Source organism: Sagittula marina, from assembly GCF_014196795.1.
Lineage (GTDB): Bacteria > Pseudomonadota > Alphaproteobacteria > Rhodobacterales > Rhodobacteraceae > Sagittula > Sagittula marina.
The window spans coordinates 451256-507226 of the sequence record NZ_JACIEJ010000001.1; the positions used below are offsets into that span (position 1 = coordinate 451256).

General features: G+C 62.4%; 48 protein-coding genes, 1 tRNA gene, 1 pseudogene and 1 riboswitch (2 of these 51 only partly in view). Of the genes and pseudogenes, 26 read left to right on the forward strand and 24 right to left on the reverse strand.

What is annotated here, in order from left to right:
* The 3 genes from GGQ68_RS02135 to trxB all read right to left on the reverse strand — a co-directional run.
* A protein-coding gene (locus GGQ68_RS02135; protein WP_183962740.1) for a bifunctional sulfate adenylyltransferase/adenylylsulfate kinase crosses the window boundary here: on the reverse strand, positions 1–1247 show its 5' portion. Its footprint begins 841 nt before the window's first position; the window shows 1247 of its 2088 coding nt (coding positions 1–1247); it begins with the start codon at positions 1245–1247; its stop codon lies off the left edge, out of view.
* A gap of 353 nt (positions 1248–1600) precedes the next feature.
* The gene (locus GGQ68_RS02140) at positions 1601–1951 is read right to left on the reverse strand and encodes a ribonuclease E inhibitor RraB (RefSeq protein ID WP_183962741.1); all 351 of its coding nucleotides are present in this window, start codon (positions 1949–1951) and stop codon (positions 1601–1603) included.
* A gap of 59 nt (positions 1952–2010) precedes the next feature.
* Positions 2011–3027, reverse strand: coding sequence for a thioredoxin-disulfide reductase (trxB, locus tag GGQ68_RS02145; protein ID WP_183962742.1), 1017 nt, complete (start codon positions 3025–3027; stop codon positions 2011–2013).
* 317 nt (positions 3028–3344) lie between these two features.
* Here trxB and GGQ68_RS02150 point away from each other — a divergent pair.
* A pseudogene (locus tag GGQ68_RS02150) lies at positions 3345–3865 on the forward strand (Lrp/AsnC family transcriptional regulator).
* 72 nt (positions 3866–3937) lie between these two features.
* Here the strand turns inward: GGQ68_RS02150 and GGQ68_RS02155 are convergent.
* The 5 genes from GGQ68_RS02155 to lgt form a co-directional block, all read right to left on the reverse strand.
* Positions 3938–4729, reverse strand: a complete 792-nt coding sequence (locus GGQ68_RS02155; protein ID WP_183962743.1) for a Hint domain-containing protein — start codon at positions 4727–4729, stop codon at positions 3938–3940.
* A 430-nt stretch (positions 4730–5159) separates the two neighbouring features.
* Positions 5160–5303 carry a hypothetical protein gene (locus tag GGQ68_RS02160; RefSeq protein WP_183962744.1) on the reverse strand — a complete coding sequence of 48 codons (144 nt, stop codon included), beginning with the start codon at positions 5301–5303 and terminating at the stop codon, positions 5160–5162.
* A gap of 175 nt (positions 5304–5478) precedes the next feature.
* Entirely contained in the window at positions 5479–6234 is a 756-nt protein-coding gene (gene pgeF / locus GGQ68_RS02165; RefSeq protein WP_183962745.1) for a peptidoglycan editing factor PgeF, read from the reverse strand.
* A 13-nt stretch (positions 6235–6247) separates the two neighbouring features.
* Positions 6248–7321 carry a class I SAM-dependent methyltransferase gene (locus GGQ68_RS02170; protein ID WP_183962746.1) on the reverse strand — a complete coding sequence of 358 codons (1074 nt, stop codon included), beginning with the start codon at positions 7319–7321 and terminating at the stop codon, positions 6248–6250.
* Positions 7318–8199 (reverse strand): prolipoprotein diacylglyceryl transferase, encoded by an 882-nt coding sequence (gene lgt, locus GGQ68_RS02175; protein WP_183962747.1) that lies wholly within the window; start codon positions 8197–8199, stop codon positions 7318–7320. Before lgt ends, GGQ68_RS02170 begins: the two co-directional genes overlap by 4 nt.
* A 95-nt stretch (positions 8200–8294) precedes the next feature.
* On the opposite strand from lgt, the gene GGQ68_RS02180 reads away from it, so the two are divergent.
* Both GGQ68_RS02180 and xylB read left to right on the forward strand, forming a co-directional pair.
* Positions 8295–8540: an accessory factor UbiK family protein gene (locus GGQ68_RS02180; protein ID WP_183962748.1), complete on the forward strand. Its 246-nt coding sequence runs from the start codon at positions 8295–8297 to the stop codon at positions 8538–8540.
* A 212-nt stretch (positions 8541–8752) separates the two neighbouring features.
* On the forward strand, positions 8753–10204 hold the full coding sequence (gene xylB / locus GGQ68_RS02185) for a xylulokinase (protein WP_183962749.1): 1452 nt from the start codon (positions 8753–8755) through the stop codon (positions 10202–10204).
* Between the two features lie 260 nt (positions 10205–10464).
* On the opposite strand, the gene GGQ68_RS02190 is transcribed toward xylB, so the two are convergent.
* The 4 genes from GGQ68_RS02190 to dapF form a co-directional block, all read right to left on the reverse strand.
* Entirely contained in the window at positions 10465–11172 is a 708-nt protein-coding gene (locus GGQ68_RS02190) for a CDP-alcohol phosphatidyltransferase family protein (protein ID WP_183962750.1), read from the reverse strand.
* Between the two features lie 66 nt (positions 11173–11238).
* Positions 11239–11865 carry an FMN-binding negative transcriptional regulator gene (locus tag GGQ68_RS02195; RefSeq protein ID WP_183962751.1) on the reverse strand — a complete coding sequence of 209 codons (627 nt, stop codon included), beginning with the start codon at positions 11863–11865 and terminating at the stop codon, positions 11239–11241.
* A gap of 92 nt (positions 11866–11957) precedes the next feature.
* On the reverse strand, positions 11958–13223 hold the full coding sequence (mtaB, locus tag GGQ68_RS02200; RefSeq protein ID WP_183962752.1) for a tRNA (N(6)-L-threonylcarbamoyladenosine(37)-C(2))-methylthiotransferase MtaB: 1266 nt from the start codon (positions 13221–13223) through the stop codon (positions 11958–11960).
* Positions 13216–14052: a diaminopimelate epimerase gene (gene dapF / locus GGQ68_RS02205; RefSeq protein ID WP_183962753.1), complete on the reverse strand. Its 837-nt coding sequence runs from the start codon at positions 14050–14052 to the stop codon at positions 13216–13218. Before dapF ends, mtaB begins: the two co-directional genes overlap by 8 nt.
* Positions 14053–14368: 316 nt before the next feature.
* Between dapF and GGQ68_RS02210 the strand changes: the two genes are divergently transcribed.
* Positions 14369–14767, forward strand: coding sequence for a hypothetical protein (locus GGQ68_RS02210; RefSeq protein WP_183962754.1), 399 nt, complete (start codon positions 14369–14371; stop codon positions 14765–14767).
* Positions 14768–14784: 17 nt separating this feature from the next.
* A tRNA-Lys gene (locus tag GGQ68_RS02215) sits at positions 14785–14860 on the forward strand.
* A 179-nt stretch (positions 14861–15039) separates the two neighbouring features.
* Here GGQ68_RS02215 and GGQ68_RS02220 read toward each other — a convergent pair.
* Positions 15040–15384, reverse strand: coding sequence for a hypothetical protein (locus GGQ68_RS02220; protein WP_183962755.1), 345 nt, complete (start codon positions 15382–15384; stop codon positions 15040–15042).
* Between the two features lie 242 nt (positions 15385–15626).
* On the opposite strand from GGQ68_RS02220, the gene GGQ68_RS02225 reads away from it, so the two are divergent.
* From GGQ68_RS02225 to GGQ68_RS02240, 4 genes are all read left to right on the forward strand, one after another.
* Positions 15627–16544 (forward strand): LysR substrate-binding domain-containing protein, encoded by a 918-nt coding sequence (locus tag GGQ68_RS02225; protein WP_246429217.1) that lies wholly within the window; start codon positions 15627–15629, stop codon positions 16542–16544.
* Positions 16545–16669: 125 nt separating this feature from the next.
* Complete coding sequence (locus GGQ68_RS02230) at positions 16670–18334, forward strand: sulfatase-like hydrolase/transferase (RefSeq protein WP_183962756.1); 1665 nt, start codon at positions 16670–16672, stop codon at positions 18332–18334.
* Between the two features lie 36 nt (positions 18335–18370).
* Entirely contained in the window at positions 18371–19423 is a 1053-nt protein-coding gene (locus tag GGQ68_RS02235; RefSeq protein WP_183962757.1) for a TAXI family TRAP transporter solute-binding subunit, read from the forward strand.
* Between the two features lie 56 nt (positions 19424–19479).
* On the forward strand, positions 19480–21825 hold the full coding sequence (locus GGQ68_RS02240; RefSeq protein WP_183962758.1) for a TRAP transporter fused permease subunit: 2346 nt from the start codon (positions 19480–19482) through the stop codon (positions 21823–21825).
* Between the two features lie 9 nt (positions 21826–21834).
* On the opposite strand, the gene GGQ68_RS02245 is transcribed toward GGQ68_RS02240, so the two are convergent.
* Positions 21835–22740, reverse strand: a complete 906-nt coding sequence (locus GGQ68_RS02245; RefSeq protein ID WP_183962759.1) for a hypothetical protein — start codon at positions 22738–22740, stop codon at positions 21835–21837.
* 152 nt (positions 22741–22892) lie between these two features.
* Between GGQ68_RS02245 and GGQ68_RS02250 the strand changes: the two genes are divergently transcribed.
* The gene (locus tag GGQ68_RS02250) at positions 22893–25385 is read left to right on the forward strand and encodes a chemotaxis protein CheB (RefSeq protein ID WP_183962760.1); all 2493 of its coding nucleotides are present in this window, start codon (positions 22893–22895) and stop codon (positions 25383–25385) included.
* Positions 25386–25644: 259 nt separating this feature from the next.
* Here the strand turns inward: GGQ68_RS02250 and GGQ68_RS02255 are convergent, their stop codons facing one another.
* Positions 25645–27753: a DEAD/DEAH box helicase gene (locus GGQ68_RS02255; RefSeq protein WP_183962761.1), complete on the reverse strand. Its 2109-nt coding sequence runs from the start codon at positions 27751–27753 to the stop codon at positions 25645–25647.
* A gap of 222 nt (positions 27754–27975) precedes the next feature.
* Positions 27976–29130: an acetylornithine deacetylase gene (argE, locus tag GGQ68_RS02260; protein WP_183962762.1), complete on the reverse strand. Its 1155-nt coding sequence runs from the start codon at positions 29128–29130 to the stop codon at positions 27976–27978.
* 234 nt (positions 29131–29364) lie between these two features.
* On the opposite strand from argE, the gene GGQ68_RS02265 reads away from it, so the two are divergent.
* The 3 genes from GGQ68_RS02265 (at position 29365) to GGQ68_RS02275 (ending at position 32737) form a co-directional block, all read left to right on the forward strand.
* Positions 29365–30735, forward strand: a complete 1371-nt coding sequence (locus tag GGQ68_RS02265; protein ID WP_183962763.1) for an aspartate aminotransferase family protein — start codon at positions 29365–29367, stop codon at positions 30733–30735.
* A gap of 326 nt (positions 30736–31061) precedes the next feature.
* Positions 31062–31940 (forward strand): RNA polymerase factor sigma-32, encoded by an 879-nt coding sequence (locus GGQ68_RS02270; RefSeq protein WP_183962764.1) that lies wholly within the window; start codon positions 31062–31064, stop codon positions 31938–31940.
* Entirely contained in the window at positions 31937–32737 is an 801-nt protein-coding gene (locus tag GGQ68_RS02275; RefSeq protein ID WP_183962765.1) for a ChaN family lipoprotein, read from the forward strand. Before GGQ68_RS02270 ends, GGQ68_RS02275 begins: the two co-directional genes overlap by 4 nt.
* 1 nt (position 32738) lies before the next feature.
* On the opposite strand, the gene GGQ68_RS02280 is transcribed toward GGQ68_RS02275, so the two are convergent.
* Complete coding sequence (locus tag GGQ68_RS02280) at positions 32739–33266, reverse strand: putative metalloprotease CJM1_0395 family protein (RefSeq protein ID WP_183962766.1); 528 nt, start codon at positions 33264–33266, stop codon at positions 32739–32741.
* Between the two features lie 95 nt (positions 33267–33361).
* On the opposite strand from GGQ68_RS02280, the gene coaBC reads away from it, so the two are divergent.
* The 4 genes from coaBC (at position 33362) to GGQ68_RS02300 (ending at position 38316) form a co-directional block, all read left to right on the forward strand.
* Positions 33362–34576 (forward strand): bifunctional phosphopantothenoylcysteine decarboxylase/phosphopantothenate--cysteine ligase CoaBC, encoded by a 1215-nt coding sequence (gene coaBC / locus GGQ68_RS02285; RefSeq protein WP_246429218.1) that lies wholly within the window; start codon positions 33362–33364, stop codon positions 34574–34576.
* 133 nt (positions 34577–34709) lie between these two features.
* A complete protein-coding gene (gene dut / locus GGQ68_RS02290; RefSeq protein ID WP_183962767.1) occupies positions 34710–35168 on the forward strand; it encodes a dUTP diphosphatase in 459 nt (152 codons plus the stop codon).
* Positions 35168–36205 (forward strand): HesA/MoeB/ThiF family protein, encoded by a 1038-nt coding sequence (locus GGQ68_RS02295; RefSeq protein ID WP_183962768.1) that lies wholly within the window; start codon positions 35168–35170, stop codon positions 36203–36205. The genes dut and GGQ68_RS02295 overlap by 1 nt, the downstream gene beginning before the upstream one ends.
* A gap of 101 nt (positions 36206–36306) precedes the next feature.
* Complete coding sequence (locus tag GGQ68_RS02300) at positions 36307–38316, forward strand: M3 family metallopeptidase (RefSeq protein WP_183962769.1); 2010 nt, start codon at positions 36307–36309, stop codon at positions 38314–38316.
* A gap of 43 nt (positions 38317–38359) precedes the next feature.
* On the opposite strand, the gene GGQ68_RS02305 is transcribed toward GGQ68_RS02300, so the two are convergent.
* The gene (locus GGQ68_RS02305) at positions 38360–39349 is read right to left on the reverse strand and encodes a TraB/GumN family protein (protein ID WP_183962770.1); all 990 of its coding nucleotides are present in this window, start codon (positions 39347–39349) and stop codon (positions 38360–38362) included.
* 79 nt (positions 39350–39428) lie between these two features.
* On the opposite strand from GGQ68_RS02305, the gene GGQ68_RS02310 reads away from it, so the two are divergent.
* Complete coding sequence (locus GGQ68_RS02310; protein WP_183962771.1) at positions 39429–40112, forward strand: DUF2161 domain-containing phosphodiesterase; 684 nt, start codon at positions 39429–39431, stop codon at positions 40110–40112.
* Position 40113: 1 nt separating this feature from the next.
* Here GGQ68_RS02310 and GGQ68_RS02315 read toward each other — a convergent pair whose 3' ends face one another.
* The 5 genes from GGQ68_RS02315 to GGQ68_RS02335 all read right to left on the reverse strand — a co-directional run bounded on the left by GGQ68_RS02315 (position 40114) and on the right by GGQ68_RS02335 (position 45329).
* Positions 40114–41064 (reverse strand): DMT family transporter, encoded by a 951-nt coding sequence (locus tag GGQ68_RS02315; RefSeq protein WP_246429219.1) that lies wholly within the window; start codon positions 41062–41064, stop codon positions 40114–40116.
* Positions 41065–41377: 313 nt separating this feature from the next.
* Complete coding sequence (locus tag GGQ68_RS02320) at positions 41378–42307, reverse strand: L-lactate dehydrogenase (RefSeq protein WP_183962772.1); 930 nt, start codon at positions 42305–42307, stop codon at positions 41378–41380.
* A 332-nt stretch (positions 42308–42639) separates the two neighbouring features.
* On the reverse strand, positions 42640–43278 hold the full coding sequence (locus GGQ68_RS02325) for a class I SAM-dependent methyltransferase (RefSeq protein WP_183962773.1): 639 nt from the start codon (positions 43276–43278) through the stop codon (positions 42640–42642).
* A gap of 3 nt (positions 43279–43281) precedes the next feature.
* On the reverse strand, positions 43282–44493 hold the full coding sequence (locus tag GGQ68_RS02330) for a BtaA family protein (RefSeq protein ID WP_183962774.1): 1212 nt from the start codon (positions 44491–44493) through the stop codon (positions 43282–43284).
* Complete coding sequence (locus tag GGQ68_RS02335; RefSeq protein ID WP_183962775.1) at positions 44490–45329, reverse strand: metallophosphoesterase; 840 nt, start codon at positions 45327–45329, stop codon at positions 44490–44492. Before GGQ68_RS02335 ends, GGQ68_RS02330 begins: the two co-directional genes overlap by 4 nt.
* 375 nt (positions 45330–45704) lie before the next feature.
* Between GGQ68_RS02335 and GGQ68_RS02340 the strand changes: the two genes are divergently transcribed.
* The 7 genes from GGQ68_RS02340 (at position 45705) to GGQ68_RS02370 (ending at position 53817) form a co-directional block, all read left to right on the forward strand.
* On the forward strand, positions 45705–45992 hold the full coding sequence (locus GGQ68_RS02340) for a co-chaperone GroES (protein WP_183962776.1): 288 nt from the start codon (positions 45705–45707) through the stop codon (positions 45990–45992).
* Between the two features lie 96 nt (positions 45993–46088).
* Entirely contained in the window at positions 46089–47732 is a 1644-nt protein-coding gene (gene groL / locus GGQ68_RS02345; RefSeq protein WP_183962777.1) for a chaperonin GroEL, read from the forward strand.
* 163 nt (positions 47733–47895) lie between these two features.
* Entirely contained in the window at positions 47896–48189 is a 294-nt protein-coding gene (locus tag GGQ68_RS02350; RefSeq protein WP_183962778.1) for a hypothetical protein, read from the forward strand.
* Positions 48190–48837: 648 nt separating this feature from the next.
* Positions 48838–49437, forward strand: a complete 600-nt coding sequence (locus tag GGQ68_RS02355; protein WP_183962779.1) for a ribonuclease HII — start codon at positions 48838–48840, stop codon at positions 49435–49437.
* Between the two features lie 113 nt (positions 49438–49550).
* On the forward strand, positions 49551–50651 hold the full coding sequence (locus tag GGQ68_RS02360; RefSeq protein ID WP_183962780.1) for a site-specific DNA-methyltransferase: 1101 nt from the start codon (positions 49551–49553) through the stop codon (positions 50649–50651).
* A 217-nt stretch (positions 50652–50868) separates the two neighbouring features.
* Positions 50869–51759 carry a DMT family transporter gene (locus GGQ68_RS02365; protein WP_183962781.1) on the forward strand — a complete coding sequence of 297 codons (891 nt, stop codon included), beginning with the start codon at positions 50869–50871 and terminating at the stop codon, positions 51757–51759.
* Positions 51760–51852: 93 nt separating this feature from the next.
* Positions 51853–53817 (forward strand): methyl-accepting chemotaxis protein, encoded by a 1965-nt coding sequence (locus GGQ68_RS02370; RefSeq protein ID WP_183962782.1) that lies wholly within the window; start codon positions 51853–51855, stop codon positions 53815–53817.
* Here GGQ68_RS02370 and aroC read toward each other — a convergent pair whose 3' ends face one another.
* Positions 53818–54921, reverse strand: coding sequence for a chorismate synthase (gene aroC, locus GGQ68_RS02375; RefSeq protein WP_183962783.1), 1104 nt, complete (start codon positions 54919–54921; stop codon positions 53818–53820).
* A 91-nt stretch (positions 54922–55012) separates the two neighbouring features.
* Positions 55013–55123: riboswitch (TPP riboswitch) on the forward strand.
* A gap of 35 nt (positions 55124–55158) precedes the next feature.
* Between aroC and thiB the strand changes: the two genes are divergently transcribed.
* Positions 55159–55971, forward strand: partial view of a thiamine ABC transporter substrate binding subunit gene (gene thiB, locus GGQ68_RS02380; protein ID WP_183962784.1) — the 5' portion only. The gene runs 165 nt beyond the window's last position; 813 of the gene's 978 nt are visible here — the first part of the coding sequence; it begins with the start codon at positions 55159–55161; its stop codon lies off the right edge, out of view.

A 55971-nucleotide genomic window follows, 5' to 3' on the forward strand; every position in this document is an offset into this window, starting at 1 on the left:
GCGTGGTCGCGGCCAACGATGAAGTGGGTGCAGCCGTGGTTGGCGCGGATCAGACCGTGCCAGACGGCTTCGCGCGGGCCGGCCATGCGCATGGCGAGGTTCAGCAGCGACATGCTGGTGGTGGACTGGGGGTATTTGTCCAGAACGGCCTCGTAGCAGCGCACGCGGGTGAAATGGTCCACGTCGCCCGGCTTGGTCATGCCGACGATGGGGTGGATCAGCAGGTTGGCCTGTGCCTCTTTCGCGGCGCGGAAGGTCAGTTCCTGGTGTGCGCGGTGCAGCGGGTTGCGGGTCTGGAAGGCCACCACCTTGCGCCAGCCGAGCTTGCGGAAGTAGGCGCGCAGCTCGTTGGGCGTATCGCGACGACCGCGGAAGTCGTAGTGCACGGGCTGCTGGATGCCGGTGACAGGGCCGCCAAGGTACACGTTGCCTGCGGTGTTGTGCAGGTAGTTGACGGCCGGGTGCGCTTCGTCGTCCGCGCCAAAGACCTTCTCGGCCTCGCGCGATTTGTTCGGCACCCATTTGTCGGTGACGGTCATGGTGGCAAGGATCACGCCCTCCTGGTCGCGCAGCGCGATGTCCTGACCAAGTTCGATGGTCTCGGCGAAGGCTTCGCTCACATCGAGGTTGATCGGCATCGGCCACAGGGTGCCGTTTGCGAGGCGCATGTCCTCGACAACACCGTTGTAGTCTTCTTCGGTCAGGAAGCCCTTCAGCGGGTTGAAACCGCCGTTCATCAGCAGCTCCAGATCGCAGATCTGGCGCGGCGTCAGATCGTGCGAGGTCAAGTCACCTGCTTCGACTTTCAGCTTCTGGGCGCTGTCGTAGGAGACATACAGCTCCGGAATGGGGGCGAGGTTGGATTGCATCAGGGTGCTCCTGTACTTCAATGGCATCAGGTCGCCCACGGAGCCGGTCAGCTCCGCGTGCAGTGCCGCATATTCGGCAAATTTCCGGGTCAGAAAGGATTGGACCAGTCGGTTCTTGGTCTGGTGGCCCTTGTCGGTCAGCGCATAGGCGAACCGCTGACGGCGATCCTGACCTTTGCGCTCCGTGACAGCGATGAGGTCGGCCTCGGATGCGGCCCTGAGCTGCGCGTTCAGCCGTCCGAGCGACACGCCGAGAGCCTCGGCAGTGGCGCGCTGGCTGGCGTCTGGCGCGCGCTCCAGTTGACGCAACAGCCGAAACAGCTGGTCGTCTTCCGGGGTCACGGCCTTGGCAGGCGTCGGGTTTGGGTACGCATTCATTCCGGAGACTCAATGTGTGTTCACGGATGAACACATGTCACCATTTGCAGGTGCAGAAAACCATTATTTTGGAACAATTGCGTTTTTATGCGCGAAAGAACGTGGGTAGCAGAGGGCAAGCAGCAGTGGCGCCGCGCGTCCGGGGACGGCGGGGCAGGTGAGCAGTGGTTTTTGAAATTTTGGGTGCGGAGGCGTGGCGGGGCTGGCCGATGGTCGGCTGACGTCGCGCCGCATTGCTGCTTCGCAGGTGTTGTGCGCTCAAGCGAGTGCGCGATGAACCGCCTGCTGCGCGGCGGATCATCCATGCGTTTCAGGCGCAGGCGGGGCAGTGCTGCCCCGCCAGGCCGTTGGGGTTACTCGTCGTCTTCGTCGCCCAGAAGGCCCCAGCCGTCCGGCTGAAAGCCATGTTCGAGGGCGATGCGTGTGGCCACTTCTTCGCCAAGCCAGATGCCGTCAGCCGAGATGATCTGCTCATACAGCGTGGCGACCAGGTAGGGTTCATCGGACTCCTCGTCATCCTCCACCCATTCGCAGTCGTAGCCTTCCTTGGCGAGCGCGTCGGCCAGGGGAGCCCAGTCTTTTTTCGTGTCGGGGATGAGGAAATAATCCACGTCGGCAAATTCCGGCAAGCCGGGGCCGTCGCGCAGCTCTGCGTATTCAGCGCGGGTTTCGGCGCGCTGGGCGGTGTAGTCGTGATCGGACATGGGGTGCTCCGCTATGGGCAAAAGGGAACCCCCGGCGCGTGGGCCGGGGGCTTATGTATTTAGTGACCAGCTTCGACAGGCGCGCCGTAGCCCAGTGGCTCGGTCTCGTCCTTGTCGGGGGTCGAGGCATCCTCCAACCCCTGTTCGGCCAGCCAGCGCTCGGCTTCCAGCGCGGCCATGCAGCCCATGCCGGCACTTGTCACCGCTTGACGGTACTTGTGATCGGTCAGGTCGCCGGCGGCAAAGATGCCGGGTATGGAGGTTTCGGTGCTGTCAGGCTTTGTCACCACGTAGCCGCCCATGTGGGTTTCCAGCACGTCCTTCACCAGCTCATTGGCGGGGGCGTGGCCGATGGCGACAAACACGCCAGCGCAGGGGATGTTCTTGATCTCTCCGGTGTTCACATTCTTCACCTTCACGCCGGTGACACCCTTGGGCATGTCGTCACCGACCACTTCGTCCAGCTGGTGATGCCAGAGCGTTTCGACCTTGGGGTGTTTGAACAGGCGGTCTTGCAGGATCTTTTCGGCACGCAGTTCATCGCGGCGGTGGATCAGCGTCACCTTGGAGGCGAAGTTGGTCAGGAAGAGCGCCTCTTCGACTGCGGTGTTGCCACCGCCGATCACGACGATTTCCTTGCCGCGATAAAAGAAGCCGTCACAGGTGGCGCAGGCCGAGACGCCAAAGCCCTTGAAGGCCTCTTCGGACTCCAGCCCCAGCCATTTGGCGCGGGCCCCGGTGGCAAGGATGATCGAATCGGCCGTGTAGGTGGTGCCGCTGTCGCCATGAGCCACAAAGGGACGCACGTCGAAATCGATCCTGGTGATGATGTCGCCGACAATCTCGGTGCCCATGGCACGGGCGTGGGCCTCCATGTTGACCATCAGGTCGGGGCCCTGGATCTCGGAGTGACCGGGCCAGTTTTCCACTTCGGTTGTGGTTGTCAGCTGGCCGCCGGGTTCCAGCCCCTGCACCAGAAGCGGGTTCAGCATGGCGCGCGAGGCGTAGACACCGGCGGTGTAACCTGCCGGGCCGGAGCCGATGATAAGAACCTTCGTATGACGGGTATCGGACATGGGGTGCCTCCGGACAGTCGTGTTTCGCCTTGCCATATAACCACTGGGTGGGTGTGTGCAATGAGAGGCCCGTGCGCGGCTCGACAGGCGCGCGGCGTGGCTGCGGTCAATTTGGGCGGTTTTCCGAGTTACCTTTAATAATATTGCGCATTCGCGAAATATTATTGCGTGTGCCCCTGCGGCTGGTATAACAAACGCGAAAACGCGACGGGCGAAGGTGTTTCCCGGGAAGACGCTGTTTCCCGTATCAGACGGGCAAGGTCAATCCTGAACGGCTTCAGCAAGCCGCGTCGCATATGAGATTTTTGGAGAACTCAATGCCGTCGCACCGGCTCGATCCCATAGACCGCAAAATCCTGTCTGAATTGCAGGCTGACGGGCGCATGACGAATGTTGAACTGGCCAAGCGGGTGGGCATATCTGCCCCGCCGTGTTTGCGCCGTGTTCGCGTGGTTTGCGCCGTGTTCGCGTGCTCGAAGAGCAGGGCTACATCCAAGGCTATCACGCAGACGTTGATTCGCGCGCCCTGGGGTTCGAGGTTCAGGTCTTCGTCATGGTCGGTCTGCAAAGTCAGGCGGAAACGGATCTGTCCACGTTCGAGGGGCGCTGTCGCCAATGGCCGCTGGTTCGTGAGTGCCATATGCTCAACGGCGAAGTGGATTTCATCCTGAAGTGCGTTGCGCCGGATCTTTCGACGTTTCAGAGCTTTCTGACAGGTGATCTGCTGACCGCGCCGAATGTGGCCAGCGTAAAGACGTCGCTGGTCATTCGCGGCGCCAAGGATGAGCCGGGCGTGCCCTTTGATGTGCTTGAAGAACGGCTGAGTCGCTCGGCCTGAGCTGAAACGGCGCGACCTTGCGGCATTGCGAATGACGTGGGCGGGGCTTTCCCCGCCGCGCGTTTTGCCTGATCAGGTGTTGATGAGGCTGTCGATGACCTCGCGTGTGGTGCGCGTCGCGCACGTTTCACCAAAGTCACCCAGCGCTTCGAGGTGCGGGAACATCGCCATGAAAAGCGCCCGCGTCTTTGCCCCCAACTGCTGGCTCGCGGCGTTGCCGGGGTGAAAGGTTTCGATCTCCATACCGCCGATCTTCAGCGTTGTGTGCCGTTTCACCATCAGATGATACAGTTGTACGGTCCCGCCTGGCATGACCTTCAGGAAGCGGTCGCCGTCGGTATAGTCTTTCACCGGGGCCAGCACAGCCTCCTGGCCGAGCAGGGTTCTCAGCTTGGCGTGGCGGACGATCATCCGCGCCGCCGGTCCAAGCAACAGGTCCATCGGCGGATTACCGGGCCCCATGGCACCGGACGTCACGCGGGTCAGCCGGGTCAGGGAGGTGGCATCGTCGGCGCGGTTCGGGATGTAACTGGTAGAGCCGATCCAGACGATAGGTTCCGGGCCCATTGCGGTGTGAATGTAGTCACCGGGGATCAGGTCCTCGACCGCGACAGGGCCGCGCACCGTGTCGATCAGCGTGCCGCGCGCAAAGGCTGCGGCGCAGTCTTCGAACAGCGGGGTCGCCGGGGCGCGCATTTCGGTGAAGTCGACCGACAGATCGGGGCGCAGCACGGCGATCTCGAACTTGCGCATGTGTGTCGCGGCTCGGGAGGCGCTGTCTTGCAGCGGTTGAGTGTGTTCGGAGGGGAGGGCAGGGCCGCCCGGGTAAACAGCAGGCGCGAACCCGCGATGGAAACTGGTCATGTGATACCTTTTATAGGCTGGTCACATCCGTGCTGGCCCCCACCAACAACGACAGAAGGACGGTTACGCGTCTTCATTGGCGCCGAATAAGCCTCAATTCTCGGCGTTAGTCAAAATTGATCGGGAAAACGGTTTGTTGCGCATCCTAATCCAAAGCTGAGCGGTGCCATTGTTCATTATCCGTAAACATAGCCGCCGAAACATCAGGCGAATCGGCTGCGCACAGGCGTGTATCGATTCGCCCAAGGTGCTGGGCGTTCCGAGCTTTGCCTCCGGCGCGGCCCGGTGCCATTGAAGCCGGTCGTTGCCGGAAGGCGATCTGGCCCGGTCTTCTGCAAGGTCGGTGAGCACGGTCCTGTTTGGGACCTTAGAGGGCGGGTCATGACGGGGACGCGTGTTGCGGCCCGTCCGTTCGCGTGATGATCAGCCTTCAGGCGCGTTTGAGGGAGCTTGGCGTCGGGGCCTTGCGCGACGCGATCATGGTCGAGCGCGCGGTGCCGCGTTCCCACGGCATGCGTGTGGTTTCGTTTGCCTTGGCGGTGGCGACGATCGACTTGATGAAACGGGTCTTCATTTTAGCGTCCTTCCGGTCTGTCTGCCAATGTCTGTGCATTGCTGCGTTGAGACTGAAATTGCCCCTCAAATGGGGCGGACTTGTGACCCGAATGGGATAATATCGCGGAGCCAATTCAATTGTTTCCGGAAGCGGGTCGGCGCCGGAAACACCTTGGGTCAAAGGCGTATGTGGGTCAGAGGCGTATGGCAGAGATCAACCGCCCGTAATCCGCCTCCTTCGCGTGAGTCGCGCGGCGGAAGGAGTAGAAGCGGTCCGGGTCGGCATAGGTGCAGTGGCGTGTCCACTCCGCCTCTATCCCTGCGGCGCGCATCCGGTGCAGCCCGTAGGAGGGCAGGTCGAAATGCATACGGTCGCCTTCGCCACCGGCAAAGAAACGTGCGTTTTCCATATCTTCGGCGAGGAAATCCTCGAAGAATTCCGGCCCGACCTCGTAGGCGCGCTGGCTGATGGACGGGCCGATGGCGGCGCAAATGCTGTCGCGCTCTGCCCCGAGGGCCACCATGGCGTCAATCGTCGCCTCCAGCACACCATCGCGCGCGCCACGCCAGCCGGCGTGCGCCGCGCCGATCACGCCGTTGTCGGCATCCGCGAACAGCACGGGTTGGCAATCCGCGGTCAGCACGGCCAGCGCGAGTCCGGGCGTGGCTGTCACCAGCGCATCGGCCTTTGGGCGCGGGTCGGACATCGGCCCGTCCACGGTCACGGCGTCGGCCGAATGCACCTGATGCACCGTGACGAGGGAGGGCATGTCGACCTCCATCGCGTCGGCCACGCGGGCGCGGTTGATCTGCACGATCTCTGACTGGTCCGAAGACCCGGGCCCGCAGTTCAGGCCGGAAAACACGCCAGAGGACGCGCCGCCACGCCGGGTAAAGAACCCGTGGCGAAAGGGGGACAGGCTGTCGGCGGTGATGATCTCGAGCGTCATGGCGAGTGGCAGTCTATGGAAGCGGAAAAGGAGGGTCGAGGGCGGGTGGAGCGGGCGTGCCTTCGGGGTGAAGGGCCATCACCTTGAACAGTGACCCCATTTCATCGGGGTGCGTCAACCGGCGATGTGCGGCAATGTGGCTTTCCAGCGCGTCACCTTTCAGGCCACGGGCCAGCGCCTGCGCACGCGCGGTGATGCCCAGCCTTTCAAGGAAAACGCCCTGCGGCGTGGGGGACGTGTGGGCGGCGGGCATGGCGGCATGGGCCAGCGCCTCGAAATCCACATGAGCGGTCAGATCGGCCTGTCCGGGGGTTTTGAACGGGTCGACCGAGGTGTGTTTTTGCAACGCTTGGAAGGTGTCCCCGATGCTGCGCCAGCCGCCGTAGTCCACGATCAGCGCCGCGCCGCCGTGGTCGGCAATGCGTCGTCCAACGTCCTGCGCCAAGGCCTGCGCAGAGGCGCAGGTTTCGACGATCTGCCCCTCGGTGGTGGTGTCGAGCCGGTGGTCCAGCGCCTCCACCGGGGCGGGGTCGGTGAGGCCGAGCGTCAGCCGGTCGTCCTTGAGGCCGACCACGCGCTCTTGCCAGCCGTTGGCGTGGCGTCGGAACTGGCGAATGGGCAGGGCGTCGAAAAACTCGTTCGCTACGAGCCAGAGCGGACCTTCGGGCAGATCGGACAGGCTGGCGTGAAAGGAGGCGCCGGGCAGCCGTTGTGCCTGTTCGCGGCGCAAAGCGGGGGAGGTTTCGACGAGGTGCAGCCGGGCGGCGTCCTGAAACCCGGGAACGCGGGCTGTGGCACGCAGCATGTCGGCCATCAGCGTGCCACGACCGGGGCCGAGTTCGGCGAGGATGAAGGGCGATGGTGCCCCTTGGTCCAGCCAGCTTTGCGCGAGGGCGAGGCCCAGAAGCTCGCCGAACATCTGGCTGATTTCGGGGGCGGTGGTGAAGTCCCCCGCAACGCCCAGCGGATCGCGGGTGGTGTAGTAGCCGTGTTCCGGGTGCGACAGGCACAGGCCCATGTACTCGGCCAGCGAGAGGGGGCCGGTGCGGCTGATCTGTCGGGTCAGGATGTCCTGCAGCGGGGTCATGTGCGCCGCGACCGCAGGATAAAGACGAGGCCCGCAACGATCATGGCAAAGCTCAGCAACTGGCCTTGCGTCACACCCGCACCGCCGAATTGCAGCGCGTAGCCTACTGCGTCGGTGTCAGACGTGAATTGAGCATCGGGCTGGCGAAAGAATTCCACGAAAATGCGCGCACAGGCGTAGCCGATGAAGAAGGTGGCCGCGATCACGCCGGGACGTTTCAACGCGCCACGCCACGCCAGAACAAGTAGCAGCAGGCCAAGCAGGAGGCCTTCGAGGCCTGCTTCGTACAGCTGAGAGGGGTGGCGGGCGCAGAGCTCTCCGGCGGCCTGGCCGCAGTTTTGCGCCGCAGCGCCGGGAAAGATCACGCCCCAGGGCAGGTCTGTCGGACGGCCCCAGAGCTCGGCGTTGACGAAGTTGGCCAGACGGCCGAGCAGCAGCCCCGGCGGTGTGGCCATCGCCAGCAGGTCGGCAGTGGACAGGATCGGCGCGCGGTTTCGCAGGCACCAGATCCAGGTCGCGATCACGACACCGAGAAGGCCGCCGTGAAACGCCATCCCGCCTTGCCAGATCATCGGGATCTCCAGCGGATGCGCGAGATAGTAGGGCGCATTGTAGAAAAACACATACCCGAAGCGTCCGCCCAGGATCACCCCGAGGATAATCCATGTCAGCAGGTCTTCGATCTGCGTGGGGGTGGCGGGGGGATGGTTGCCGGGCCAAAGCTGCGCGCGTTTGACGGCTGTGACGGCGATACGCCAGCCGATGAGAATGCCCGCGATATAGGCCAGCGCGTACCAGCGCAGGGCGAAGGTCATGCCGAAGATCTCGATGGAGAAGAGTTCGGACGAGAGGTCGGGGAAGGGGATGGCTGCGATCATATGCGTCTCTTGCCGTTGGATCACGTGGGAGGTCAACCTTGAGGATTGGCGCTTTGCAGCCCATATAGGTTGGGAACGCAACCCGGAGTGATGTTATGCAGACGCGCAACAAGGTATTTGACGATATTTCTCAGCTGATGACCAACGCCATGGGCGTCGCGCAGGGAGCAAAAGACGAGGCGGAAACCGCCATGAAAGGCATGATCGACCGCTGGTTGGCGGATCGTGACTTCGTGACCCGCGAAGAATTCGACGCGGTGCGTGGTATGGCCCAGAAGGCCCGCGAAGAAAACGCAGCGCTCAAAGCACGTTTGGATGCCATGGAAGCTGCGTCGAAGTAAGGTTTTGCGCTGAGCCATGCTCATCGCCGGGGGCGGGCGCGGATCTGACGATCCGCGCCCGCTTTTTTTCATCGGTGCGCTTTGGGGGGCGGCGTGTGCGTCCGGAGGCCCCGGTGGGCTTGAGGATCTGGAAAGCAAGGAAACCCGAGGGCTTCGGTTTGACTTGATGGGCTGCTTTGGTGTTTGTGTGAGCGCAAACATGGAGGCATGGCATGTATCTTGGACTGGACCTTGGGACTTCGGGGCTGCGCGCGCTGTTGGTGGATGGCGCGGGTGTGCCGGTGGATTCCGTTTCGGAAAGCTACGCGACGGCGAACCCTCACGCGGGTTGGTCCGAGCAGGACCCTGCGGTTTGGGTTGCTGCGGTGGACAAGGTGCTGACGCAGATGGCGGCGCAGCATCCCGGCGAGATGGCAGCGGTGCAGGGGATCGGTGTGTCTGGTCACATGCACGGCGCGGTTTGTCTGGATGCGGCCGGGTCGGTTTTGCGGCCCTGCATCCTGTGGAATGACACGCGCAGTTTTTCCGAGGCGGCGGCGCTGGATGGCACGGATCAGGTGCGCGCGCTGTCAGGCAACATCGTGTTTCCGGGGTTTACCGCCCCAAAGTTGGCATGGATGGCGGCGCATGAGCCGGAATTGTTCGAGCGTGTGGCGACCGTCTTGCTGCCTGCCGGATACATGAACCATCACCTCACGGGTGAGCTGTTTGCCGATATGTCGGACAGTGCCGGTACGTCCTGGCTGGATGTGGGCGCGCGGGATTGGTCCGAGGTGCTGCTGGGCGCCGGCGGCATGACGCGGGGGCAGATGCCTCGGTTGGTGGAAGGGTCAGAGGTTGGCGGCACGCTGCGGCCTGATCTGGCGCAGAAATGGGGCATGAAAGGGACCGTTTCCGTCGTCGGCGGGGCCGGGGACAACGCGGCGTCGGCCTGTGGTGTCGGGGCCATGAAGGAGGGCGAAGGCTTTGTTTCGCTGGGAACTTCTGGCGTTTTGCTGACTGGGCGTGATGGCTATGCGCCCCTGCCGGAAAGTGCTGTGCACACGTTTTGCCACGCGGTGCCGGGCCAGTGGTATCAGATGGGCGTGATCCTTGCAGCGACGGATTCGCTGAACTGGTTGAGCCGCGTGACAGGCGCGTCGCCGGCGGATCTGTCGCGCGAATTGGGCGAGGAGATCACCGGCCCGGCGCGGCTGCGGTTCCTGCCGTATCTGTCGGGCGAGCGGACGCCGCACAATGATGCGCGTGTGCGTGGCGGCTTTTTGAACATCGAGCAGGCGACGGATCGTCGCGCCATGACACAGGCGGTGATGGAGGGCGTGGCCTTTGCGCTGGCCGATTGTGCCTTGGCCTTGGAAAAGACCGGCGCGGACTTGCGCAGCCTGTTGGCGATCGGCGGCGGGACGGCCTCGTCCTACTGGGTGCAGACCATCGCGACGGTGCTGGGCAAGCCGCTGGACCTGCCGGCGGCGGGCGATTTCGGGGCGGCGCTGGGCGCTGCGCGACTGGCCATGGTGGGCTGCGGCGCCGGATCGGTCGACGAGATCATGGTGAAGCCGGAGGTGCGGGCCACTGTTCAGCCCGTGGCGGAATTGAAGGAGGCCTATGCCGAGGCCTTTGCCGCGTATCGCGCCAGCTATCCGGCGATTCGCGATCTGGCCTGAGGGTTAATTGCGCGGTTTGAGGCCGGTGCAAGAGGGCAGCGCACGGTGGGGTTAACCCTGCGTGCGCTGTTTTGCTGCCATATGTTGGGGTGGCCTTGGGGGGATGCCACAAAGGGTAAACAGAACTTAACCCATTTGTGGAGGGCATTAACCTGCGAACCGACCGGTTAGGCAGTAAAAACCGGTTGGTTGTTAACCCGGATCGCGATTCGGGTCGGCCAAAGCCGTTGCACGTAAATATTTTTCGGTAAGGTTTGGGTTTACGTTGCGTCGCGCAGAGGGATGAGCTGTTGTGCCATGCCAACGAGGATCAGGTAGACAGAGGTCACGATCAGGCCCCAGTGCGCCCAGCTTTCGGGGTGGAAATCGACCCAGGCGGCCCAGCCTGCAAAGAAGGTCCAGGCCAGCGCGATGGGCAGAGACACCTTGCGCCAGCGTTCCGTCCGCACGGGATGAATGAACTTCAGCGGCAGGAACATCGCCACGGACAGCAGGAGCACAAGCCCCATGATGACCCAGAAACCGGGCTGCACCGCGAACATGACCAGCACCAGCATGTTGAAACATCCGGGGAAGCCCTGAAACGAGTTGTCCGTTGTCTTCATCCGGCTGTCGGCGAAATACATCGCGGAGGCAAAGGTGATGACGATGATGGCCAACCAGCCGGTCCAGCCGGGCAGCAGGCCGCTTTGGAACAGGGCAAAGGCCGGGATGAACACGTAGGTCAGGTAGTCGATGATGAGGTCGAGCAGCACGCCGTCAAACCGGGGGGCGTTGACCTTTACGTCGTATTTGCGCGCCAGCGGGCCGTCCACGCCATCCACGGCGAAGGCCACCACCAGCCAGAGGAACATGACGGACCAGTCCTCCTGCGCGGCGGCCAGCAGGGCCAGCATGGCAAAGACCGCGCCGGTGGCGGTCAACAGGTGCACGAGGAGGGCGCGGGTCTGGAGGGATGCGGTGCTCATTGCGGTGTCATGGCGGATTTCAGGACGGAACGCAATTGATCCAAATGCTTTGCCTCCGGTTGTATGTCATCCGTCCTGCGGGGGCGCGCACATGAGGTCGCTCAGCTGCTCCAGCTCCATTCCAAAGCCGTCCTGCACATGACGGGCCGCGCGTTGGCGGACCGCGTCGGGTTTGTTCTGGTTCAGCTTGAACGTGCTGTGCAGGTCCGTGACCTGCAACCGGAACGGCAGGATCATGCGCATGAAGCGGTCGGTGGTCTCTGCCGTCATCTTGTCCATGGTCCAGGGGGCCTTGCCGGGGATGTACTCCTCGAAGGCGGCGGATTGCGCGGCGAGCATCCTTGGCAGGGCGTCGGCGGGCAGCGGGTGCAGAAGGCCGGTCAGGTGGACGGCGACGTAGTTCCACGTCGGCACCTGATCGTCGATCCCGTACCAATCGGGGGAGACGTAACCATCCGGGCCAGACACGGCGAGCGTGACCGGCAGGGGCGCCTCCGTGCAGATGCGTGCGATGGGGTTGGATCGGGCAAGGTGCAGCTGTGCCTCGGTGCCCCCCTCGTCGAGCAGGAAGGGGATGTGCGCCAGAAGCGGCGCGCCCTCGGTCGAGGCGGTCAGAATGCCAAAGCTGCGGGCGCGGGCAAAGGCGATGGCCGCAGCGGGGTTGGTTTTGCGAAAGTTGGGATTCGGGTGCATCGGCTGTCCCCTGTCGTTTCCATATGGGTCTCACGATGCTGCCGCTGGGTAAAGCCCGCGCGCTCAGATGGGCGCGCGACTATGGCCCGGCGTCAACAGGGGGTCGCGGTCAGGCGATTGCCCTTGTGGCCGGTTACCCGCGCGTTGATGATCTGACCCACGGGTTGCGGCGTGGCAAAGCTGACCTCGGCGAATTGCTCGGTCCGGCCCATGTCCGGGGCCTCCATCAGGATGCGATGGGTCTGGCCGCGCTGGGCGCTGAAGTGACGGGCGACGGCGGCCTCGCCCGCGGCGCGCAGGCGGGCGGCGCGGTCTTTGATCGTGGGGCCGTCGACGCGGTGCGGGATCTTCGCCGCAGGCGTGCCGGGCCGTGCGGAGTAGGGGAAGACGTGCAGCCATGTAAGGTTGCAGGCCTCCACAAGGCTGAGCGAGTCGGCAAAGTGGTCGTCGGTCTCCGTCGGGAAGCCGGCGATGATGTCCGCGCCAAAGGTGATGCCGGGGCGCAGTTTGCGCGCCTCTTCGGTGAAGGCGATGGCGTCGTCGCGCAGGTGGCGGCGCTTCATCCGCTTCAGGATCAGGTCAGAGCCGTGCTGGAGCGACAGGTGCAGGTGCGGCATCAGGCGGGGTTCGGTGGCGATGGCCTGCATCAGGTTGTCGTCCGCCTCGATCGAATCGATGGAGGAAATGCGCAGGCGCGGCACGTCGGTCAGCTTCAGGATGCGCATGACGAGATCGCCAAGGCGGGGTTCACCCGGCAGGTCCGCGCCCCAGGAGGTAAGGTCGACGCCGGTCAGGACGACTTCGTTGAAGCCTTCCTGCACGAGGCGCTTGACCTGGTCGATCACCACGCCCGCCGGAACGGAACGGGAATTGCCGCGACCGTAGGGAATGATGCAGAAGGTGCAGCGATGGTCGCAGCCGTTTTGCACCTGCACGTAGGCGCGCGAGCGTGTGCCGAAGCCGTCGATCAGATGGGCTGCGGTTTCCTGCACGGACATGATGTCGTTGACCATCACGCGCTCTGTCTCGCCGATGAAGTTCGGCGTGAGGCGGGTCCAGGTCTGCGGGTCGAGCTTTTCGGTGTTGCCGATGACGTGGCTCACCTCGTCCATGGCACTGAACGATTCCGGGTCGATCTGCGCGGCGCAGCCGGTGACGATCAGCGGCGCATCGGGGTTTTCGCGACGCAGGCGGCGGATTTCCTTGCGCGCCTTGGCCACGGCCTCGGAGGTCACGGCGCAGGTGTTCACGATCATCGCGTCGGTGAGGCCTGCGTCTTGGGCGAGGCGCTTCATGGCCTCGGTCTCATATGCGTTCAGGCGGCAGCCGAGGGTGGTGAATTTGGGTGCGTCAGTCATGGCTCAGCCACTCCGGGGTCAGCACGCCGGTAAAGACATGCGCGGTTGGGCCGGTCATCCAGACGCCGTCCTCGCGCCAGTCCACGTGCAACGTGCCGCCGTCGAGGTCGATGCGCACCGCGCGCCCGGTGATGCCACGGCGTGCGGCGGCCACGGCGGTCGCGCAGGAGGAGGAGCCAGACGCCAGCGTCAGACCCGCGCCGCGTTCCCAGACGCGCATCCGCAAGTGGTTTTCACCGACGAGGGAGGCGACCTGTACGTTGGTGCGCTCGGGGTAAAGCGGGTCATGTTCGATCCCGGGGCCAAAGGTGGTGAGGTCCACGGCCTCGGCGTCGTCCACGAAGAAGGTGCAATGCGGGTTGCCCATGGAGGTCGCCACCGGGTCGCCGTCGATGGGCAAATGCAGGGTGTCCACATCGCGCGCCAGCGGGATCGCGGCCCAGTCGAGCACCGGCGGCCCCATGTTCACCGAGGTCAGGCCGTTGCCCGCGTCCACCGCCCGAAGCGCACCGTGGGTGGTGGTCAGGGTCAGCGCGTCGCGCCCGGTCTCATCCATCAGAAAGCGCGCGATGCAGCGGGTGGCGTTGCCGCAGGCCGCCGAGGTGGAGCCGTCGGAGTTCAGGAACACCAGATGCGCGTCGGCATTGCCGCCGTCCTCGATGAGGGCGAGTTGGTCAAAGCCCACGCCCATATGCCGGTCGGCCAGTTTCTTTGCGAGTGCGGGCGTGACCTCGACAGGCTGCGCACGGGCGTCGATCACGACAAAGTCGTTCCCGAGGCCATGCATCTTCATGAAGGGCAATCCGGTCTGTGTGCGCGTCTGGTCCATGTCCGCGCCTATACGCCTGTCAGATGGGTTTCGCCAGAGGTCAGCGCGGCCTGTTACAGTGTCGTGAACCGGGGGCGGAGGAGGCTTTACGTGCAGTTTTTAGATCAATTCGAGGATGAAACGATTTGGTCGTGAAGCTCAGATCTTGCCCGCGTTTGCGTCGCATCGGCACCGGTGCGCGTGTCGCGCCTGCGCGCCATCCTCCTCTGGCCGATGGGGAACATTGCCGCGCCTTGCCGGGTGTGTCGAAGCGTGCGCGCCGCGTGCATTCTGCATTTCGGTGCCGAGGCACTGGTTCCGGCAGGAGGCTCGTGCCTTGAGTGAGGTCTTTGGGTTGCCCGGCTTGGCCGCGTCCCACGACCCGGATGCCTTGCCACGCGACGTGGGCTTTGCGGTTGAGGAGGGCGAAACCTGGCCGGGCGAGCTGCCGTCGAAGGCGTCGTTTGATGACGTGGTGACCGAGGTCGAGCGCCTCAAAGCGTTCGACGCGGCCGCGGCACAAGAGGTCACTGGGCGAAGCGTCGACACATGTCCCGAAGCAATCCGGGGGCGTCATGTCCGCGCGTTACCGCGGCGCTGCAACCGGACGGTGTGGGTATCGACGACCTCTCTCGGCAGACGTTTTTCATTTGAAAAACATGAGCTTCGAGAAAAATGTAGGTTCCGTGACAAAAAGCCGGAAAACAGGGTTGACGGTATCGGCCGTTCCTTTTAGACACCGCGTCACACAGTGGGCCGTTAGCTCAGTTGGTAGAGCAACTGACTTTTAATCAGTTGGCCGCAGGTTCGAATCCTGCACGGCTCACCACTGTACCATCCTTGATGGGCGACAATCAGGTTGTCGTTTTTAAGATAAGTTCGGCGCCTATCGACATGTCGGTTGGCGCTTTTGCTTTTCTAGGATCATCGGTATTTCCTGTCATTTGAAAAAAATTCGTAGAGTTCGCCATGGGCATCTGCGGACAGGCGCTAGGCCACTGCCGGTCCTCAACGGGAAATCGAATCTGAAGCTGGGCAAGATTGCAGCCAGCTGAAAGCGGACCCGAACAGTGGGCCTCCTCGCAGTTGCGGCCTCCGCAGGCCGGGCGGAGGGCGGGTGTTCGCGGCATTGCTGTTGAGCGTGCCAGTCGCGATGGCCGGAACGGCCGGGCCGGTCTCGAAATCATCCATGGTGAAGATGCCGGGATCGCCAATGGTGTCACCATTGGTTTGCATTCGAACTTTGATTGTCTCGATACCCCGGGGCAGCTTGGAGGTTAATTCGGTCTCGACGCACCGCAGGATATCGGGCGGGGTATCGGCAACCCCTTCAGCGAGCGGCTGCCCCATCATTTAGCAGCGCAGGATATTGCGTCAGTTGTCAGGGGCAGGATCGGGTACGAAGGGCATGATGTTAAAGACGGTTTCGGCCAAGCCTGTAATCGCTTCGTTTGGCTGGCAACCTGCCGTTTGGCGCATAACTGGGCGCGGCTCTCTTGTTCGATAGGGTTGCCCTTGCGAGGCCGGGGCGTTTCGCGCAACGCTGACCGGCGGGGAGGGTTTGTTATGAATTTATCGCAAAAACAGGTGCGACCATGACCGCTCGGGACATCGCGGCACGCTTGCGGATGCGGCATGTGCGGTGCTTTTTGACGACCGCGCGGACCGGGTCCATGACCGCTGCGGCGGAAGAAATGCACAGCTCGCAGCCCGCCGTATCGCGGTCGCTGGCGGAGTTGGAGGCGCTGGTGGGCGCACCCTTGTTCCTGCGGGGTGGGCGGGAATTGACGCTGACGGAGGTGGGCACGCGGCTGCACCGGCATCTTGACCCGGCCATGGCGCAGATCGCCGAGGGCTTGCGTCCGATCAAGCAAGGGGCGCGTGTCTCCGTGGGGATGCTGCCCAATGTGGCACGCACAATCGGGGTCGAGGCCGCCGCCACGTTCAAGGCCGCAAGGCCGGACGTGCCTTTATCCTTGCACTGGGCCACCGTGCCGGAGCTGATCGAGCGGTTGAACCGCGGCGACATCGACATGCTGCTGGGGCGGCTTCTAAGTTTGAACCACATGGAAGGCGTGTCGTTCGAGCATTTGTTCACCGAGGCGATCGTCTTTGCGGTGCGCGCGGATCATCCGCTGGCCGCACGGGCGGAGGTGGTGACGCTGGGCGAGGTGGCGGAGGGGCTGATCGTGCTGCCCCTGCCCGGAACCATCATCAGGCGGGAGCTGGACAAGTTCGCCACGGCGCGCGGCATCAACGCCTTTCCCAATGTGATCGAGACGGTCTCCTTCGAGTTCACCCGCGCGTTGTTGCGCCGCTCGGAGGCGGTAGCGGCCGTTCCGCTGGGGGCCATCCGGCAGGAGATCGCGGCTGGCGAGTTCGTTGTTCTGGACATCACGGGCGAGGAACTGGTGTCGTCGGTCGGCATATCCTATCGCACAGGCCGCGGGCTGAGCCCGGCGGCGGAGGCCTTTGCCGCAGAGGTGCGTTTGGCCGCGAAGGTGTATGCGTGACATGCCCGTTTTGATATAGGTGCATCACGAATTCTATTTCTCCTGAGGTGATTTAACAGGCTAGTCTGGGAAAGAAGGGTGCCGGGGAGGGCACTGATACCGTTTCAGGGAGGGCACCGGAGCACATGGCGGCACCGAAGAATATCCTTTTCATCATGTTCGATCAGCTGCGATGGGATTACCTGTCGTGCTACGGGCATCCGTCTTTGCAGACCCCTCATCTCGATCGGCTGGCGTCGAAGGGCGTGCGGTTCAACCGGTGCATCATCCAGTCGCCGCTGTGCGGGCCGTCGCGGATGTCGACCTATACCGGGCGCTATGTGCATTCCCACGGGGCGAGTTGGAACAATACGCCGCTGAAGGTTGGGGAACTGACCATGGGCGACCACCTGCGTGATCTTGGCATGAGCTGTACGCTGGTGGGCAAGACCCATATGGCGGCTGATTCCGAAGGGATGCGGCGGCTGGGGCTGGAGCCGGATTCGGTGATCGGCGCACGGGTCAGCGAATGCGGGTTCGACGTGTTCGAACGTGACGACGGGATGCGCCCGGAGGGGCCGGACGGTCTGTATGACGAAGGCGGCGCGCTGAAATACAACGAATATCTGCGCGACAAGGGGTATGAGTCGGACAACCCGTGGCATGACTTTGCCAATTCGGCGCGTGACGACGAGGGCAATGTGCTGTCGGGCTGGTTCCTCGAAAACTCCGACAAGGCGGCCAATATCCGCGAGGACGATTCGGAGACCCCCTACCTGACGCGCCGGGGCATCGAGTTCATGGAGCAGACGGACGGTCCGTGGTGCTGCCACCTGTCCTATATCAAGCCGCACTGGCCTTATATCGTGCCGGAGCCATACGCCTCCATGTATGGGCCGGAGGATTTCCTGCCGCCGGTGCGCACGGAGGCGGAGCGTGACACGGATCACCCGGTGTTCCGGGGCTTTCAGCAGTCGGTCATCGGCAAGGCGTTCTCGCGCGATGATGTGCGGGACAAGGTTCTGGGCGCCTATATGGGGCTGATCAAGCAGTGCGACGACCAGATGGGCGTGCTGTTCGACTATCTCGAAACCTCGGGCCGGATGCGGGACACGATGATCGTCGTGACCTCCGACCATGGCGATTTCATGGGCGATCACTGGATGGGGGAGAAGACGTTTTTCCACGATGCGTCGGTCAAGGTGCCGCTGATCGTGTATGACCCTGCGCCAGAGGCCGATGCCACGCGCGGCACGGTCAGCGATGCGCTGGTGGAATGTCTCGACTTCCTTCCCACCTTTGTTGAGGTGGCGGGCGGCGACGCCGACAAGCTGGATCACGTTCTGGAGGGCACGTCGCTGTTGCCGCTCTTGCGTGGAGGACACCCGGCAGAACGCGAACAGGTGATCTGCGAATATGACTATTCGAGCAGTCCTCTGGCGGGGAAACTGGACCTTGATCCCAAAGAAGCGCGGATGATGATGGTCGCCACCAAGGCGTGGAAAATGATCCATTTCGAGTCGGGGCATCGCCCGATGCTGTTCGATCTGGTGAATGATCCCGACGAGGTGACGGATCTTGGCGCCAGTGCCGATCATGCAGCGGTCATCGACGAGATGTATGCGCGGCTGGACGCCTGGGCGCGGCGGCCGGCGGCGCGCACCACCATCACCAGTGAGGAGATCCGCAAGGCCCGCACAGCCGGGCCGGGACGGACTGGGGTGCTGATCGGCATCGTCGAGGAGGACGAGCTGCCCGATGCGCTGACGGCGAAGTATCGGGGCCGCAAAGCCCCGGACATGACGACATAAGCGGCAAGGCCGCAACCGGACCATAGGGAGGAAAACATGGCTGGACTGATGAAGAGGGCCCTTCTGGCAGGCGCGATGGCGCTGGCTGCGGGCGGTGCACATGCGCAAGCGAACCTGAGCGCCGAGACGTCTTCGGCGGGGAATTCGCCGCATCTGATGATGTTGCATCTGGCCGATGTTCTGTCGCGAGACGGGCTGGCCGACATGCAGGTGCAGGAAGGGCAGACCGCGACGAATTCCATCGTCAACGTCGGCGAGGGCAAATCCGACATCGTGACCGCGCCGACCATCCTGTATTTCCTGTTGGAAAACGGTCGTGGCCCGTTCAGCGCGCTGGGCGAAGACGGCAAGGCTCTGGCGGGCAACATTCGCGCCATCGCGCCGTTTAACGCGGGGGCATATGGCCTCTTCGCGCCGGTGGCGTCGGGCATCAAGAGCTATAGCGATATCGAAGGGCGCACCATCTGGAACGGCCCGCCCCGTGGCGCGGCGCTGACGGTTGGACGGCAGACGCTGATGCTCGGCTCTGGCGGGTTGAAGGAAGGCGAAGGTTATACCGGCGTGCAGACCAACTGGGGGCAGCTGATGACCTCCCTTGTCGATGGGTCGGCCGAAGCCTTCATGGTGCCGATCACCATGCCATCGGATCGTGTGATCGCCGCGCTGTCAGCGGGCGACGTGAACATCGTGTCATTCCCCAAGGACATCTGGGAAAGCGAGGGCATGCAGCGGTTCCTGTCCGCGCCGGGCAACGCGCCGGTCGAGGTCCGCGAGGAGGACATGGGCTACGGTCCGGACCAAGGCGTGACGCTGATTTCGGAGGACGGGGTTTTCCGGTCGCCGGGCGTCCCGTTTGCGGCGATGGTCCATGCGGATATGGACGAGGCCTTGGTCAAGGAGATCACCGCCGCCTATATCGCGTCGATCCCGGAGCTGGAAAAGCGCGCGCCCTACGCGGGGAACGTGAACTTTGACGTGGTGGAACAGCGGGCCACCGGCTTTTGCGGGCAGCTCAGCCTCAAGTACCACCCCGGGGCCATCGCCGCGTGGGAAGAGGCCGGCTACGACATTCCCGACTGCGCGGAATGATCCCGTGCCCCGGCTCGGGAGGGTCGGGGCCAACCCCCTTTTGATAAGAGAGAGCGATGAGCGATACCGCCCCCTTTCCGCCGCTGAAACGCGCCGCGCGGGCCCTTGGGCTTGTGCTGGTGGTGATCGGCATGTTCAACACCATCCCGTCGATCCCCGGTCTTGACGCTTGGCTGCTGGAAAGCTGGGGCGTGAGCATCCGCAAATTCCCCTACGAGTGGCTGTACCCGCTGGCCTTTGTCCTGATGATGCTGACCGTTGCGGCACAGCATTCGTGGTGGGCGGACTGGCGGTCCCGCGACATGAGCCCGGGTCGCGTGCGCTTTGGTGCCGTGATGGATGTGGCGCTGGTGGTCATGGCCGTCGTGATCTCTGCCACCTACATCATCGAAATCGATTCCATCTGCATCATCGACCAGATGACCGGCGAACGGGAGGCCTTGATTGCGCGCGCCTTGTCCGAGGAAATCGCCTTTGCCGAAATGTTCGGGCTGCCCGCGCCGACGTCCGTGGATGATCCCTCCTGCATCAACGAACTGGGGCCTTGGCTGTTTCTGGTGGTCGGCCTCGGGATCGCTGTGTTTCTGGGGTACAACATCAAGGTCTGGGGCCTGCCGCTGGTGGGCGTGGCCATTGCCATCTTTGCCTACACGCTGCTGACCGTGGCCATCTGGTATGTCTTCGGCTCCGATGACATGGACAAGTACCTGATCACCAAGCTGGGGGGCGAACCGCGCAGCCTGCTGGACGGTCGGCCCAACGTCGAAGACATCCTGGTGAACAACGCCCAAGGCTTGCTGGGGCGCTTCATGGGCATTCTGCTGTCGACGGTGTTTCCCTATATCGTGCTCGGGTCCTTGTTCGGCATTTCTGCCGGTGGCAAGTCGCTGATCAAGCTGGCGTTCTTGTGGACCCGGCGGCTGAAGGGCGGACCGGCCCACGCGGCCATCGTGTCCAGCGCCATGTTCGGCACGATCTCTGGCGGGCCGGTGGTCAACGTGCTGTCCACCGGGGTTCTGACCATTCCGATGATGCTCAAGCGCGGTTTCGACAAACGCTTTGCCGGTGGGGTGGAGGCGGCTGCCTCTTCCGGGGGGCAGATCATGCCGCCGGTGATGGGGGTTGCGGCCTTTGTCCTCGCGGCGATGACGGTGGTGCCCTACCGCGAAGTCATTATTGCCGCGATCATTCCGGCGGTGGCCTACTTTGGTTGCCTGTTCCTGACGGTGGTGTTCCAGGCGCGCAAGCAGAACATCCCGGCGGTGGGCGACAAGACACCCGACATGATGTTGAACGGCCAGGACCGCATCAACCTGATGATGATCTTCCTGCCGATCCTGCTGATCCTGTTCTTGCTGGTGACCCCCAAGGAGGCCGTGGGCTGCGGCGTTTTCGGCACCCTGTTCGGGGTGGAGCGCAGCGGGGTCGGCGCCGCCTGTGTCGCGCAGGATCTGCCGTTCTTCTTTCAGATCGTGCAGAACTCTGCCGGGGATGCAGGCAGCGCGGGCTGGTGGGCGGTGATCCTGTTGGCGGCGTTGTTCTGGCTGGACCCGGATTTTCGCAAGGCACCACGACAGTTGATCGCGGCGTTCGCGGATGCGGGTGTGCTGATCGCAACGTTGTATCTGATGTTCCTGTCTGTGTCGGTGATCGACTTTTGCCTGAACTTCACCGGCTTGAGCGGCTTCGTGGCGCGTGACGTGCTGGGATTGTTGCGCGACTTCGGCGCACAGGTCCAAAGCGGCGGCGTGTTCCTTTTTGCGGCGCTGGTGGTGACCATGTTGCTGGCGATCCTTCTGGGCATGGGGATGCCGACGGTGCCGGCTTACGTGAACGTGGCGCTGTTGATGGGGCCACTGGTGGTGGGCCTCGGCATCGCGAATTTCACCGCGCATATGTTCATCTTCTTCTTTGCGGTGGCCAGCGCGATCACCCCACCAGTGGCCGTGGCGGCCTTTGCGGCGGCGTCGATCACGAAGGCGGATCCGATGCAAACAGGCTTTGCCGCCGTGCGCGCAGGGATCGTGATGTTCGTATTGCCCTTCGTCTTTGCCTTTTACCCCGAGCTGCTGTTGATTGATGCGGCAAAGCTGGACCCGAACGCGTCACCCGGCGCGATGACGTTTCTGGACGGCTACGGCCCGGGGATCGATTGGGGCGGGCTGCTGCTTGTGCTGGGGCGCGTTGGGCTGGGGCTGTACCTTATGGCGGGCGCGTTGTCGCGCTACGACATGCGGCCCATGACGCGGGTCGAGCAGGTGCTGCGGCTGGTGCTGGCAGCGGCTGTCGTGGCCAAGGCCCTGGTGATCTGGGGGCCGGCGTTGGTGTTGGCGTTGCTGTATATCGGCTGGCATGTCTTGGGGGCGTTGCGCGACAACAAAGGCGGAGCGCGCATCGCCTGAGACTTGAGGTCAGCCCTCGGACTTGGAGTGATGCCCGTGGAGGATGCCAAGGCCTTCGCCACGGGCCAGGCCACCCTTGGGGGTCCAGCGCAGGGGACGGCCGCGACTGCTGACCTGAACCTCCAGGCTTTGATGGCGGCGGCTGTCGTGGCGCGTGCGATGCGCTAGGTCGTTGCTGTCGCTCCCGCAAAGCTGTGGTGGCAGTTCGAGATGCCGATGCTGTTCGCTGGGCGGCAGGGTCGGACCCAAAGAGGGAAGGTCGGGGGGCTCGGAACCTGACAGGGCCTCCGGCGTGTCGGTGGCCTGCATCGTTTCCAGGGCGCGGGCGCTTTCGATGTAGTGGGTGAGCAAGGAAATGTAGTCGCTCAGTTCATCCCGCCGGGAGCGCATGGTTTTCACCCGCGCGGCGAGCAGTTTTGCCTGATCGTCGGTCAACCCGTGGTCCAGAATGTGATCAAAGACCTCAAGCGCGGGCAAAAGCAGGTCATGAAGCACCGGGACGGTCATGTCCTCGACACTGTTTTCTGACCGCAGCGCGCCGCCATAAGGGGCGCGGAAAAAGCCGTCGATGTCGCCGAGCGTGTGAACAAATCGCACGCTGGCAGAGGCCGCGCCATCGTTGGCCACATGGGTCAGCACGCGAAGCCCGTGCAACGCCAGCCCCGGCAGGTTCAGCCGGAAATCAGAATCGCTGAACACGGTGGAGGAGTCCACGGATGCCAGCCTTTCCTGCAGGAGAATCGCAACCTCTCGGTGGGCGACTTCGGCAATAGGAATGGGCGAATCAAGGGTCATTCGATTAGAATGCGTGCGATAGCGGATTCGGGAATTGGCCAGAAACCATTGCGCATAAGGTCCGGCCCGGGTCAGCCAGATTTCCAATGTGCCGCTGTCGGCAAGAGGCGAGTTATTCATGGTTGAGACGGCTCCACACGGCTCGTTGGGTTTGGTCGGAAGCCGACAAAAGTAAGCGGTTTCCAGTCGTTAAGCATACGTAAACCTAAATGGTGAATAATGACTTAATACGATCCGGAGACGTCAAGATCGACACTGCAAGAGGCGAGTGAATGGGGGAAACGAATACGGTGCAGACAGTCGTGGGCATTGCAGCTTCTGCCGGGGGGTTGGAGGCCATGTCGCTCATGGCGCACCACCTGCCGACAGACCTGAATTGCGCCTATGTACTTGCGCAACATATGTCGTCGCATCACGCCAGCATGCTGCAAACGCTGCTCTCGCGGGAGACACGCCTGAAGGTCTTGACCGTGGAGGACAAGACGCCGCTGGAGGCGAACGCGATCTATGTTCCCGTACCGGGCTCGGATCTGGAGGTGCGCGACGGCATGGTGCTCAGATGCGAACCGGCGGGCCGTCCTGCGGAGCCGAAGCCCTCCGCCGACCGGCTGTTTCGGTCCGTGGCCGAAAGCTTTGGTGAGCACAGCGTTGGCGTGGTTCTGTCGGGCACGGGGAGCGATGGCACCTACGGCGTGCAGGATATCAAGGAGGTGGGTGGCATCACCATTGCGCAGGACACATCGTCAGCGAAATACGACACAATGCCATCGTCTGCGGTGCAAAGTGGGTTCATAGATATGGTGCTGTCGCCGCGCCAGATCGGAGAGCATCTGCGTCAGATCCTTGCGCGGCCGCGCGATTTCGCGGACTTGCAGGTGATGATCGAACAGCCGACAGAGTATGACGACCTGTTCCAGATGTTGCAGTCGCACACGAAGGTTGATTTTCGACAATACAAAGAGACCACCGTCAGCCGACGAATCCAGCGACGCATGTTCGTCAAGGGATTTGACGGATACGGGGATTATGTCGCCTTTTGTAAGGAGAATACCGGAGAACTGGACGCGCTTTATCGCGACCTTTTGATTTCAGTCACTCGGTTCTTTCGCGATCCGGATCAGTACGAGGTCTTGCGGGAAGAACTGGCGCGCTACGTCGCCGCGACAGACCATCGTCCGATCCGCGTCTGGGTGCCGGGATGCGCGTCAGGCGAGGAACCCTATTCCATCGCGTTTATCCTATGCGACCTGCTTGGCATCCCAGCGAGCGAGGCCGGTCGTGCCATCCAGATCTTTGCCACGGATCTGGACACCGCGGCCTTGGCCCGAGGCCGGGCCGGGCTCTATCCTGCGGCGGCGTCAACCAGCATTCCGGAGCATCTGCGAGAGAAATTCACCACGCAAAGGGACAGCCAGCTGCGGATCAACCCCGAGGTGCGCAAGCTGGTGCTTTTCTCGCAGCACGACGTGATCCAAGACCCGCCGTTCTCTGACATCGACCTGGTAAGCTTTCGCAATGCGCTGATTTATTTCGAGAGCGCCCTGCAGGTGAAAGTCATGTCGCGCATACTTTATGCGCTGCGGCCCGACGGCTTGCTGTTCCTGGGCACCTCGGAAAATGTCGGCAAACTGGACGCTTATTTTACCGCAGTGACCGATCAAGCAAAGCTGTTCCGAAAGTCCGCCAGCAAATCGTTCGATCGCACTTCGCTTGTGCGTTTTGGCATTCCGCAGCGGCGGCAGAGAGAAAGCCGCGAAGCGCGTGGGCCTGAAAACGACAGCGGCGTCAACGGCGCCTTGTTCGAAACCCTGGCTATGTCGGTGGCGCCGACGGGCTTTCTTGCCAGTGAGCAAAAGGATCTGGTTCGCATTTTTGGTGACATCAGCGCCTTTACCCGCGTGACAGATGCGGTGCGCGGGCGCTTGACCACCAACACTTTGAAGGCGGAACTGGCGCAAGACGCGGCCAGTCTGATCCCGCTCTGTTTGAAGCAAAAGTCCGCCCGTAAGGGGCTTTGGCGCGTCATGGATGGAGCCGGCTTCAATCGTGTCCGATTGCGTGGCTATCCGATTCAAACGCCGACAGAGAATGACATGCGCTACGTCCTGGTGAGCATCGAGACCCAACTGGTGCAACACGATGCGCGGTCCCCGGCGGAGAAAGACTCCAACGGGCAGGGGGCAGTGTACCTCGCGCACGTGGAGAACGAACTGGCTGACGCGCGCGAGGCGTTGCAGATTACCATGGAGGAATTGCAGGCCTCGAACGTGGAGCTTCAGTCCACCAACGAGGAGGTGCAATCGGCGAATGAAGAGCTGCAATCCACCAACGAGGAATTGGAGACGACGAATGAGGAGCTTCAATCCACGAACGAAGAGCTGATCACGGTGAACGAAGAGCTGCTGATCAACACCGACGAGTTGAACAGGCTGGTCGTTGTGCAGACTGCGATTTTGGAATCCATGCTGGTGCCGCTTTTGGCGCTCGATTCGAGGCTGAACATCAAGCACGCCTCTCAGCCTGCCATTGCTTTGTTCGAACTGACGGCGCATGGCGCGGATATGGGTCATATCAGTCAGGCCAGTTTGCCCAGTCCGGGTTTTCCAAACATTGTGAAGCTGTGTAGCGAGGTGCTGGCCAAGCGCACCACACAGACCGTTGAATACGAAGTGGATGGCGCGGTGCATACGCTTAGTGCCGCGCCGTATTTCATTCGGGACACCGAGTTGACGGGGCTGGTCGTGACGATCGAGGGGATGAACTGAAGGGTCTTGATGCCTCCGGATATCCGGGAGCGTGATAGCGATCTGGGCCGCGACAGCAACGACCGCGTGACGATGTTTGCGGGCGGGCGGATTGCTTCTCGTGTTATCATTGCGCCAGTGAAGAAGGGGTACCCGTTCTCGGTGCCCGGCCCGCGTTTGTGGGGTGGGCTTTGCGGTTCAGGCGGAGGTTCCAGGCAAAGAAAAACCCCGATGAGCACAACGCCCGCCGGGGTTTCGATTTCAGTCCATTGCCGGAATATTATGGCTTGCGCGGCTTCCGCTTAGGGGCGGCGTCGCCCCCACGGGCCCGCACACTGACGGACGGATCAGACAGGTTGGCGCGCGGTTTGCCCTTGGCCGCAGGCTTGGCATCGGCAGATTTGGCGAACGGTTTCCCAGCGGGTTTGCCGGGGCCTTTGCCAAACGGCTTGTCACCGGTCTTTTTAGGACCTTTGGAAAACGGTTTATCGTCGCCCGATTTGTTAAAGGGCTTGCCACCGCCGGGTTTGCCGGCAGGCTTGCCAAAGCTTTTGCGAGGGCCATCGTCGTCCCGGCGCGGGCGGTCGGGACGGGAATCTGCCTTGGGCGCAGCGGCGTCAGAGGCGGCAGGGCGCGGCGCGCGGGCCGGGCGGTCATCTTCGCGTTTGCCTTTGTAGGGCGGGCGGGCGTCGTCGCGCGGCTTGCGATCAGGGCGCGGGCCGCTGCGATCCGGACGACCGCCGGGTTTGCCGCCAAATTTGCCGCCGGGCTTCCCACCCGGTTTGCCGTCACGCTTGCCACCGGCGCGCAGTGCGGATTCGGGGGCTTCGTCCAGCGCGCGCAACTTGATGTCCTTTTCCAGAACACCCTGACCATCGACGGCGTCCAGGACGGCCTTCAATGCAGGTTCGGCCACTTCGACATAGGTTTCGGAGTCTTCGACCTTGATCCGGCCAACCTGTGCCTTGTCGATGTTGGAGGCGCGCAGCAGAAGCGGCAGCAGCCAGCGCGGCTCCGCTCCGTCATTGCGACCCACCGAAAGCGCGACCCATTTGGACGGGCCAAAGGCTTTCCGCTCCGGGCGCTCGCCCTTGGCCATGGGCGCGTTCAGCTCCTCCGGTGCGGACAGCTGCGATTCATACAGGCGCAGGCAGGCCGCTGCGATCTGTTCCGGCGAGTGGGTTTCCAGAAGCTGCGTGGCAAAGACTTTTTCTTCGTCGGTCAGCTCTGCGGTCCATGCGGGATCGGACAGCAGGCGCTGCTGATCCTTTTCGCGGATTTCCTCGGGCGAGGGCGCGGGCGCCCAGGTCGCGGAGATCTTCGCCCAGCCCAGAATGCGGCGCGCTTTGTTCACGTCACGGTCTGTGACGATCAGGGCCGAGATGCCCTTGCGGCCTGCGCGGCCAGTCCGGCCGGACCGGTGCAGCAGGGCTTCGGTGTTGGTGGGCAGATCGGCGTGGATCACCAGATCGAGGTTGGGCAGGTCGATGCCGCGTGCGGCGACATCGGTGGCCACACAGACCTTGGCCCGCCCGTCGCGCAGCGCCTGAAGCGCATGGCTGCGCTCATCCTGGCTCAACTCGCCGGAGAGAGAGACCACGGAGAAGCCACGGTTCGCCAGACGCGCGGTGAGGCGCGCCACGGCGGCACGGGTGTTGGCAAAGATGATTGCGGTCGGCGAATCGCTGAACCGCAGCATGTTGATGATCGCGTGCTCTGTGTCGTTGGCGGACACCTGGATGGCGCGATATTCAATGTCGGTGTGCTGCTCGCCTTTGACCTGCGTGGTGATACGCTCGGCATCGCGCTGAAAGCTTTTGGCAAGCTGGGCGATGGCCGGCGGAACCGTGGCCGAAAACAGCAATGTGCGGCGCGCGGCCGGGGCCTCGGACAGCATGTATTCAAGGTCTTCGCGGAAGCCGAGGTCGAGCATCTCATCCGCTTCGTCGAGGATGATCGCGCGGATGTCGGACAGGTCCAGCGCGTTGCGTTCGATGTGGTCGCGCAGGCGGCCCGGCGTGCCCACAACGATATGCGTGCCACGGTCCAGGGCGCGGCGTTCGGCGCGGGCATCCATACCACCAATGCAGGACACAACGCTTGCGCCGGTTTTGGCGTAAAGCCATGACAGCTCGCGTTCGACCTGAAGCGCCAGTTCGCGCGTCGGGGCAACAACCAGCGCCAGCGGCGCGGCGGGGGGCGGCAGGCTGCCGCCTTTCATCAGGGTGGGCGCGATGGCCAGACCGAAACCCACCGTCTTGCCCGACCCGGTGCGGGCGGACACGAGCAGGTCCCGTTCAGCCAGTTCGGGCGCGGAAACGGCCTCCTGGACATCGGTCAACGTGGCGTATCCGCGCTCGGTCAGCGCTTCTTGTAGGGGGGTCAGCATCGGGGAATTCCATCAGGGGTGCACGCGGTTTCGCGGCAGAAGCGCCTGCCCTAGCCCAAGTCACCGCATTTGTCCACGCCGGAAACAGGAAACGCCGCGGTGGATTGTCGCGCCTCCGGCATTGGCCGTCCGGAGCGGGCGGGCTGGGGCCGGGGCACGGGCCGCTACGGGGTACGGAATGGCGGCTCCTGCACCGGAGGGCGAAAGCGTGCTTTGCCTCGGTCAGACCATGTAGCGCTGCACGCCTGCCAGCATGTCGAGGCAGGCGGCCAGTTCCGAGCGCGCGACAAATTCATCCGCCCTGTGGGCCTGCTCGATCGAGCCGGGGCCGCAGACCACACATTGCGTGCCAAGCGACTGGAACAGTCCGGCTTCGGTGCCGAAACTCACCACATCGCAGCCGTTCGCGCCGGTCAGGGCACAGGCGATTTCGGCCATGCGGTTGCGGTCTTCGGGCACGAGGCCCGCGACCTCGCCGATGACCTCGCGCAGAACGTTTGCCGCCGGGTCGCGTGCCTGCATTTCGGCCAGAAGCTCCGCGCCGTAGCGGTCGATTTCGGCTAGGACCTGCACGGTGTCGCGCGGCGTGACGGGGCGCATTTCCCACTCGATCTCGGCCTGGCTGGCGATGACGTTGCGCGCCGCGCCAGCCGTGATGCGGCCAATGTTGATGGTGGACCACGGCGGGTCAAACGGGCTGTCAGCGGGGGCGCGACCGCGCAGCTCGGCCTCCAGCGACAGCAGTTTCGACGCATAGCGGGTGGCGTAGGAGGCGGCGTTGACGCCCTTGTCCGGCGCAGAGGCATGGCCCTCGCGCCCGTGAAAATGCGTGGTGTATTCGCAGCAGCCCTTGTGCCCGTCGATCACCCGCATCAGCGTCGGCTCTCCCAGCAGCGCCATGGCGGGGCGCACGCCTTTTTGCGTCAGCGCCGCCACCAGATCGCGGGCACCGTAGCAACCGACTTCTTCGTCATAGGTCAGGGCGATGTGGATGGGTTTTTTCAGCTCCCACCCGGCGAACTCGGGCGCCATGGCCATGACGCAGGCGATGAAGCCCTTCATGTCGCAGCTGCCGCGCCCATAGAGATTGTCGTCGCGTTCGACCATTGTGAAGGGATCGGAGGTCCAGTTCGGCTCCTCTGCCGGGACGACATCGGAATGGCCGGACAGCACGAGGCCGCCGTCCTCTTCGGGGCCGAAGGTTGCCCAGAGGTTCGCCTTGGTTCCGGTGTCGTCCTGCATCACCTCGCAGCGCGCGCCAAGGTGGGTGAGGTGGTCCGCCGCCCAGTCGATCAGGCCACGGTTGCTGTCCGCCGACACGGTCGGATAGGCGATAAGCTGGCCCAGCAGGCCTTCGGTGCGATGCATGGCATCCATGGTGATTTCCTGTCCTTGCCGTCCCTGAGAGTCGGAGTATCACCGCCGGGAGATCAAATCCATCCGTGACCCACTGTTCAAGTGGTGCCAAATCGGTTAGACAGCGCGCAACCCTGTCAATAAAGGCAATGCGCGCTGCTGCCGGGGGGACGGAGCCTGAGGCACCCGATGACGCGCGGCAGACGGCTCCCGAACACCAAAACACGCGGCGCGCTGCCGCAAACGGAGGCCAGAATGCTGACCAATGACCAGTTGTCCCAGTGGGATCGCGAGAACTTCTTTCACCCGTCCACACACCTTGCCCAGCACGCCCGCGGCGAAACCGCGACTCGCGTGATCACTGGCGGCAAGGGCTGCCACATCGAAGACCGCGACGGCAACAAGATGCTCGACGCCTTTGCCGGCCTGTATTGTGTCAACGTAGGCTATGGTCGTCCCGAGATCGCCGAGGCGATTGCCGAGCAGGCGAAGGAGCTGGCCTATTACCACGCCTACGTCGGCCACGGCACCGAGGCCTCGATCACCCTGTCCAAGATGATCCTCGACCGCGCGCCTGACAACATGTCCAAGGTCTACTTTGGCATGTCCGGGTCCGACGCGAACGAGACCAACATCAAACTGGTCTGGTATTACAACAACATCCGTGGCCTGCCGAAGAAGAAAAAGATCATCTCGCGCTGGCGTGGCTACCATGGGTCGGGCCTGATGACCGGCTCGCTGACCGGTCTTGAGCTGTTCCACAAGAAGTTCGACCTGCCGCTGTCGCAGGTGATCCACACCGAGGCCCCCTATTATTACCGCCGCGAAGACACCGCCATGTCGGAGGCGGATTTCGTCGCCCATTGCGCATCCGAGCTGGAAGCACTGATCGCACGGGAAGGCGCGGACACCATCGCTGCCTTCATCGGGGAGCCGGTTCTGGGCACCGGCGGTATCGTTCCGCCCCCCGCTGGCTACTGGGAAGCGATCCAGGCCGTGCTTGCCAAGCATGACATCCTGTTGATCGCGGATGAGGTCGTCACCGGCTTTGGCCGTCTGGGCACCATGTTCGGGTCCGACCATTACGGGCTGAAGCCTGACCTGATCACCATCGCCAAGGGCCTGACTTCTGCCTACGCGCCGCTGTCGGGGTCCATCGTGGGCGAAAAGATGTGGAAGGTGCTGGAGCAGGGCACAGACGAAAACGGCCCCATTGGCCACGGCTGGACCTATTCGGCGCACCCGATCGGGGCGGCTGCGGGCGTGGCCAACCTCAACCTGATCGACAAGCTGGGTCTGGTGGAGAACGCGGGCAAAACTGGTGCGTATCTCAACAAGGTCATGAAAGAGGCTGTGGGCGACCATGCGCATGTGGGCGAAGTCCGCGGCGAAGGTATGCTGTGCGCCGTTGAATTCGTCGAAGATCGCGAGTCCCGCACCTTCTTTGACCCGGCGAAAAAGGTCGGCGCGCAGCTGTCCGCTGCGCTGGCGTCCAAGGGCCTGATCGCGCGCGCCATGCCGCAGGGCGATATCCTTGGCTTCGCGCCGCCGCTGTGCCTGACCGAGGCGGAAGCCGACGAGATCGCAACCAAGACCGGCGACGTCGTGCGCGAGGTTCTCGGCTGATCCTGATCGTGCTGCGATGCCAAATGTTTCCGATGCGGAGACAATAATTTAAGACGCGGGGGAGGCTTGGCCTTCCCCGTTTTCATTTTCCCGGTCGGAAAATTCCTGCGGATGGATTTGACTTTTGATCGAAAAATCAAAGGCGCGCCAACTGGTTGTTAATCAGCGAAAAAATTCTGCCGCAACCGATGATGGAAAGAAAATATGAACGCCTCGACCGGCCCGTAAAGAAGTTTTTCGCCGATCTGACTGAACCAAATGCGGTCCCCGTGCGTAGTACTTTCAAATCCCCAATCAAGGGGAATTTGATATGACTGGGGGTTCTCATGGCACTCGACGGCTTTAACGACCAAACTCTTTCCCGCCGGGCCATGAAGGCCGAACTGCTCGATGCAGAGACAGAACTCCGTCTTGCTTATGCGTGGCGCGACAACGGTGATGAACAGGCGCTGCATCGGCTTATCCAGGCGTACATGCGCTTGGCGATTTCGATGGCGTCCAAGTTCAAGCGTTACGGCGCGCCGATGAACGACCTCATTCAGGAGGCCGGTCTTGGACTTATGAAAGCCGCAGACAAGTTCGATCCTGATCGCGGTGTGCGCTTTTCTACCTACGCGGTCTGGTGGATCAAGGCGTCGATCCAAGACTACGTGATGCGCAACTGGTCAATGGTGCGGACCGGGTCGACCTCGTCGCAGAAAGCCCTGTTTTTCAACATGCGCCGGGTTCAGGCGCGTCTGGAGCGTGAGGCGCAGGCCTCCGGCGAAAAGCTGGACGGCTATCAGCTTCGCCACATGATCGCGACCGAGATCGGCGTCCCGCTGCGCGATGTGGAGATGATGGAAGGGCGTTTGTCCGGGTCCGATTTTTCGTTGAATGCAACACAGTCGGTGGAAGATGAAGGCCGCGAGTGGATCGACACCCTCGAAGATGACAGCGCACAAAGCGCCGAGCTTGTGGAAAACACCCATGACACGGCTTGCCTGCGCAACTGGCTGGTGGATGCGATGAACGGCCTGAATGAGCGTGAACGTTTCATCATCCGCGAGCGCAAGTTGCGCGAAGAGGCCCGTACGCTGGAAAGCTTGGGGACTGAGCTGGGCCTCTCGAAAGAGCGCGTCCGGCAGCTTGAAGCCGCCGCCTTCGGCAAGATGCGCAAGGCTTTGCAGGCGCAAAGCAGTGAAGTCGAACACTTCCTCGCATGAGATATTTGATCGCCATTTTGGCCCTGATCACGATGACCCCCGCAGCTCAGGCTGACGGGGGTTTTTCCGTTGATGATATGCGCGGTGCGGATGTGGTTTTCCTGGGAGAGGTGCATGACAATCCCGATCACCACATGCGGCAGGCCGATATTGTCACGCAATTACAACCACGTGGCATCGTCTGGGAGATGCTGACAGGGGTGCGCGCCTCTGCCATCACGCCAGAGATGCTGGGGGCCGAGGCGGTGCTTGGCCCGTTCCTGTACTGGGAGGAAAACGGCTGGCCGGATTTCTCCATGTATTACCCGATTTTCGCGGCCGCCCCTGATGCGCAACATTTCGGCGCGGCGCTTCCTCGGGAGGAGGCGCGTCGTGTGATGGGTGCGCCCGTGGCGGAGGTGTTTGGCACCAATGCCGCGCTGTTCGGGTTGGACCGGGATCTGCCTGAGAGCCAACAACAAGCGCGCGAATCCATGCAAATGTCGGCGCATTGCGATGCTTTGCCAGAGGAGGTGCTGGCAAGGATGGTGGACATTCAGCGCCTGCGAGACGCGCGAATTGCGGCTGTGATCCGCGAGGCCGTGGTCGCCACAGGCGGGCCGGTTGCGGTCATCACCGGAAACGGCCACGCCCGCAAGGATTGGGGCGCGCCAGAGGCGTTGTCGCGGGCCATGCCGGATCTGACGATCTACGCGTTGGGGCAGGGTGAAGATGGTCGCGCACCCGACGGCACTTTTGATGCGGTCGCCGATGCCCCTGCTGTTGAGCGTGACGATCTTTGTGCGGCCTTCCAGTAGCTCACGCGGTCCTGTCCAGGTCCCCGCTGCGTTCATCCGCGCGTAGGGCGTTCAGGTCCGCCTGCGCTTTTGCCCGCGCGGCGTCTGCGAGGGCGGCGATCTTGCGGTCCGCACTGGAAGGGTCTGCAGGGGCCAAGGCTGCCGCCTTGATCTGATCCATCTTGGCGAGTGTCGCCTCCGGATCGTTGGGCACGGGAGAGACGTCGATGGGCACCTCGCCACCGATGGCGTATCGCTTGCCGTCCGGGCCGATCTGGTAGGTGTAGCTCGCCCCGCCCGCATGCGCCCCGCCAACAGCCATGTGTGCCTGCTCGTGGGTGCGCACTTCGCGGTCGCGGGCTTTGAGTTCTGAGACCATACGTGCCTCCGCGTCGGTCGGCGCGAGGCTCCTGGCCTCCGACACCTTGTTGTCCTGCGCGGCGGATTTGGCGTCTGCTGTGCGCGCCTCCGCGATCTTGGCCTGGTAGGCCGCCATCAGGGGCGCCAGCGCGGCCCAGCCGGATTTCTGTTCGCTGTCATGAACCTGCATGAGTTGGCTTTCCTTTCGCGACGCTGCAAGGGTAGGGTACAGCCGTTAAGGGCGTCCTAAGATGCGCCCTTTCTCACGCAGACGGGAAAGCCGGGATGAGCACAATGACACTTGCAGGCAAGCGTATCCTGATGGTGATTGGTGGCGGGATTGCGGCCTACAAATGCCTCGACCTGATCCGCCGCTTGCGCGAACGCGGGGCGTCGGTGACACCGGTGATGACACGCGCGGCGGAGCAATTCGTCACGCCCCTCAGCGTGTCGGCCCTGGCGGGGGAGGAGGTACATCGCGACCTCTTTGACCTGACCAAGGAGGCGGAGATGGGCCATATCCAACTGTCCCGCGTTGCGGATCTGGTGCTGGTGGTGCCCGCTACGGCAGACCTGATGGCGAAAATGGCCGGCGGCCACGCCAATGATCTGGCGACCACGTTGCTGATGGCGACGGATACGCCGGTGATGATCGCGCCTGCGATGAATGTGCGCATGTGGGATCACCCGGCGACGCAGCGCAATCTGTCGGTGCTGCGGGGCGATGGCGTCACGGTTGTGGGGCCGAACTCCGGCGACATGGCCTGTGGCGAATTCGGTCCGGGGCGCATGTCCGAACCGCTGGAGATTGTCGCAGCTGTCGAGACCGCGCTGGGCGATGGGCCGTTGCGTGGCAAGCGGGTGCTGGTCACCTCTGGCCCGACGCATGAACCCATTGATCCGGTGCGCTATATCGCCAATCGGTCGTCCGGGGCGCAAGGCACGGCGATTGCCGAGGCGCTGCGCGATCTGGGGGCCGAGGTGGTGTTTGTCACGGGGCCGGCGGATGTGGCGCGCCCCAGCGGTGTGCAGGTGATCGAGGTCCAAAGCGCCCGCGATATGCGCGCCGCAGTGATGACTGCGTTGCCTGTGGACGCCGGGATCTTTGCCGCGGCTGTGGCTGACTGGCGTGTGGCACGGGAAAGCGGCTCGAAGATCAAGAAAGAGGCGGGCAAGCTGCCGGTGTTGGAATTCGAGGAAAACCCCGACATTCTGCGCGAGGTTTCGCGGCTGGAGGTCGGGCGGCCCGCGCTGGTGGTGGGCTTTGCCGCGGAAACGGACGACGTGGTGGCCCATGCGACCGCGAAGCGCGCGCGCAAGGGGTGCGACTGGATTGTGGCCAACGACGTCTCGCCCGCCACGGGGATTATGGGGGGTACGGAGAATGCAGTGGTCCTGATCTCGGAAGACGGGGCAGAGACGTGGCCGCGTGCCGCCAAGGCAGAGGTTGCCCGCAAGCTCGCGGACCGGATCGCAGCCGCCCTCACAAGCGCGACATAAGCAGGGCAAACGATCCGCCCGGCGCGTCACGCAGCGGTGTGGTGGGCGTGGGACGGGCTTGCGAGTATTTGAAAATCAAAGAAGCCGAAGGTGCGCCCTGCCTCGGGTGTGTTTCAGGCAGACGGAGAGCGGAATGGTCGAGATAGTTTTTGCCTGGGAGCCTGAGGCGGATCAGGCCTTGGGGCTGCCGGTCTATGCGACGCCGGGCGCGGCGGGAGCGGATATTCGTGCAAATTTCAGAGATCGCGGGCAGGTGGATCTTGCGCCCGGCGCGCGTGTCTTGGTGCCCACGGGCCTGCGGCTTGCGATCCCTGCGGGATTTGAGGTGCAGCTTCGCCCGCGCTCCGGCCTTGCGTTGAAGCACGGGATCACCTTGCCCAACAGCCCCGGCACGATCGACAGTGATTATCGCGGGCCATTGGCAGTGATCGTGATGAACGCTGGAACGGAGACATTCGTCATCGCCCATGGCGACCGGATCGCGCAGATGGTGGTGGCGCCCGTGGTGCAGGGTGCTTTTCGCGTCGTTGACGATCTGGACGATACGGCGCGGGGCACGGGGGGCTTTGGCTCTACCGGGGTGTCCGGCTGATGGCGCTGGTTTTGGTCATCGCTGCGGCGCTTTGGGGGTTGGGCGTGGTCATGGGAACGTCGGTGCGGGCCCGGCTTGCCACCTTGGCCGCGCTGTACGCGCTTGTGCTGGTGGTTCATCTGATTTTGCCCGTTGGGCATCCGCTGCGTATGGCCACGGGCGGCAGTTTGCAGGGGTGGCTGATCCTTGGCGGCTTTGTGGCGCTGGGCGCGGGATATGCGCTGGTGCTGCGACGGTTGCGCACACGGGTGGAGGATCGGGAAGCGCCCGAAGCGCCGGAGCCGGGCCGCTTTCGGACCGGTGAGCTGGAGCGTTACACCCGCCACATCGTGCTGCGAGAGCTGGGCGGCCCGGGACAGAAACGGCTGAAGCAGGCGCGTGTTCTGGTTGTGGGCGCCGGTGGGCTGGGGTCACCTGCGCTGCTGTATCTGGCGGCGGCAGGGGTCGGCACCATCGGCGTGATCGACGATGACGTGGTGGATGCAGGCAACCTGCAACGGCAGGTGGCGCATACAGACGGGCGGATTGGCATGGCCAAGGTGTTCTCTGCCAAGATGGCGATGGAGGCGGTCAATCCTTACGTGGTGGTCCGTCCTTATGAACGCCGCCTGGATGCCGACACGGTTGGCGCACTGCTGGAGGATTATGACGTCGTGCTGGACGGCACCGACAACTTCGACACGCGCTACATGGTGAACGCGGCCTGCGTGGCAGCGGGCAAGCCGCTGATTTCCGGCGCCTTGAGCCAGTGGGAAGGGCAGTTGTCGGTCTTCGACCCAGCCGGCGGCGGCCCGTGTTACCAGTGCATCTTTCCTGAGGCACCTGCGCCGGGATTGGCGCCATCTTGTGCCGAAGCTGGGGTGCTGGGGCCGCTGCCCGGTGTGGTCGGCTCCATGATGGCGGTGGAATGTGTGAAGCAGATTACCGGGGCGGGGCAGGTCCTGCGCGGCGAGATGTTGATCTACGATGCACTCTGGGGCGAGACGCGCAAGATCGGGCTGAAACGGCGCGAGGGGTGCCCCTGCTGCGGCGGGTGACAGGGATCAATCCAGCGGCCAGCAGGGAAGAAAGCGTCTCGTACGATTGAAGCGGGTTGGATTGAAGCTTAGCTTCAGGACAAGCCTATTGGAGACGCTTCATGACCAACATCCTGCTTGCCGAATGGGATACGCCCTTCGGCCTCGCGCCGTTCGACCGGATTTCCGACGATGATTTCGCCCCTGCCTTTGAGGCCGCCATGGCCGAGGATCTGGCCGAGGTCGAAAAGGTCGCCAACAGCACGGAGCCGCCGACCTTTGAAAACACCATCGAAGGGATGATGCGTACAGGCGCAGCATTGGATCAGGTGGCGGGCACCTTCTACAGCGTCGCGGGCGCGGACAGCAATGACGCGCGAGAGGCCCTGATGCGGGACATCGCGCCCAAGCTGTCGGCGCATTCCTCTGCGATTTACTCCAATCAGGCGCTGTTCCAGCGTATCCAAACCGTCTGGGAGGCGCGTGAGACGCTTGACCTGACGTCGGAGCAGGCGCGCGTTCTGATGTTGATGCACCGCAATTTCGTGCGGGCGGGAGCGGCTTTGGACGGGGACGACGGCGCGCGCATGACAGCCGTCAAAGGGCGGCTGGCAGAGCTTGGCACGGCGTTTACGCAGAACCTTTTGGCGGATGAACGGTCCTGGTTCATGGAGCTGTCTGAAGCGGATATGGAGGGGCTGCCGGGTTTTGTCATCTCCGCCCTGCGGGGCGCGGGAGAGGAGCGTGACCTTGGGCCGTGTGTGACACTGTCACGTTCGGTCATCACGCCATTCTTGCAGTTCAGCCCGCGCCGGGATTTGCGGCAGAAGGCCTTTGCCGCCTGGGCCGCGCGCGGCGCAAACGGGGGCAAGACCGACAACCGCGATATCGCCGCCGAGACGCTGAAGCTGCGGCAGGAGCGGGCGGAGCTGCTGGGCTACGCGGATTTCGCCTCTTTCAAGCTGGAAACCGAAATGGCGGGCGATGCGGGGTCGGTGCGCGATCTGCTGATGCAGGTCTGGACCCCGGCAAAGGCGGCCGCGTTGGCCGATCAATCCGTGCTGGAAGAGATGCTGCACGCCGACGGCATCGAGGGGCCGTTGGAACCGTGGGATTGGCGCTACTATGCGGAGAAGCGGCGGCAGGCGGAGCACGATCTGGATGAGGGCGCGGTCAAACCGTATTTTCAGCTTGAGAAGATGATCGAGGCGGCTTTTGCCTGTTCGGAACGGCTGTTCGGCCTGAGCTTTGCGCCGCTGGATGTGCCGCTGTATCACCCGGACTGCCGGGCGTGGGAAGTGAAGCGGGACGGCGAGACCGTGGCCGTGTTCATCGGTGACTACTTTGCGCGAGGGTCGAAACGGTCCGGCGCCTGGTGTTCGGCGATGCGGGCGCAGCGCAAGTTCCCGGATGTGCAGATCCCGATCGTGGTGAACGTCTGTAACTTCGCCAAAGGCAATCCGGCGCTGTTGTCCTATGACGATGCGCGCACCCTGTTCCACGAATTCGGCCATGCGCTGCACCAGATGCTGTCGGATGTGACCTACGAGATGGTCTCGGGCACCTCGGTCGCGCGCGACTTCGTGGAGCTGCCGAGCCAGCTCTACGAGCATTGGCTGGAAGTGCCGGAGGTGCTGTCGACATACGCCACGCACTACGAGACCGGCGAAGCGATGCCGCAGGATCTGCTGGACAAGGTGCTGGCGGCGGCGACCTACGACATGGGGTTCCAGACGGTGGAATACGTGGCCTCGGCCATGGTCGATCTGGAATTCCACAGCGGTCCGGCCCCAGCCGATCCGATGCAGAAGCAGGCTGAGGTGCTGGAAAACATGGGGCTGCCGCGCGCCATTGTCATGCGCCACGCCACGCCGCAGTTCGCGCATGTGTTCGCGGGCGACGGATATTCCAGCGGCTATTACAGCTACATGTGGTCAGAGGTCATGGACGCCGATGCCTTTGCCGCCTTCGAGGAAGCGGGCGGCGCGTTTGACGCCCAAATGGCGGAGCGGCTGGAGGAGTTCATCCTGTCCAAAGGCGGCTCGGTGGAGGCGGAGGTGCTGTATACCAAGTTCCGTGGCCGGATGCCCGGCGTGGATGCGCTGCTGAAAGGCCGTGGGCTGGCGGCTTGATCGAACGGGTCGGGGCGCGCAATCGCCCCGACCTTTACATGGGTCAGAAGGGTGCGCGTTCGAGAGCGAACCCTTCGCCTTCGAGCAGCGCGAGCACGCCGTTCTCCCCTGACAGGTGCGCCGCGCCGAAGGCCGCCACAACGGGGCCTTCGGTGTCGTCCAGCGCGCTCAGCAGCACCGACAGCCAATTGCTGTTGCGTTGAACGATCAGCGCATCGTCCATGGCGCGAAAGACGGTCTCGTTCTCCTCCGGGTCAAGCGCCGTCAGACGGGCTGAGACGGCCTCGAGCACCAGCTGACCTTCGGCGTGATCCTCGGCGAAATAGTAGCTTAGAAGCGTCTCGAACAGGTCTTCGTTCACGTCCGGCGGGGCCAGCGCCGCGCGGATCATCGAAAGCTGGATGTCCATGGGGATTTCGGCAAATAGACGCAGCCCGGTGTCATAGGGTTCCAGCGACATCGTTGGCACGCCAGCGGCCTCGGCCGCGTCTTCGAGGCGCGCATCCAGCCCGTCCTGTTGCTCCAACTGTGCGGCCATGCAGGCCGGGACGGACAACAGCATCGACACATACCATGGCTGCATCCTTGCGCCGACGAACGGGGGCATTCCGCGCGCTTCCATCGCCTCGGAGAGCTTGGCCCAGTCCTCCTCGGGCATGAGGTCGGGCAGGCTGCTGTCCGGCAACATGAAGATCGCCGGATCGGTGGTGATCTCCTGCTGCATCACGTCCATGTCCTCGGCGTTCATTTCGAGCAGGAGGAGCGCGGCATCGGCCACGATGGGGGACAGACGCTCGGTCGGGCCATCAAGGCGCGCGTCCGACAGGTGAACGGTGCCGATCAGGTGCAGTTCTTCGTCGTCCTTTCGGGCAATCCAGTGGTTGCCTGTGGCATAGGGCAGGCCGTCCAGTTGAGCATTGACGGCGGCGCGCTCTGCCTCGGTCAGCCCTTCGGCGAGCGAGACACCGCTGCATTGCGCCTGAACGGATGTGGCGAGGCATACACCCAGCAACAGGGAAAAAAGACGTGTCATACAGGCTCCTTGAGTTGGGTGCACTTTCTCTGGAATGGGAAGGCTGGACAAGGGCGCATGGGCGGGAAACAACAGGCGCATGGAGCGGGAAAGCGAATTATATGCACCGGTGAAGGCGCTGCTGGAAAAGCAGGGTTACATGGTGAAGGGCGAGGTCGGCGCGGCGGACATGGTTGGCGTGCGCGGCGATGATGCGCCGGTGATCGTTGAGCTGAAGCTGCGCATCACCTTGTCGCTGTACCATCAGGCCTGTACGCGGCTGCGGCTGACCGATCACGTCTACATCGCGGTGCCGAAGCCGAGCGGTAAACTGGCGCGACGTGCGCTGAAGGACAACCTGACCATGTGTCGGCGTCTGGGCCTTGGGTTCATCGTGGTGTTGGCGGATGGCCGGGTGGAGGTTCTGTGCGATCCGGGGCCTTTCAAACCCCGGCAGACAAAGGCCAAGACCGCGCGGCTGCTGCGTGAATTTCACGCCCTGCGTGGTGATCCAAACGAGGGGGGCGCCACGCGGCACGGCATCGTGACCGCCTACCGACAGGATGCTCTGGCCTGCGCGGCCTATCTGGCGGAGCAGGGAGCGTCCCGAGGGCGGGACGTGTCCAAGGCGACCCAAATCACGCGAGCGACGCAGGTTATGCGCGACAACCATTACGGCTGGTTCGACAAGGTGTCGGTGGGGGTCTACGCGCTCAATGATGCGGGCCACGCGGGGCTGACGCATTGGGCGCATTCCTGGGAAGATCCCGCCGAGGCGGAGTGATTTAGGCCGGGGCTTTGGCCGCGTCTGCCTGAGCTTGTTGCTTGGCTGCGCGGGCGTTCAGGCGCTCTCGATGCAGGGTATAGAGGCCGGAGGCGACGATGATCGCGCAGCCGACGAACGTCCAGTGATCCGGCAAGTCGCCGAACACGACGAAGCCGTAGAATGTGCTCCAGATGATCAGCGAATACTGCATGGGCGCGACCACGCTGGCCTGTGCTATGTCCAGCGCGCGGATCACCAGAATTTCGCCCAAACCGGCTGTCGCCGTGAGTCCCACGATCACGGCCCACAGCTGCAGCGTCTGCGGCGTGGTCCACACGAACGGCAATGCCAGCGACAGCAAAAGCGTTGCAGTGATAGAGGTATAGGCTACTGTGGTCGACACGCTGTCGGCTCCGGCAAGGCTGCGGGACAAGACCTGGCGCATCGAGAAAAAACAGGCCGCGCCGACCACGAAAAAGATCGCAGGATCGAAGACGCCAAAGCCCGGACGGATCACGACCAGCATGCCCGCGAACCCCACCGCCACAGCCGCCCAACGGCGCGGGCCCACAGGTTCACGCAGGAAAAGGGCGCTGAGCAGCGTGACGATGAACGGCGCGATAAAGGTCACGGCCACGGCATCGGCCAAGGGCACGCTGCGCACGGCCAGTACGAAACAGAGCCCCGAAATAACCGCCGTCACGCCGCGTGTGATCTGGATGCCGGGCAAGCGAGAGCGCAGCAAATGCGTACCCTTGATCGTGATCAGCACCACGACCCCAAGGAACAGGCCGATCTGGCGGAACCAGACCACCTGCGCCGGGTGAAAGCTGTCTGCGAGGTACTTGGCCTGCACATCGCAGGCTGCAAAGGCGAAAAAGCCCAGCGCCATAAGCACGAGGCCGCGCAGGTTGTCCGGCGCGCTGGAGCCGGGCGCGGTGTGGATCGGCGTCGCGTGCAGGGTTGTCATGGGGAACTCGCGGTTGGGTCACTTCAGGGTAGGTCAGCGCCCATGACCTTTCAAGCAAAAGCTTGCGGGCTGCATATTTGTGCCCAAGGCACGCAGCGTGAAGACGTGCTCTGTGCCAATCTATTTTGCGACGCAGCCTGGTGACCCGTGTCATCCGCTAGGTTCGACGCCTTGGCGCGTGGATTTCAGAGATGACTGCGGGTTTCAAAGATATCTGCGATGCGCAGGCTTTGGGACGCGGCGGCTTTGCTGACCGCCGGCGCTGCCATCGCTTTGGTGCTGCACTTGCCTCAGAGTGGGTCGGGCCGCGCGGTCAAAGACCAAGCTTGTCGAAGCTGTCCTTGAGCAGCCCGGCCGAGGTGGCCAGCGCCTCCTGTTCGGGTCGTGACAGGTCGGGCATCAGTTCGGCGCTGACGCCCTCGCGGCCCACGACGCGGGGCAGTGAACAGGCCACATCTTTAACCCCAAGAACGTCAGACACGGTGGAGACGGTCAGCACAGCCTGTTCATCCGCAGAAATCGCGGCCACGATGCGGGCCAACCCGGCCCCGATACCATACCATGTGGCGCCTTTGCCCTTGATGATCGTGTAGGCGGCGCGGCGCACGCCGGCGTCGATCTCGGTGCGGGCGGCGTCGGTCAGAGGGCTGCGCATCTGCGCGGCGAAGCTTTCGAGACTGACGGAGCCAGCGCGCGCGGCGGACCATGCCAGAACCTCGCTGTCACCGTGCTCCCCCAGGACGTAGGCATGAACGGAGCGCGGTGCGATGCCAAGGTGCCGGCCCAACAGCCAGCGAAATCTTGCGGTGTCCAGGATCGTGCCAGAGCCGATCACCCTTGCTTTCGGCAAACCGGACAGCGCCTGTGTGACCTGTCCCATGATGTCGACGGGATTGGAGGCCACGAGCAAGATCGCATCTGGCGCATGGCGTGTGACCTCTGCGACGACGGTTCCGAACACCTTGGCATTGCGAGACAACAACTCCAGTCGCGTCTCACCGGGTTTTTGTGAGACGCCACAGGCGAGGATCACCACCCCCGCACCGCTCAGGTCGGCGTAGGTTCCGGCGTCGATCTGCACCGCAGCGCCAAAGGGCACGGCATGTGCAATGTCTTCTGCCTCGGCGCGGGCGCGGGCCTCGTTGAGATCCACAAGCACGATACGCGAGGCTGCGCCGCGCATGACACAGGAAAAGGCTGCCGCCGAGCCGACCATGCCGGCTCCGATAATTCCGAGTTTCATGGGGTCTCCTGCCGGTCACACGTGGGGTCAGGCTAGGTCGGTGCGCCGGGACGGGGCAACGATTTTCCCGCATCGTGCGGGACCTTTGCAGATCCTTTCCGGGCAACGCTTGTTCATTTTGCAGATTTCCTCACCGAGCGCTTTGGCTCAGGATCCGGCATCGCGCAGCGTCACATGGTTGGTGACGGGGGCATTGCAGCCTGAGATCTGCGACCTGCTTTCGCGGCTCTGCATCGGGTCGAGCGTATGCAGCCTTTTCACGGGCGTGCAGCGTTCCCTTGGTGAAATCCGCGCAGACATAGCGTGCCAGACCGTCTGTAACGCACCGATGGTCAGGTGCGTCGTTCCAGACGCGCGTAATAGGCGTAGCGGCGGAACAGCCCGTCCTGCAGCAAAACGCCGCCGTGACGTGGCAGGTTTTGCAAGGCGATTGGCAGAGCATCGCGCGGCGTGACGTGAAAGCGGGCAAGCCACGCCCGCAAGCCGCGTTTTGTCCAGCGAGGTAATGCGCCCTGGTCGCCGAAATCAATGATATGCAATGTGCCACCGGGCGCGAGGTGACGCGCGGCCTCGTCCAGCGCCCCCTGCCAGTCCGGGATCATCGACAGGCTGTAGCTGAACACGATGTGGTCAAAGCTGGGCACATCGAACAACGTTTGCGGATCAAATGCACAGGCATCCGCACGGGCCAGCCTGGCCTTCAGCCCAAGCTTGCGCCTGGCGGAGCGGAGCATTTGCTGCGAGATATCCAAGCCGTACAGACGTGCGTGCGGGTGGCGCTGCTTCATGACGGCGAGGTTGCGCCCGGTGCCGCATGCGACCTCCAGAATGCGATCATCGGGCGAGACCTGCATCTGGTCTAACAGGTGGTCTCGACCCAGCAGGTAATATTTGCGGGTCGCATCGTAAAACAGCCGCTGGGTGCGGTACGTATTGTCCATCAGCTGGCCGTGGTCGGCAATGTGGCTCATGGCTCAGACCTTTCGATAGAGGTGAACGCCGCCATAAATGGCCGACCGATCGGTCGCAAAGGCATGGGTGGAGGCGTCTTCGTCATAGCGCCATTGATCTAGCAGATCCGCCGGAACGCGACCCGGCAGGATGTTTGTCGCGCCGCCGGTTCTGAACAACACGCGGGCGTTGGGGCGGGCGGTGCGCGTGATCTCTTGCCAAAGCGCCGAAAGCTGCGCGTCACTCATCCAGTCCTGCGCGTCGAGTAGGACATAAACGGAGCGTGAGGCGGCGGGGGCGTCTGCGAGAACTTTTGTGATGGAGCGGTTCAGAACGCTCACGCGCGGGGCCATCTCGCGCAGCGTGTCAAAGTGGCGCGCCTCAAGGTAGGGCGGCACAGGGCCGGTGCCGTCGCCCTTGTAGCCACGATTGGCGGCCTGCCACGCAAAGTAGTTGTCTGAAATCGGAAAGTCGCAGAACAGTTTGCGCGTGCGGTGCCGGAGCACACAGAGGATATCGCCGTCCGCATCGGCGGCGAGTTTGTCATACTGCGCGGGCGGGATGCCCAGACCAAAGAGCGAAGACCGCTGACGGGCCGCGGCCTTGACCACCCATGTGTCGAACAGGGGCGCGATGTGCAGATCAAAGAAGGCGCGTTGTTCGTCGAGGCTTTGCGCGCCCAGAAGGGCATCGAACCGGACGCCGGACAGGCGGCAGATGTGGTGCAACACGGCAATGAAGCCACCGAGCGCCCCGAACCTGTAGAAACTGCGCGCGAACATGGTCTTGCGCGGCTGGCGGCCTTGACCGGAGGTCCAAAAGGCGCGGTCCTCTGCGCTCATCTGCGGCAAGAGATAGCGGTCGAACAACGCGTTGTTCGAGGGCATGTCGGCATGTCCGAACAGGTCGTAAAAGCTGGCGTGATCGGGCAGGGCCTGCGCGGCTGTCAATTTGAGCCGGTTCAGGCGCACGTGCCACGGCGATAGATCGACGGCGGTGATCGCGGCGGGGCGTGCGGTGAGATAGCTCATCATGTTGCAGCCGCCCGAGGCGATGCAGGTGATGTGGTCGTCTGGCCGCACGCCCAGCGCGTCCATGTCGCAAACGGGGTCTTCCCAGATTTGCGCATAGACCAACCCGTGAAACAGGCGGGCAAAAACCCTCTCGCCAAGGCTTGGGCGCTCAGCATTGTCGTGGACGGCTGCACCGATGAGCGTTCCCGTGGTGTCAGTCATTGGGCATCCTGTTCAAGTGAGGTGCGCAGGCGGGCCGGGGTGTGTCGATCGGTTGCGCTGCGGCTGCGGCGGCGCTGGAGACGTTCGATGGCGAAGGCGCGGTTCTTGCGCGCCTCCCAATCCACCAGCCGCATCTCGCCCGCGTCGTTTTCGATGACGGCGGTGCAGCTTTCGACCCAGTCGCCCGTGTTGATATAATGCACCGTGCCGATCTGGCGGATTTCGGCATGGTGGATATGGCCGCAGATCACGCCGTCATACCCCTTTTGGCGGGCGGATTCCGAAAGGGCCTCTTCGTACTTCCCGATGAAGTTCACCGCTTGTTTCACCTGCGCCTTCGACCACTTGGACAAGGACCAATACCGATGGGTCCAAAGTCTGCGAAACTGGTTTATGCGCGGGTTCAACCAGATCAGCGTGCCGTAGACGCGGTCGCCGAGGTAGGCGAGCCATTTGGCATTGGCGACCACAGCGTCGAACTCATCGCCGTGGGTCACGAGGTATCGCTTGCCCTTGGCCGAGGTGAAATCGGCCCTGCGCATAACCTCGATCCCGCCAAGGTGCAGGCCAATGTAGTCGCGGAACACCTCATCATGATTTCCGGGGATAAAGATCACCCGCGTGCCGGACCGTGCCTTTTCAAGGATCGCCTGAATGACGGCGTTATGGTCCTCTGGCCAATGCCAGCCGCGCCGCAGCTTCCAGCCGTCGACGATATCGCCCACGAGGTAAAGCGTCTTTGCATCGTGTTTGGCGAGGAAATCCACCAGCAACTGCGCGCGACAGCCCCGCGTGCCCAGATGCACATCGGAGAGGAAAATCGTCCGGTCGGTCACACTGCAGCACTCCGTCGTTTGGCGGTTGATGCGTGGATATGGCACCGGTGTTTCGGTCCCGTGACAGTTTTGTTTCTGTTGTGTGACGCCATTGGGTAGGCGGAATTTCCCCGCCCCGGGTTTACAGCGGCGCAGAAGACCCCACCTCTCGTCGAAGACCGAAGACCGAAGACCGAAGACCGAAGACCGAAGACCGAAGACCGAAGACCGAAGACCGAAGACCGAAGATGGGCACAAATTTTTATACGTGCTTGTTGACAGACTCACCTACGATCCTTACCTCCTGCATCGTTAGCACTCTCCGCGGATGAGTGATAACGGCTCGCTCGAAGACGAGGGGCCACAGTTCTAACTTTGAGTCAGGAGACTTCAGAGATGGCATTCAAACCGCTTCATGACCGCGTGCTTGTTCGTCGCACCGAAAGCGATGAAAAAACGACCGGTGGGCTGATCATTCCCGACAGCGCCAAAGAAAAACCGGCAGAAGGCGTGGTCGTCGCGTGTGGCGAAGGCGCTCGCAAAGACAGCGGCGAGCTGATCGAAATGGCTGTGAGCGAAGGTGACAAAGTCCTCTTCGGCAAATGGTCCGGCACCGAGGTTACCGTCGAAGGTGACGAGCTGCTGATCATGAAGGAAGGCGACATCCTCGGCATTATCAGCTGAGGCGGCGGCGCCCACTGAGGCGCCCGCGCTTTTCTCGAAGAGGGTCGGGGCCCGTCCCGATCTACGCAAACCGAATACGTATCAAGGAGAACACACATGTCTGCAAAAGACGTAAAGTTCGATACCGACGCCCGCAACAAGATGCTTCGTGGCGTGAACATTCTCGCCGACGCAGTCAAAGTCACCCTCGGCCCCAAAGGCCGTAACGTGGTTCTGGACAAGTCCTTCGGCGCGCCGCGCATCACGAAAGACGGCGTCTCTGTCGCCAAAGAGATCGAGCTGGAAGACAAGTTCGAGAACATGGGCGCACAGATGGTGAAGGAAGTTGCTTCCCGCACCAACGACGAAGCCGGCGACGGCACCACCACCGCGACCGTTCTTGCTCAAGCCATCGTCAAAGAAGGCCTGAAAGCTGTTGCAGCTGGCATGAACCCGATGGACCTGAAGCGCGGCATCGACCAGGCGACAGCCAAGGTTGTGCAGGCGATCAAGGACGCAGCGCGCACCGTCGAGAACTCCGACGAAGTTGCTCAGGTTGGCACCATCTCCGCCAACGGCGAAGCTGAAATCGGTCGCCAGATCGCAGACGCGATGCAGAAAGTCGGCAACGAAGGTGTTATCACCGTCGAAGAGAACAAAGGCCTCGAGACCGAGACCGATGTCGTCGAAGGTATGCAGTTCGACCGCGGCTACCTGTCCCCCTACTTCGTCACCAACCCGGACAAGATGATTGCCGAGCTGGATGACTGCATGATCCTGCTGCACGAGAAGAAGCTCTCTTCGCTCCAGCCGCTGGTTCCGCTGCTCGAGCAGGTGATCCAGTCGCAAAAGCCGCTGCTGATCATTGCAGAAGACGTCGAAGGCGAAGCGCTGGCGACCCTCGTGGTCAACAAGCTGCGTGGCGGCCTGAAGATCGCAGCCGTCAAGGCACCGGGCTTCGGTGACCGTCGCAAGGCCATGCTGCAGGACATCGCGATCCTGACCGGCGGCCAGGTGATCTCCGAAGATCTGGGCATGAAGCTCGAGAATGTCACCATGGACATGCTCGGCACCGCCAAGACCGTCACAATCACCAAGGACGAAACCACCATCGTGGACGGCCATGGCGAGAAGGCAGAAATCGAAGCGCGTGTTTCCCAGATCCGTACGCAGATCGAAGAGACCACGTCCGATTACGACCGTGAGAAGCTGCAGGAACGTGTTGCCAAGCTGGCAGGCGGTGTTGCCGTGATCCGCGTCGGCGGCATGACCGAAGTCGAAGTGAAAGAGCGTAAGGACCGTGTGGACGATGCTCTGAACGCGACTCGCGCTGCCGTACAAGAAGGCGTCGTCGTTGGTGGCGGTGTTGCTCTGGTACAGGGTGCCAAGGCGCTCGACGGCCTGAAAGGCGACAACGCTGACCAGGATCGTGGTATCGCCATCATCCGCGCCGCGCTCGAAGCACCGCTGCGTCAGATCGCATCCAACGCAGGTGTCGACGGTTCCGTCGTCGCAGGCAAGGTTCGCGAATCCAGCGACCTGAAGTTCGGCTACAACGCTCAGACCGGCGAATACGGCGACATGTTCGCATTCGGCGTGATCGACCCGGCGAAAGTTGTCCGCACCGCTCTGGAAGATGCATCCTCGGTTGCAGGCTTGCTGATCACCACCGAAGCGATGGTGGCTGACAAGCCGTCCAAAGACGGTGCAGGCGCCGGTGGCGGCATGCCCGACATGGGCGGCATGGGCGGCATGATGTAAGACGCCCTGACGGGACGTTTTACCGACACTTAAGCGCAAAGGGGCCTTCGGGCCCCTTTGTTGCATTTGTGGCTTGCACAAGTTGTATTGGATGCACCGTAATTGGGTCTCGCGTGTTCATAAGACGTTCGATACGCTTACGCTCGTCGCAAGTGGAGGCCGCATGAGTCGCAGAGACGGAAGGAAAGCACTGGAATTGCACCTGCCCGACGATTTGCGTCGGCGTCTTGTCAAAACCACGCAACAGCACTTGCCGCTGGCCTACCTCGCCCGGCAGGCGTTGCGCCAGGCCATGGACAAGGGCGTGCAGTGGCAAAAAGAAGTGCGACCCGGTCCTGCGCGTCCTATTCTGTTGCAGCTGTCCGCAGAGGAACGTGCGCGCCTGGACATGTGGATCGCACGCCACGACGTGCAGCCAGAGGTGGCCGTGCTGTCCCTGATTGGCGCGGTGGTCTAGCGTTTCGGTGGGTGTCTCGTTGAACCTGCCATAAGGCTCCACGCCGATCCCGTGATGCATTGCATATATAGAGGGGAGCCTGTGAATGCAGAAGCTGTTCACGGACCAGGTGACCTCTAACTTCCTGCGCAAAATCTCATGTGTCTCACACCAGTCTGCTGCGCGGCGTTCGTACGGGTGACAGGTCGACGGCGCGATCCCGTCCGCCAGAAGCTCATGCCGCTCGTCGTATGCTCGGTCGTAGCGAACCTGAGAGGGCGGTGTGCGGGGATAGAATGGCTGGCCCGGAACGCCCTGTCATTGATGCCATAGACCCATCTATTGGAACGACTGTGCCCCTGAGCCGGAGCTGGGTCTCAAGCCGCGCAAACGCCGAACAGGGATGTGCCGGACTGACTGAGGTCCAAATAAAATCCGGTCGAGGGGGGCCTCATGGGGATCTTCTTAGGGACGGCGTCGCGTTCGCGCGCGTAGCCGGGCCAAACACAGCAAAACGCCGACAGTGAGCGCGACACCCGCACAGTCAGGCATGCATGGCTGTGCAATGTCTGCGCCAAGACCCGTTAAGGATGGGAGGAGACCAAAGCAAACACTGTTTGCCCCTCTGTGGCGGTTGTCGGCAAACAGAGAATCGGTGTTAACCCCCCTATGGATATGATGTTTGAAGAGCGCCTGTGGGCCCAAGGCGTGCGCCATGTGGCCGGTGTGGATGAAGTCGGTCGCGGCCCGCTGGCTGGCCCCGTTGTGGCCGCAGCAGTGATACTGAACCGCGATTCGGTCCCCGAGGGGCTGAACGATTCAAAAAAACTATCGATCAAGCGGCGTGAATTTCTTGCGCCGCTGTTGTGGCAATCGGCCCGCGTCTCGATCGGCATGGCCACGGTCGAAGAGATAGATGCCATCAATATCCTGCAAGCGAGCTTGCTCGCCATGCAACGTGCAGTTGAAGGGTTTTCGGTTCAGCCGGATCACGTTCTCGTCGACGGAAATCGGATTCCTGATGGTTTCCCGTGTGAGGCGACGGCTGTCGTGGGCGGGGATGGCAAATCACCTTCCATCGCGGCGGCTTCAATTGTGGCAAAAATCTGGCGAGATAATGTCATGAAGGAGGCCGCGACACAGTGGCCAGGATATGGTTGGGAAACAAACGCGGGCTATCCCACAAAGTGTCACAAATCTGCCCTCCGAAATCTTGGGGTTACCCCTCTCCATAGACGTTCGTTCAAGCCGGTACGCGATATCTTGTGACAAGATGAATTAGCAACCCTCTGTTAAACTAAAATAATTGACCATGAATCCTTTTCGAATCAGATTTAGAGCCAACGAACGAGCGTGAAAACACGCCGGGACAGAGGCAGAGTATGACGACGATGACACGTGCGAAGAGCGCTCCAGCGCTCCCGATCAATACAATTTTGTCTGGCGACTGCATCGAAATGATGAACAGTTTGCCGGAATGCTCGGTGGATTTGATCTTTGCCGATCCGCCCTACAACCTTCAGTTGAGGGGTGATCTTCATCGGCCTGATAACTCCAAGGTCGACGCAGTTGATGACCATTGGGACCAGTTCAACAGTTTTGCCGCCTACGACAGCTTTACCCGAGACTGGCTGAAAGCGGCGCGCCGGTTGCTCAAGCCCGACGGGGCCATCTGGGTGATCGGCAGCTATCATAACATTTTCCGGGTTGGGGCTGCGCTACAGGACGCCGGCTACTGGATCCTGAACGATGTGGTCTGGCGCAAGTCGAACCCCATGCCGAATTTTCGCGGTAAGCGCTTCACGAACGCGCATGAGACGATGATCTGGGCGTCGAAAGCCGAGGGGGCAAAATACACCTTTAACTACGAGGCGCTGAAAGCTCTGAATGAAGGTGTTCAGATGCGCTCCGACTGGGTTCTGCCGATCTGCAACGGCGGCGAGCGCCTGAAGGATGATAACGGCGACAAGGCACACCCGACGCAAAAACCCCAGTCTCTGTTGCACCGCGTTATCGTCGGTTCGACCAATCCGGGCGACGTTGTGCTTGACCCCTTCTTTGGCACCGGAACCACCGGCGCTGTGGCCAAGATGTTGGGCCGCGATTTCATTGGCATCGAGCGCGAGGACGCCTATCGCAAGGTGGCCGAAAAGCGCATCGCCGACATTCGCCCCTACGACAATTCCGCCTTGCAAGTCAGCACATCCAAGCGCGCCGAACCGCGTGTGCCCTTTGGTCAGCTGGTCGAGCGTGGCATGCTGCGTCCCGGCGAGATGTTGATGAACGCCCGCGGCCAGATGGCCAAGGTGCGCGCCGACGGTACGCTGGTCGGCGATGGCATCACCGGCTCCATTCACCAGGTGGGGGCCAAGCTTGAAGGCGCGCCCTCTTGCAACGGCTGGACGTACTGGCACTTCAAGCGCGAGGGCAAGGTTGTGCCTATCGACGTGCTGCGCCAACAGATCCGCGCCGACATGCAGTGACCAGAGCCCTGTCGGGCCACCGGCCGCGTCTGGATCCATCTTCCACCAGTTACACCAATTAAGAACACCGCCGGTGCCCTGAGCCATTTGCTGCGCTCGGGCACCACACCTGACCCCGTCTGCCCTCGTGCAGACGGGGCTTTTTTTGGTCGTCGGGGCATGAGAAAGCAGATGGCCAGTGCTTCCCTTGATTGTCTTGGAGGCCTAAACACTTGGCATGGATATAAGATCAATTTTGATGGGCCTGGCCTTTGCTTTGATGTGGTCCTCGGCCTTCACCTCGGCGCGAATCATCGTGGCAGAGGCACCGCCGCTCAGCGCGCTGGCGCTGCGTTTCCTGATCTCCGGCACTTTGGCCGTGGGGATTGCGTTGGCGCTGGGGCAAAGCTGGCGGCTGACGCGGGCCCAGTGGCGCGCCACGATCATATTTGGCGTGTGTCAGAATGCTTTGTATCTGGGTCTGAATTTCGTTGCCATGCAAACGATTGAGGCCTCCCTGGCCGCCATAGTGGCCTCGACCATGCCGCTGGTTGTGGCGCTGGTGGGGTGGGCCGTCTTCAAGGAAAAACTCGTGGTGCAAGCGGCGGTGGGCCTGTTGGCGGGACTTGGTGGCGTTGTGTTGATCATGGGCGCGCGTTTCGGTGGCGGGATGGATGTGTATGGGGTGGCGCTGTGCGGTGGCGGTGTTTTGGCGCTTTCGGTCGCGACCTTGTCGCTGCGTGGGGCGACCTCGGGTGGGAATTTCATGATGGTGGTCGGCCTGCAAATGCTGGTGGGCTCTGCCGCGCTTTGGGGCCCCGCGCTGATTCTGGAAACCTGGGACGTGACCTGGACGCCACGTCTGACTGCCGCTTTTGCCTACACGACATTGATACCGGGGCTGGCCGCAACCTTTGTCTGGGTGCGTCTCGTGGACCGGATCGGAGCCGTGCGTGGCGCGACATTCCATTTTCTAAACCCGTTCTTCGGGGTCGCCATTGCGGCCGTTTTGCTTGGCGAGGAACTGAGGGTGCTCGATATGGTGGGCGTGGCCGTGATCGCAGCGGGCATTCTAATGGTGCAACTTGCGCGTTTGCCCGCGACAGTGGAAACCTCCGCCAAAAGGTAAAGTGTGCCAAATTCGATGAAGTTTTTGCGGCGTTTCTAGATGTTCTTTACCAACGGTCGCTAGTGTCCTCGCTGAACAACGCTGAGGCAAGACATGAGCAAGTTCTCGATCCGAATTCAGGTGCTATTTTTTGCGTGCACATTCATTTTGTGCCTCGTGACAGTATCGGCCTTATCCTGGACGACCAACAAAAGCACGGCACGTGTCTTTCGCGAGTATGAACAGTTTGTAAAACAGTTCGAGAGCCTCAACGCGGTAAAGGAAGACGTTGAGCAAGGGATCGGTGATCTGCTGTCCTTTGCCGCCGGGCGGGACGAGGCGCACGGGTCGCTCATGGGCAACCTTGCAGAGATTTCGACTGAGCTCGAAGTTGCTTACTCGCTGCTTCCTGAAGGATCGGAGGTTCGGACCTCAGTTCTGGATCTTAAAGCCTTTACCGATGATCTTGCGGCGCGTTCTGAAACGCTCGAAGGGCTCATGCTGTTTGATCGCAAAGTGATAGTGGACAGAGAATATCTGCCAGATTTCGCCATATTAAGGGATGGGGTAAACGCACTTCAGGAGATCAAGCAGGCCGAGTTCAGCGCAATCTCACAGGCTGCCAGGCGCCAGATCGTGGATGGTGAAACTTTGCTTCTGGTCTCTAACGGCGTGGTAATTTTGCTGGCTTTTGGTTTGGCGCTTGTATTTGGCAGTCTATTGTCACGACCGATCCGGCAGGCGGCCCAAGCGGTCCAGACGCTGGGAGACGGCGACTACAGCCAGCCTCCAAGTGGCACGACACGCGGTGATGAAATCGGTTCCATGGCGCGCGGGTTGGAAACGCTACGTGCTAAACTTAGCGTGGGCGCCGAGGCAGAGCAGGCCGCAGCGGATGAGAACACCCGTCGGATTGAGTTGTTCAAGACTTTGGGGTCTGCCATGAGCCAGCTTCGCAAAGGCACGCTGGATGCGCGCATAGACAGTGAAAGCTGGACGGATCTCGGCCCCAGCTACGTCCAGTTGAGCAGCGATTTCAACGAATTGGCCGGCGCATTGGAGCATCTTGTCGAGTCGCTACGCACCAGCACGGAAACCGTGCAGTCAAACGCTGCCGAACTCTCTGGCATGTCCGATGAGATGGCCCGCCGGGCCGAGACGCAGGCCGCAACGCTGGAACAGTCGGCTGCGGCTCTGGATATGCTCGCGGTCGGCGTGAAAACCGCTTCTGATCGTGCCCAGGAGGCCGACGTCAAGGTCGTGGACGGGCGGAGGCAAGCGGAGCAGGGCGGCGAAGTTATGACACGCGCGCTTGAAGCGATGAGCTCGATTGCCAAGTCCTCCGAGCAAATCAGTCAGATCATTGGCGTCATTGACGACATCGCCTTTCAAACCAATTTGCTGGCTCTCAACGCTGGGGTCGAAGCTGCGCGGGCCGGTGAATCAGGCAAGGGCTTCTCCGTTGTGGCCTCCGAGGTCCGCGGGCTTGCGCAGCGCGCCTCGGAATCTGCGAACCAGATCAAATCTTTGGTCTTGAACAGCGTGGCGCAAGTGGAGGATGGCGAAAAGCTGGTGCAGAAGACCAGCGAAACCTTGACTGCAATCGTGGCAAACGTGACCGAAGTGTCGGAGATGGTTTCAGGCATCGCAACGCTTTCCAAAGAACAAGCGGGCGGCGTCGAAGAAATCAACTTGGGCATCGCAGAGCTGGACAAGGTCACGCAGCAGAATGCCGCAATGGTTGGCGAAACCAGCACCGCAAGCCAGCAGTTGACGGTCGAGGCGACGCGGCTTGCCGATGTGCTCACGCAATTCACCGGGGGGGCGCAAATTGTCCGTCTGGATCCATCCCAAGTGCACGGCGTCCCGGAATTATTTGGCGACTTCGAGGAAACCGTGCCTGCCACCGCGCCATCAAAGCCAGTGGCCAAACCCTCGGCACATGCTGCAAAAAATGATGACGGATGGGACATTTCACCGGCCCCGGCTAAAGCGTCGCCTGGCCCGGCGGGCGCAAAAAGGGCCGTAAACGCGCCCGCACCAGTAGGGCAAGGGGGCGGGGAATGGGCTGATTTTTGATCAGCCGATCGTGCCGCCCGCGTCCCCGACCTGACCTCGGTGCAGCAAGAGGTGATCCAGAAGAACGCAGGCCATCATGGCTTCGCCCACTGGGACAGCACGAATACCCACACAGGGATCGTGGCGACCTTTGGTAATTATTTCGGTGGCCTGGCCTGTCTTGGTAATCGTCTGCCGAGGCCGGAGAATCGAGGAGGTCGGCTTTACCGCGAAGCGTACAACCACATCCTGTCCGGTGGAAATACCGCCAAGAACGCCCCCCGCATGGTTCGATGAGTACACCGGCTGGCCATCATTCCCGAGGAAAATTTCGTCAGCGTTATCTTCGCCCGTCAACTCTGCTGCAGCCATGCCTTCACCAATCTCAACGCCTTTGACCGCGTTGATCGACATCATCGCGGCTGCGAGGTCCGTGTCGAGCTTGCCATATATTGGCGCGCCCAGGCCCGCTGGTACGCCGCGTGCGACCACTTCGACAACAGCGCCAACTGAGTTGCCTGACTTGCGCAGCTCATCAAGGTAGCCGGCCCACACTTCGGCGGAGACTGCATCCGGCGTCCAGAATGGGTTCTCTGAAATTTCGTCCCAGTCGAACCGGTTCCGGTCGATTTTGTGCGGGCCGATTTGGGTCATGTACCCCGTAATCTCGACCCCAGGCATCAAGGTGTCCAAGGCTGCCCGAGCGATCCCTCCAGCAGCGACCCGTGCGGCGGTTTCCCGTGCCGAAGACCGACCGCCGCCGCGATAATCCCTGACGCCATACTTCTGAAAATAGGTTATATCGGCGTGACCTGGGCGGAACTTCTCCGCGATATCGCCGTAATCCTTGGACCTTTGGTCTGTATTCTCAATCATCAGCTGAACCGAAGTGCCGGTGGTCTGGCCTTCAAAGACGCCTGAGAGGATCTTCACGGCGTCCGGCTCTCGCCGTTGCGTGGTGTATTTGTTCTGGCCCGGCTTGCGCTTGTCCAACCAATTTTGAAGCATCGCCTCGTCGACATTGATCCCCGGCGGCACGCCATCGACGGTCGCGCCAAGCGCGGGACCGTGGCTTTCGCCCCAAGTTGTGACGCGGAACAAGTGGCCGAAGGTGTTGAGGCTCATGGTCAGTCTCCTTTGCGCCGTGGTCTAGGGCACGGGCTTGCGCCGCTCAAGTGGTTTCGCCTTGCGCCCTGCGGGGCGTGGCCATAGCTTGTGCCCTACCTCGGGGTGGCGGAATAGGATCCGTCTGAGATTTGCGTAATCGCATCAACCCGTTGAACCTGAACCGGTTAACACCGGCGGAGGGAAGGTATCGGGACACCCGGATCTTGCCCTTTCGCCGCAGATTTGGAGATGTCCATGAAGACCTTCACATTTGCAGCGGGACTTTTGCTGGCCACCAGTGCGGTGGCGCAGGAAAACGTGCTGACTGTTTACGCCCCTGACTATTTCACCTCCGAATGGGGGCCGGGTCCAAAAATCGAAGAGCTGTTCGAGGCGCAATGTGAGTGTGACCTACAGTTCAAACCCGGCGAATTGCTGCCGCGCCTGCTGCTGGAAGGTGATCGCACCGAGGCTGATGTGGTCATCGGTTTGAACACTGACGTGACCAAGAAGGCGCGCGAAAGCGGGCTGTTCGCGGAGCACGGCGTTGATCTCTCCAGCTTGACGTTGCCGATTGACTGGACCGATGCCACATTCTTGCCGTTTAACTATGGGCACACGGCTTTCGTCTACGACACGACGAAGATGGAAGCGCCAGCGTCCTTCGATGCGTTGCTGAATGCCGACGACGACCTGAGGTTGGTGATTCAAGATCCGCGCACTTCGGTGTCCGGTCTTGCGCTGGTCCTGTGGGTGCAGGCAGTTTACGGTGACCAAGCGCAAGCCGCGTGGGAGAAGCTCGCCCCGAAAATTGTCACAGTGACAAAGGGTTGGTCTGAAAGCTACGGGATGTTCACGGACGGCGAGGCCGATATGGTCCTCTCCTACACGACCTCACCCGCCTATCACATCATCGCCGAAGGGGATGAGACCAAGAAGGCGGCTATTTTCCCGGAAGGTCACTATTTCATGGTAGAGCTCGCAGCAAAAGTTGCCGCAACGGACCAGCCGGAATTGGCGCAGGACTTCATGGATTTCATCCTCGGCGAAGACTTCCAGTCAATGATT

What these genes read in the sequence shown, in the direction of transcription:
- GGQ68_RS02140 (WP_183962741.1), bottom strand. Translation starts at nt 1,951, where the DNA reads ATGTCCGATCACGACTACACCGCCCAGCGCGCCGAAACCCGCGCTGAA.
- trxB (WP_183962742.1), bottom strand. Translation starts at nt 3,027, where the DNA reads ATGTCCGATACCCGTCATACGAAGGTTCTTATCATCGGCTCCGGCCCG.
- GGQ68_RS02155 (WP_183962743.1), bottom strand. Translation starts at nt 4,729, where the DNA reads ATGACCAGTTTCCATCGCGGGTTCGCGCCTGCTGTTTACCCGGGCGGC.
- GGQ68_RS02160 (WP_183962744.1), bottom strand. Translation starts at nt 5,303, where the DNA reads ATGAAGACCCGTTTCATCAAGTCGATCGTCGCCACCGCCAAGGCAAAC.
- pgeF (WP_183962745.1), bottom strand. Translation starts at nt 6,234, where the DNA reads ATGACGCTCGAGATCATCACCGCCGACAGCCTGTCCCCCTTTCGCCAC.
- GGQ68_RS02170 (WP_183962746.1), bottom strand. Translation starts at nt 7,321, where the DNA reads ATGACCCCGCTGCAGGACATCCTGACCCGACAGATCAGCCGCACCGGC.
- lgt (WP_183962747.1), bottom strand. Translation starts at nt 8,199, where the DNA reads ATGATCGCAGCCATCCCCTTCCCCGACCTCTCGTCCGAACTCTTCTCC.
- GGQ68_RS02180 (WP_183962748.1), top strand. Translation starts at nt 8,295, where the DNA reads ATGCAGACGCGCAACAAGGTATTTGACGATATTTCTCAGCTGATGACC.
- xylB (WP_183962749.1), top strand. Translation starts at nt 8,753, where the DNA reads ATGTATCTTGGACTGGACCTTGGGACTTCGGGGCTGCGCGCGCTGTTG.
- GGQ68_RS02190 (WP_183962750.1), bottom strand. Translation starts at nt 11,172, where the DNA reads ATGAGCACCGCATCCCTCCAGACCCGCGCCCTCCTCGTGCACCTGTTG.
- GGQ68_RS02195 (WP_183962751.1), bottom strand. Translation starts at nt 11,865, where the DNA reads ATGCACCCGAATCCCAACTTTCGCAAAACCAACCCCGCTGCGGCCATC.
- mtaB (WP_183962752.1), bottom strand. Translation starts at nt 13,223, where the DNA reads ATGACTGACGCACCCAAATTCACCACCCTCGGCTGCCGCCTGAACGCA.
- dapF (WP_183962753.1), bottom strand. Translation starts at nt 14,052, where the DNA reads ATGGACCAGACGCGCACACAGACCGGATTGCCCTTCATGAAGATGCAT.
- GGQ68_RS02220 (WP_183962755.1), bottom strand. Translation starts at nt 15,384, where the DNA reads ATGATGGGGCAGCCGCTCGCTGAAGGGGTTGCCGATACCCCGCCCGAT.
- GGQ68_RS02225 (WP_246429217.1), top strand. Translation starts at nt 15,627, where the DNA reads ATGACCGCTCGGGACATCGCGGCACGCTTGCGGATGCGGCATGTGCGG.
- GGQ68_RS02230 (WP_183962756.1), top strand. Translation starts at nt 16,670, where the DNA reads ATGGCGGCACCGAAGAATATCCTTTTCATCATGTTCGATCAGCTGCGA.
- GGQ68_RS02235 (WP_183962757.1), top strand. Translation starts at nt 18,371, where the DNA reads ATGGCTGGACTGATGAAGAGGGCCCTTCTGGCAGGCGCGATGGCGCTG.
- GGQ68_RS02240 (WP_183962758.1), top strand. Translation starts at nt 19,480, where the DNA reads ATGAGCGATACCGCCCCCTTTCCGCCGCTGAAACGCGCCGCGCGGGCC.
- GGQ68_RS02245 (WP_183962759.1), bottom strand. Translation starts at nt 22,740, where the DNA reads ATGAATAACTCGCCTCTTGCCGACAGCGGCACATTGGAAATCTGGCTG.
- GGQ68_RS02250 (WP_183962760.1), top strand. Translation starts at nt 22,893, where the DNA reads ATGGGGGAAACGAATACGGTGCAGACAGTCGTGGGCATTGCAGCTTCT.
- GGQ68_RS02255 (WP_183962761.1), bottom strand. Translation starts at nt 27,753, where the DNA reads ATGCTGACCCCCCTACAAGAAGCGCTGACCGAGCGCGGATACGCCACG.
- argE (WP_183962762.1), bottom strand. Translation starts at nt 29,130, where the DNA reads ATGGATGCCATGCATCGCACCGAAGGCCTGCTGGGCCAGCTTATCGCC.
- GGQ68_RS02265 (WP_183962763.1), top strand. Translation starts at nt 29,365, where the DNA reads ATGCTGACCAATGACCAGTTGTCCCAGTGGGATCGCGAGAACTTCTTT.
- GGQ68_RS02270 (WP_183962764.1), top strand. Translation starts at nt 31,062, where the DNA reads ATGGCACTCGACGGCTTTAACGACCAAACTCTTTCCCGCCGGGCCATG.
- GGQ68_RS02275 (WP_183962765.1), top strand. Translation starts at nt 31,937, where the DNA reads ATGAGATATTTGATCGCCATTTTGGCCCTGATCACGATGACCCCCGCA.
- GGQ68_RS02280 (WP_183962766.1), bottom strand. Translation starts at nt 33,266, where the DNA reads ATGCAGGTTCATGACAGCGAACAGAAATCCGGCTGGGCCGCGCTGGCG.
- coaBC (WP_246429218.1), top strand. Translation starts at nt 33,362, where the DNA reads ATGAGCACAATGACACTTGCAGGCAAGCGTATCCTGATGGTGATTGGT.
- dut (WP_183962767.1), top strand. Translation starts at nt 34,710, where the DNA reads ATGGTCGAGATAGTTTTTGCCTGGGAGCCTGAGGCGGATCAGGCCTTG.
- GGQ68_RS02295 (WP_183962768.1), top strand. Translation starts at nt 35,168, where the DNA reads ATGGCGCTGGTTTTGGTCATCGCTGCGGCGCTTTGGGGGTTGGGCGTG.
- GGQ68_RS02300 (WP_183962769.1), top strand. Translation starts at nt 36,307, where the DNA reads ATGACCAACATCCTGCTTGCCGAATGGGATACGCCCTTCGGCCTCGCG.
- GGQ68_RS02305 (WP_183962770.1), bottom strand. Translation starts at nt 39,349, where the DNA reads ATGACACGTCTTTTTTCCCTGTTGCTGGGTGTATGCCTCGCCACATCC.
- GGQ68_RS02310 (WP_183962771.1), top strand. Translation starts at nt 39,429, where the DNA reads ATGGAGCGGGAAAGCGAATTATATGCACCGGTGAAGGCGCTGCTGGAA.
- GGQ68_RS02315 (WP_246429219.1), bottom strand. Translation starts at nt 41,064, where the DNA reads ATGACAACCCTGCACGCGACGCCGATCCACACCGCGCCCGGCTCCAGC.
- GGQ68_RS02320 (WP_183962772.1), bottom strand. Translation starts at nt 42,307, where the DNA reads ATGAAACTCGGAATTATCGGAGCCGGCATGGTCGGCTCGGCGGCAGCC.
- GGQ68_RS02325 (WP_183962773.1), bottom strand. Translation starts at nt 43,278, where the DNA reads ATGAGCCACATTGCCGACCACGGCCAGCTGATGGACAATACGTACCGC.
- GGQ68_RS02330 (WP_183962774.1), bottom strand. Translation starts at nt 44,493, where the DNA reads ATGACTGACACCACGGGAACGCTCATCGGTGCAGCCGTCCACGACAAT.
- GGQ68_RS02340 (WP_183962776.1), top strand. Translation starts at nt 45,705, where the DNA reads ATGGCATTCAAACCGCTTCATGACCGCGTGCTTGTTCGTCGCACCGAA.
- groL (WP_183962777.1), top strand. Translation starts at nt 46,089, where the DNA reads ATGTCTGCAAAAGACGTAAAGTTCGATACCGACGCCCGCAACAAGATG.
- GGQ68_RS02350 (WP_183962778.1), top strand. Translation starts at nt 47,896, where the DNA reads ATGAGTCGCAGAGACGGAAGGAAAGCACTGGAATTGCACCTGCCCGAC.
- GGQ68_RS02355 (WP_183962779.1), top strand. Translation starts at nt 48,838, where the DNA reads ATGGATATGATGTTTGAAGAGCGCCTGTGGGCCCAAGGCGTGCGCCAT.
- GGQ68_RS02360 (WP_183962780.1), top strand. Translation starts at nt 49,551, where the DNA reads ATGACGACGATGACACGTGCGAAGAGCGCTCCAGCGCTCCCGATCAAT.
- GGQ68_RS02365 (WP_183962781.1), top strand. Translation starts at nt 50,869, where the DNA reads ATGGATATAAGATCAATTTTGATGGGCCTGGCCTTTGCTTTGATGTGG.
- GGQ68_RS02370 (WP_183962782.1), top strand. Translation starts at nt 51,853, where the DNA reads ATGAGCAAGTTCTCGATCCGAATTCAGGTGCTATTTTTTGCGTGCACA.
- aroC (WP_183962783.1), bottom strand. Translation starts at nt 54,921, where the DNA reads ATGAGCCTCAACACCTTCGGCCACTTGTTCCGCGTCACAACTTGGGGC.